Genomic DNA, 57,671 nt, shown 5'->3' with positions numbered 1-57,671 from the left:
TACCTCTAACACACTGCGTTTAAACTCGGGCAGTTCATCCAAAAATAATACGCCATTATGTGCTAACGAAATTTCTCCGGGTTGCGGATTACCACCGCCGCCAACTAAAGCAACATCGCTGATGGTATGGTGCGGCGAACGAAAAGGCCTGATGGTTACCAAAGCATCTGATGCAGAAAGCTTACCCGCTACAGAATGGATTTTGGTTGTTTCCAGCGATTCGTACAATGTTAGTGGCGGCAATATCGATGGGAGCCTTCTGGCCAGCATGGTTTTACCTGCTCCCGGCGGCCCGATCAGTATCACATTATGGCCACCTGCCGCGGCTATTTCTAAAGCGCGTTTAATATTTTCCTGGCCTTTTACTTCACTGAAGTCGCTGTCGTAATTGCTCAGGCTGTTGTAAAACTCTTCGCGGGTGTTTACTACTTCAGGTTCCAGTTTCAGGTCTCCATTAAAGAAATCGGCTACCTGCTTAATATTCTCTACGCCTAAAACTTCAAGATCATTTACAATGGCTGCCTCACGTGCATTTTGCTTAGGCAGAATAAACCCTTTAAAGCCTTCCTTACGGGCCTGTATGGCAATGGGCAAAGCGCCTTTGATAGGCTGCAAGCTTCCATCGAGCGAAAGCTCGCCCATAATGATATACTTCTCTAACCCTTCGGCCTCTGTTTGCCCCGAAGCGGCAAGAATGGCTGTTGCGATGGTAAGATCATAAGCAGAACCTTCCTTACGGATATCGGCAGGAGCCATGTTCACAACCACCTGCTGCCTCGGCATGCGGTAGTTGCAGTTTTTCAAAGCTGATTCAATGCGGTAATAGCTTTCTTTTATGGCATTATCCGGAAGGCCTACAATAAAATATTTGGTACCGGCAGCAATATTTACTTCAACGGTAATGGTTGTAGCCTCTATACCGTAAACTGCGCTGCCAAAGGTTTTTACTAACAATTGCTCAAAGATTTATTCAACCGCTAATATAATTCAGTTAGCGATAATTAGCAGGGCTATGCTAAAATTTTAAGGAAGTTTGTTTACGATTATTTCAGCAACTGGTAGGTAATGAAGCTTACCACGTAAGCCAATACACCCATATACAAGAACTGGGCTACCGGCCAGCGCCAGCTTTTGGTTTCGCGGTAAACAATGGCCATGGTACTGGCGCACTGCATGGCAAAGGCATAAAACATCATAAGCGATGCCGCCACTGCCAGCGTAAATACAGGCTGCCCGGTCTCCTGGTTTTTGGCATTGCCCATTTTAACCTTTACAGATTCTATATTGTCGGCATCTCCGCTTACACTGTAAATGGTTGCCATGGTGCCAACAAATACTTCACGTGCAGCGAATGAGGTGATCAGCGCAATGCCTATTTTCCAATCAAAACCCAGTGGACGAATGGCTGGCTCAATTACATGTCCTAATATACCCGCGTAAGAGTTTTCCAGTTTCTCGGTGGCTATTACACGGTTCAGGCTGTCAGGCTTCATGGTTTTCACATACTGCGGCTGGCTGTATTTTTGGTCGATACGTTCAAACCGTTTCCCAGGTCCGTATGATGCCAGCACCCATAGTATTACTGACACGGCAATGATCACTTTACCGGCTTCCAGAACAAATGTTTTTGCGCGGGTATACATATCCATAAATACGTTGTTCCAACGTGGCATACGGTAAACAGGCAGCTCCATTATAAAGTAGCCTTTTTCACGCCCCTTGATAATCAGCTTCATCACAAAAGCAACTACAATTGCCGACACCAGGCTAAGCAGATACATGCCCGTAAGCGCCAAGCCCTGCAGGTTAAATATCCACCAAATATTGCGATTAGGAACCACCAATGCGATAAGCAAGGTGTAGATAGGTAAACGTGCAGAACACGTTACCAAAGGGGTAACCATTATGGTAATGATCCTGTCTTTCCAGCTTTCAATGGTACGGGTACTCATGATAGATGGTACCGCACAGGCAAAACCGCCGATCAATGGCACTACGGATTTTCCGCTTAACCCTACCTTGCGCATCAGCTTGTCCATCATAAAGGTAACGCGTGCCATGTAGCCGGTATCTTCAAGGATGGAGATAAATGCAAAAAGAATAGCAATTTGCGGAATAAACACTAATACACCACTTAGCCCAGCAACTACGCCATCTGCCAGTAGATTGGTAAGCGGGCCCGCAGGCAATATTTTATGTAAGGTTTCCTGCAGCCATACAAAGCCGGTTGATATCAGGTCCATCGGGTAGGCCGACCATGCAAATATCGATTGGAACATGAACAGCAGGATGCCAAAGAAGATCACAAAACCAAAAACCCGGTGGGTTAGTACCTTATCGATCCGGTTGCTCCAGGTCTCTTCCTGTGCTGTTTCCTTTTTCTGAACAGTATCGTATAGTAAGTCGTTGATGAAATTATAGCGCGCAATGGTCTCTGTTGCCTGTGCCTTTTGCGAATGGAAACCATGCACCTGCTCCAGTTCCTCGATACGGTTACTTTCGCCAGGCGACAAGAAGGTAAGATGCTCATGCTGATGCGCCAGCTGCAAAGCATAATATGGATTTTCTACCGCCATTTCTTCGCCAATCTGTGCAATCAGTTGCGGGGCAATGGCATGTACATCTATGGTATCTTCCTGCAAAGCAAGCTTATTGGCGTAAGATATGGCGGCTTTAAGCTTATCAATGCCCTCGAGCTTGCGGGCAGAGATAGGCACCACATGCACACCCAACTTTTTAGCAAACGCATCTATATCAATGGTGATACCGTTACGGGTAGCTAAGTCCATCATGTTGAGTGCAACAATAATGGGTATTTTTAAATCGGCAACCTGTGTATATAAAAGCAGGTTACGTTTTAAGTTTGAGGCATCAAGGATAACCACTACCAGATCGGGCTGCTGATCGATCTGCTGATCGGCTAATACAGAAAATACAATGGATTCGTCTTTGCTTTTAGGATATAAGCTGTAAGTACCCGGAAGGTCAACAATTTCGGCGCGGCGGCCATCGGGCAGGTCGCAATAACCGGTTTTTTTATCAACCGTTACGCCCGGAAAATTACCAATTTTTTGATTTAAACCGGTTAGCGCATTAAACAGGGTTGATTTACCGGTATTAGGATTTCCAACAAGTGCAACTCTTATATCAGCTTTCAACTTCTAAACCTACAGTAGTATAATGGTCGAAGCTTCGCGTTTGCGTAAACTTAGCTGGTAGCCGGCTACATTTATAGCAATAGGATCGCCAAGGGGTGCTATCCTTTCTACTCTTACTTCTTCACCGGGCAGGCAGCCCATTTCCATCAACTTAACAGACATTTCAAGGTCTGTAAATTCTTTTACAATTCCTTTGTTACCTACTTTAAGTTGCGAAAGCTTCATCTCTTTATCTTATATGATTGAACAAATGTATATCTTATTTAAATTAAATCCAAATAAGAGAGCAGCATTTTATTGTCGGTCTAATCTCACATTTATATCAAAGCGATATATTCTTAAGCGATACGTGATGCTGATAAAGAAGCAGGGGCTATTAATTTACCGAAATGAGGGCAGTTGCAGCTTTTATGAAACAAGCCACATGATGATAAGCCTGTGCTGAACAGCACAAATAAAACTAAAAGGTAATTACGCTTTTTCATACTTAATTGCCGAATTGATCACCAAGATACAAAAAGTAGCCATTCCAACACCTACAGTATCAGCGAAAAGGTCGTTCCAGTCGCCAGAGCGCCAAGGGAAAAGATAAGTTTGCATTACCTCAATTAAGCCACCGAACATTATGGCTATAAACATAATGGCAAGGGTGTTTGTAAAGGTTACCTTACCGCTTTGGCGGGTATAGCCATTTGATGCCAGTACGGTGAATACGAAGAAGAACCCGCAATGCACCATTTTATCAAACCCCTGAAAAAACAAAGGCGACTCACCAACCTTGCCCATTTTTATACTGCACATTACCAGTATAAATAGAGACCACAGAATAGTGAGCCGCTGATATTTTAAAAAACGCAGCATTAAGCGCCTACCAGTGACTGGTAATCACCTGCTGATAATAATGAGTTTACTTCATCGGCAGTTTGCAGGCTGATCTTAACCATCCAGCCTTCGCCGTAAGGATCTGTGTTTACAAGTTCTGGCTGGGTATCTAATGCAGGGTTTACCTCAAGCACAGTGCCGCTAACAGGCATAAACAGGTCAGATACGGTTTTCACCGCTTCTACTGTACCAAACACATCTTCTTTCGCAATTTCATCACCAACGGTGGTTATGTCAATGTAAACAATATCGCCTAATTCGCGCTGTGCGAAATCGGTGATGCCAATATAGGCTTCGTTACCTTCTACACGTACCCACTCATGGTCTTTGGTGTATTTCAGTTCAGCTGGAAATTCCATATCAAGTTTTTTAGTGTGCCCAAAAATAACAACTTTTATGAGCAAGACAAAGGGGTTTTAAATATGCATTTAAACAAAAAAGCCCGCCTAAACGGGCTGATCTTATTGATTTTTTCACCGTCACCCGGCAAGAGCCGAGCGACTGAGTAGGGTATTTTCGCCTCCCGGTTTACAGCCGAGTGGCCAAAAGTTAATTTCCTAAATAGAATTTTTCCCAAAAATCTACAGACTTGCTCATTTCGCTATGATCGGCGCCGCTACCCTGGCCTCCTCCCATGCCGCCACGCATCCCCCCGCGACCGCCACCCATGCCGCCACCACCGCGCATTCCGCCGCCGCCCATACCTCCGCGGCCACCTCTGCCCATTCCACCGCCGCCCAGGCCTTCAGCATGGTCACCGCCGTTACCTCCGTTATTTGCAGGGCGGGTGATTCCATTGATCTTAAAATCAAATGCCCATTCTTTTTTGCCGTTTGCATCGGCATGTAAAAGCTTTAAGGGCACAGCCGCCTCGTAAACCAGGTAACCGTTTTCATCATAATCAATGGCAGTATGTATACCATAAGTATTTGAGGTAGTGATCATGTCACCCTCAATATCAGAAAACCCTTCTACCTTAATATTGCGCAGCTTGGTTAAACGGGCACGCATCAGTTCGTCGCGGTCGGCCTGTGTAATGCTATCGGCACCCATGACATGCCTGCCAAACATAGGTGTACTGCCCTGATCGCCAACAGGGAAGGTGATACTATATTCATCCTTCTTTTTACCTTTTGGGCTAATACCTAAAGTTAAGCCGGCAGCCAGCACACGCATTTGTTCGCTATGGTCGCTTATGCGTATGGCCATGTAAATATTTTCTTTATCGTTAGCCAATGAGTAGTCGAGTTTCTTATCCTCGTTGTGGTAACGCAGGCTATCGCCCCAATCTTTCAGGTTGCCGTCAATCTTGATATCAGCAGGTGGCTGCTTCAATATATTGTCTGCTTTTTGTGCAAAACAGGGTGACACAAACGCGCCGAAAGCCAGCGCTGCAAGTAAGGTTAGTTGTGTTTTCATTTAACAGGGGTTTTTCTTTACGTGCTTAAAACATAAAAGTGCTCCGTTTATTATGCTTTTTAAGTAATTTTGTAATTACAATTCAGATATGCCAACCGAAGTACAGGAAGAAACGCTTACGCTCGAAGAGGTGCTGGCCGGATTAAAGGAAATGCACCGCCTTATATTGTGGAATGATGACGTGAACACATTTGAGCATGTGATCTATTGTATGATGAAGTATCTTGATTATACAGAACCGCAGGCCGAAAAAATTGCCTGGAAGGTACATAATGAAGGCAAGTGCGCTATTTTGGAAGGATCATTTACCGAGATGGAAGTTTACCGCAAAATATTGCAGCAGGAAGGCCTTACCGTTACGGTTGAGTAAATCCACACAACATCTCTTTCTTAAAACATAAATTAAATCATGGGAAAATTAGTAGATGATTTCAATGCCTATCGTACTAAAATGAACGACAGGATAATGGAATCTGCCAATACAAATATTAAACGTTTTTTTGCTTTAGATACCACCAGCTATGCCGATGGTGCGCTTGATGTTAAAACCAAGGAGATGCTTGGCCTTGTAGCATCAATGGTATTACGCTGCGACGATTGTATTAAATACCATCTTGGCAAATGCCATGATGCTGGTGTAAACAGCGAAGAAATGAACGAGATATTTATGATTGCTAACCTGGTTGGCGGCTCCATCGTAATTCCGCATTACCGACGCGCGGTTGAGTATTGGGACGAACTAAACGAAGTTCAGAAATAATAAAAAGAGAGACCATATCAGTCTCTCTTTTTTGTTTCATTAATCTTCACCCAGATATTTAGTATCTAATTGCTTGTTGGCTTTTGCGCCAAGCTTTTTGATTTTTTCGGCCGTAATGGTCAAATTACCGCGACCGTCTACCAGTTTATTGAAAGCTTTATCATAAGCATCCTGGCTGCTTTTCAGGCTTTTGCCTACGCCTTCAAGGTCGGCCACGAAGTTGGTAAACTTATCATACATCTCGCCGCTTAAACGGGCAATCTCCATTACGTTACGGTTCTGATTTTCCTGCTTCCACATGCTGGCAATGGTGCGTAAGGTAGCCAGCAGGGTTGAAGGGCTTACAATAACCACGCGCCTGTCCCAGGCATCGCTGAACAGATCATGATCTATCTGTACCGCAAAACTGAATGACGATTCGATAGGCACAAACAACATCACAAAGTCGGGCGAGTTAAGTTTATTCAGGTCGTGATAGTTTTTTGCTGACAGCCCCATCACATGGCTGCGTAATGATTCTACGTGTGCACGGGCATATACCTTACGTTCTTCTTCTGTGTCGCAGTTAACCAGCTTTTCGTAAGCAACCAATGACACTTTCGCATCAATGATCAGATGCTTATCATCCGGCAGATCTATTACGGCATCGGGCTGGTAGCGGGTGCCGTCGGTAGTTTGGTAACTGGCTTGCAAACGGTATTCACGGTCTTTAACCAAACCTGAACGTTCCAAAACCTTTTCAAGAATAAACTCGCCCCAGTTACCTTGCTTTTTAGTATCGCCTTTAAGTGCTTTGGTTAGATTCTGCGCTTCGCTGCTGATCTGGCGGTTAAGCTCCATCAATTGCGTAATTACACCTTTTAAAGTGTTACGTTCGGCAGCTTCCATGTGGTAAACCTTATCCACTTTGCTTTCAAAAGCTTTAAGGTTTTCCTTTAGCGGGTTAAGGATATTATCCAGATGGAATTTATTGACATCTGTAAACTCTTTTGATTTTTCTTTGAGCATTTTCTCAGCGATGTTCTCAAACTCGCGCTGAAAATGCAGCCGCGTCCGTTCAATTTCCAGTTTTTGATCCTGTAATTTTTCCTGCTGCGATTGCTGATAGGCTTCGGCACGTTCAATGGCTTGTAATGCCTGGGCTAATTTGCTACGCTCTATGCCAAGCTCGTGGTTTAAGCGCTGCTGTTCTTCCTTAAATAATGTAGTAATGTTCTCCTTTTCAGATGTTATCCACAGGTTTTTTTCTTCAGCCCGGGCAAGCTGTAACCTTAAAGACTCGCTTTCTTTTTTTAACAGGTCGGCTTCCGCATTATTAAGGCTGCTTACTTTAGTGCTTGACCTGATGAAAATATAAACTGCAATTAATAATATAACTGCTGCTGTAATTAAAACTGCCGCATTCATTTGATAAAAATTTTAGCAAAACGAATGTAGCTAAAAATTTTAGTTAATCAATCAGCGGCCTTGTTCTTATCCCTTGTTTATTAAAACTATGGCTTTTTGTTTGCCGTGCTGTCTACAGTAGGAGCGGTAGCGCCTTTGCCAAGTGTACTGGTATCGGTTCCGCCATTGGTTACAGGTGTGCCTGTACCAGCCCCTGTCGAAACATTGGTATCAGCAGCTCCAGAACTACCCGCAGAACCAGAATCGGCAGCGGCATTCCCCGTACGGCTTGGACCTTTACAGGCAGACATTAATATAATGGATGCAACAGCGGCGGTGTAGATCAGCTTTTTCATGGCGTTAGTTTATTATTTAACGCCGGTAATGGAAAAGGGTTCTAATTAAATTGTCTGAATCAGAATTATAGAATGATGGTAATTGAAATAGAAATTTTTAAATCTGATATTTACTGCGCTTTCTCCACGCGTAAACCAACATCGCTTACCTCACGTAAAGGGTTATCGCGCATGTTCTGCTCAATTTCAAACTGGTAAGTTCCTTTTTCAGGAAACTTGTAGCCTGTTTTAAATGGCAGCTGATAGCTGTACAAATTGCCTGTGCCTTTGCCCAGCCACTCGCCATCTGGATTCGCCAATTTAAATTCATAACGGGTAACCCAGGGCTTACCGCCACGTGTATTACTTTGTTTGATAAGCACAAACAGGTTTGAATATTTATAATCGGCAGTTACACGCAGGTTAACGAATAAGTTATAAGCAATGGACGGATCGTCGATTTTTACATCGTACTTCATGCGGTTTACATAAGCCCAGTTGCGGTTAGGGATCTCGGTGTTTTGATCTAACACGCCGCGTGGGTCTGTACAGCTGCAAACTGCAAGCATTAAACCGATAATTATAAAACTAAACCTGTTTATAGCGGCTCTCATTGCTGGGTACCCTGCTGATTGTTGTTATTGTTTTGCTTATTGCGGTTAGGCCTGCGACGATTATTACGTCGGTTATTACCGCCCTCGCGTGGCGCACCCTCTGGCTGTCCTGCCACGTTCTGTGGTTTAGGTTCATCAGCGTTTGGTTGCTGAGGCCTGGCTTGCTGTGGTTTTTGCTGTTGCGGCTTTGGCTGCTGAACGCGTTGCTGATCGTTACGGGGTTGATCATTTCGCTGCGGTTGAGCCGCCTGTTGTGCACCACCTTCACCTTGCGGTTTTTTCTTTTTATTTCGATTACGCTTGTTGCGGTTGCGCTCGTCAAGGCGGGTAAGGCTGTCCTGCCCAACAACGTTTTCGTAATCAAGTACCTTAACCGGAGCCGATTCAATTTCAACTATTTCGCCTAAATCTTCAGGCTTAATGCCTTCTTTATTCAGCGCCTGTATTTCTTTTACACGGTTCACATGCAGTGGTATCCAGCTTTCTTCACCCGGATAGCTAAACCACATGGTTTTCTTAAAAATATCTGTTTTTTGCAGGCGGGCATCTCCTTTTTCGGTTCTAAGCAGGTTTACATTATCCGGGATGTATTTTAGCGCATCCATATAAGTATCCAGCTCGTAGTTAAGGCAGCATTTAAGTTTACCGCATTGACCGGCCAGCTTTAAGGTATTTAAAGAAAGGTTTTGATAACGCGCTGCCGAGGTTGATACCGTTTTAAAATCGGTTAACCAGGTTGAGCAGCAAAGCTCGCGGCCGCAGGAACCGATACCACCCAGGCGGCTTGCTTCCTGGCGCATACCAATCTGACGCATCTCGATACGGATACGGAAAGCTTCGGCCATACGTTTGATCAGCTCCCGGAAATCTACGCGGCCTTCGGCAGTATAATAAAAGGTAGCTTTGGTTTTATCGCCCTGGTAGTCAACGTCACTGATCTTCATTTGCAGGCCCAGGTCAAGCGCCAGTTTGCGTGCCTTATGCATGGTTTCCCATTCGAGGTCTTTAGATGCCTTCCATTTATCTACATCGGCAGGGGTAGCTTTGCGCAAAATCTTTTTGGTAACATCGCCTTCTTTTACATGGCGTTTAACCATCTGCATGCGCACCAGCTCGCCGGTTACAGAAACGTGACCCACATCAAAGCCACCCGTTGGCGTTTCAACTACTACAAGTTCGCCGTTTTCAAGGTATATATCTTCCGGGTTCAGGTAAAAATCCTTACGCGAACCTTTAAATTTAATCTCCACAATGGGGAAAACGCGGTAACTGTTTGGCATATCCATATGTGCCAACCAGTCGTACACATCCAGCTTGCTGCAACCGTTAGTAAGGCATGAGCCATTACTTTTGCAGCCCGCCGGCGCGCATCCGCCTGTTGAGCAACTTCCACATCCCATATTTTTAGGTTATATATTGAGTCCCTTTCGGGAGCGTTTTAAAAACTAAAATCTTAATAATCTGCAAAGATACATCTAAAAATAAGATTTTAGGATTAGCATTACGTTCTATATGATAGTGCGCCTTTTCAAGCTCGGCGCTTATTGCTTCGGCCGGTGCAATAGCAATTGCTTTGGCCATTTTTTGTGCCAGTTCCATCTCTGCCTGCGGCAGGTGTACCAGCTGTTCTGCCCCGGCATTAATCAGGCAGCATTCGCGCAAAAAGCTAATGCCGTAGCGTAAAAAGTTTTTCTGGTTCTCGCGGCCCATCTTGGCCAGTTGCTCAACCAGTTTAAACATTTCACCTTCCTTATTATTGGTGATACAGCAGCGCAGCCATTTTACAAACAAGCCATGATAGCTGTCTTCTTCCTGTTGCAGAAACTGTAAGGCCTCGGTAAGGTTGCCGTTGCTTAAGTAAGCTGCCTGTTCGGCCGCTGCTTTTGGCTGACCATGCTCAATCAGATAATCCCTTACGTCGTTATAATTAAGGCATGGTATTTTAACCAGCTGGGTTCGCGACAGTATCGTATTCAGGATCTGGTCCTGATTTTCTGCCACCAATAAGAACAGCGTGTTAGGCTGTGGTTCTTCTATAATCTTTAATAAGGCGTTACCGGTTTTGTCCAGATACTCGGGCAGCCATAAGATCAGGATCTTGTAGATCGATTCGAAAGGCTTTAAGCTAAGCTTTTTGATGATCTGGTGGCACTCGGCAATATTGATATTGGCCTGCTTGTTCTCGGCTTCCAGGTACCCGCGCCAAACATCGAGGCTTATGTACGGATTAGCGCCAAATGCTTCGCGCCACTCTTCAATAAAGCTTAATGCGGTATCGTCTTTATGCTTTGCAAAAAACGGGTAAGAAAAATGCAGATCGGGGTGCATTAGTTTCTGATACTTACGGCATGAAGCACATTCACCGCAAGAGTCTTCAGACTGACGGTTTTCGCACGATACATACTGTGCATAAGCAACAGCCAGCGCCAAACTGCCCGAACCTTCCGGACCTAAAAATAACTGGGCATGACTTACCCGGTTCTCTTTTACCGAGTTAAGTAACCGTTGCTTAACGGCATCCTGTCCAACTATTTGTTTAAACTGCATTGGTGCAAGGTAATAAATTTTCAGTTGCCAGTTAACAGTAATCAGTTATCAGATTAAAACTACCTTTGATTTTACAAAACACAGAAACCGGCAACTAAACACCCGCAACTGAATGAGAGTAATGGCTTTTGATTATGGTACCAAGCGTATCGGTATTGCAGTAACCGACCCGTTGCAAATGATTGCCAACGGATTGGATACCATCCATCCGCTTCAAATTATCGACTATCTGAAAAAATACCTGCAAACCGAACAGGTAGAGCGTTTTGTGGTAGGCGACCCCAAGCAGATGGACGGCACACCTTCGCAATCGGCACAGCATGTCAGGGGTTTTGTTAACCTGTTAGCTAAAAATTTCCCGGAGATACACGTTGAAATGTTAGACGAGCGCTTTACCTCGAAAATGGCTTCGGCCGTGATCCTGCAAAGCGGCATCAATAAAAAAGCGAGACAAAACAAGGCGCTGGTCGATAATATATCGGCGACCATCCTGCTGCAATCATGGCTGGAACGGAAAGCGTTTATGTGATTTCGGATTCAAAATCATAATATATCAAATAGAGACGCAAGATTTTGCGCCTCTCGGTATGATAAACACCCCAATCAACGCAACTGCAAGCCACAATATCTATGCTTTCCCTCTCAAGAGGGGAATTGTAGTACCCTGAACTAGCAAAGACTTTAACAAGGGGTGTGTTATTATTATCAACAAAATGCAAAAGATATTTTGTTTCACTCAATACGACAAGATGAGACATGGAGCCTGTCTTAATTCCTGATTCTCGATTCTTGACTCTCTTCCTTACTTTTGCCTCATGGAAATCCTTGACCCCAAACTGCAGGCCTATCTTGATGCACATTGCGATGCCGAACCAGAGGTGCTTAGCAAAATCAATCGTGAAACGCACGTAAAAGTGTTAAAAGCCAATATGCTATCGGGGCATTACCAGGGCAGGCTATTAAGCATGCTGAGTAAAATGGTGAACCCGACGAACATTTTAGAAATCGGCGCTTTTACTGGTTATTCGGCTATTTGCCTTGCCGAAGGATTGGCTGATGGCGGTAAACTGGAAACCATTGAAGTAAACGCAGAGATGGAAACCATGCTGCGCAAAAACTTTGAAATGGCGGGGGTGGATGATAAAATCAACTTGCACATTGGAGATGCCATGCCGATACTTTTGGATTTTCCAGATAATTATTTTAATATTGTATTTATTGATGCTGACAAAAAGAACAATTTAAACTATTTTGAAAGCTCAATACAAAAAGTAAAACCGGGAGGTTTAATTATAATTGATAACGTTTTGTGGAAAGGGAAGGTGTATGGCATAGAAAAAGATGCCGACACAGAAAGTTTCCGCAAACTAAATGATCAGGTAACCGTTGATAACCGGGTGGAAAAATTAATTCTTCCCATTCGCGATGGTATCCTCATCATCAGAAAAAAGTAAATTATGAAGAAAATCTTACTGATTGCGTCTTTTGTCATTTCCGCTTCTGTTGCCTCTGCGCAAAATGCCTCACAATCTTACATTAGTAAATTCAAAGATAATGCCATTCGCATTATGCATGAAAGCGGCGTACCTGCAAGTATCGTTTTAGCTATTGCCATGCACGAATCTGGCAGCGGAACAAGCAAACTTGCCCGCACACAGAACAATCACTTTGGTGTAAAGGGCAGAAGCCCTGTATCATACACTGGTCGCAAGGCTACACACTCGGCCTATAAACAGTACGACTCGGCATTTGATTCTTTCCAGGATTTTGCCCGTATTATGACTGAGCGCAAGCAGTTTAGCCACCTTACCGAAAAATTCACCCATTATGATTACCTGGGTTGGGTAAAAGGTATTCAGCATAGCGGCTACGCCAGCAGTAAAAAGTGGGGTTCGCAGGTGCTTGGGCTTATCCGCAAGTATAACCTTAACGCTTACGACGAGAAGCCTGAAGATCAGCCACAACAGCAGCAACAGCCTGCTAAAAATGTGGAATAATGTTTAAGTTTGGGCCAACACTGAACAAATAAAGCCCTTCTTAATGCGCAAATCATCACTATTTCTTGTTTGTGCCGCGTTGCTGCTCAGCGCATGCTCTGCCCACAAAAGAGTAGCAACCAATATTACTCCGCATCCGGTAACATCTGTTTTATCAGAGCGTGAAGTTGACCGCAATAACAAACGCATTCGCGAAGCGCATAAAGCACCCGACGGTGGCTATGTGACTTATACGGCAGCCAGTTATATAGATCGCTTTAAGGCCATTGCCATACAGGAAATGAACACTTACGGCATCCCGGCAAGTATTACGCTTGCCCAGGGATTGTTTGAATCGGGTAATGGAAACGGAGATCTTGCCCGTTATGCCAATAACCATTTCGGTATTAAATGCACCAGCGACTGGAAAGGCGAGGGCTATTATAAAGATGACGACCAGCACGACGATTGTTTCAGGGTGTATAGCGATCCTGAATCATCTTTCAGGGACCACTCAGCATTTCTAAAGCGTAAACGCTACGCCCATTTATTTGAACTGGACAAGAACGATTACCAAGGCTGGGCACAAGGGCTAAAGGATGCCGGATATGCCACCAACCCCAACTACCCGAAAATGCTGATCAACATCATTCAGAAATATAACCTGGATGCTTATGACAGGCCGGAAGGAGAAGTACAAAAGATCAAGCGCGAAGACCGCGTGCTTACACAGATCAATAATAACATTGGTAACGAGATCAAAGATTCTATTGTAAATACTGCCCCCGTAAATAAACTGTACACCGTTGTTACCGGCGACACACTATATTCTATTTCCCGCCGTTTTGGACTTACTGTTGAAGAAATGCGCACATTAAACAACATGAGCGACAACAACATTCAGATTGGCCAAAAGCTTATTATAGCCAAATAGCCTGTTAATTTTTGTTAAATGGTATGATAAATGCGGCTGTTAGATTTAGTTTTGCCGAAGTGAATATACGTTCGTTATTTTTAGTCTTGATATTATTGGTGTGCGGAAAGCTTTATGCACAAGACCGCAAAGCCGATGGCGTTGTGTTTGATAAAGACAGCAAGGAACGTATTGCTAAGGTGAACATCATTAACACCCGTACAGGCGAATCCATTTACAATAATTTACAGGCCGAGTTTCACATTAACGCACGCAGTGGCGACCATCTCATTTTTAGTAAACCCAATTATTTAAGCGATACCATAACAGTTTCGGGCACTGGTTCCATTGCCGTATACTTAAAGCCTACGGGTGTTATGCTACGCCAAGTAGATATACACGACACAATTAAAACGCCGCAAAAGCAATTAGAAGCTACCAAACGCGAATACAGTAAGGTTTACGGATCGCTGGCCGACCGCGACCTTTTAAGTGTTTCGCCTTATGGCGGGGCAGGTTTAAGTATCGATGGGATCTGGAATTCGTTAAGCCGCAGCGGACGGAATGCAGCACACCTGCGCGAGATCATTCAGCGCGATTACCAGCAAGACATCATCGACTATCGCTTTAATAAAGCATTGGTATCACGTATAACTGGACTTACCGAGCCGCGTTTGACTGATTTTATGCAAAGGTACCGCCCGGGCTATTATATTGTTACCACCACAAACGATTACGAATTTATTCAGATTATCCGCAACAATTATCGCCGGTATATGCGCAACCCTCGCGCATTAGGTTTACAGGCTTTGCCGCATGTAAAGGCTGAGGATGAAAAAGAGTAATTACCCGGTTATTGTAGTGCCATATTTGAAAGTAGACGCGATGGCACTTTTCCCGTTTATACTGATCAGGGGGAAAGAAATGGCAAATGACGAAGTGCTGCTGAGGCATGAGGCCATACACCTGAAGCAGGAAGCAGAACTGCTGATACTGCCGTTTTATGTATTGTATCTGATCAATTACCTGATTAACCGGTTTAAATACAAATCCCACCACGAGGCTTACATGAATATCTGCTTTGAGCGGGAAGCTTATGCTAACGAGCACGATAAAGATTATTTAAATACTCGTAGACTTTGGAAATGGTGTAGGTATGTTTAACTGATAAAGTACTGGATAATAAACTATTTATTCAAACCGCTTTGAGTGTTTCGGATCATTTAACTTAAACTGTTTTTTCTCTAACACTTTAGGATTATCCCATTCAGATAAGGTACTTGTACTTTTCAATTTCACAACATCTATAATATCACCACTGTACTTAACCAGTATATTCTCATCTACTTCATCATAGGTGCCAATAAAAATTCTAAAATTTAGTGAATCTGTTAGGTATATAGAATGAATGTCTGTGGTCTGGTAACCCTTATATATATTGAAAATTTCTTTATATAATCTTGTTTGAGAATATTGGTCAGTACAGGGCACCCTCACAGTAAGTTCGTGATTTGCTTTACTATGCTTATTAATACAGGAACATATAAGACATAATATTAGTAACATGAAGAGGCCATTTTTCATCTAACTGATACTTGCTAATCCCTTTTCAGCCAATCTGTTCAGGTAAATATTTAGCTCCGCATCGCCCATGCCATATATTTTATCATCTGCCCAAAACTGCTGATGAATATCACTTCTGCTGGTCTTGCCTGTGTGGTAAATTTTCAGTAATTTCTGTTCTATATAATTAAGGCCATTCTCATTAGTTTCTAATCTTTTTAAATGCGCCTGCATGGCTGGCTTTAACAACGATAAGCTTCCCCAAAAAGGCACACTTTCAACCCAGCTGGCAATAGCCGCTTTATCGCCAGATACATAAATATTCCAAGCCTCGTCCGCCAGGGTGAAATCATATTCGGTAAGTTGTACACGATCATCAAAAACATCCTCCAGCTGGCTGCCATTCAATTGCCCCATACCTCTGAAATCTTCCATCCCAGGATAGCTCTCCGGGCAAATCAGGAAAACGTTAGGTACAGTCAGATCAGTTTGCTGCTTTAACAGTTGCATTACGCCTAACAGGTTAACCTGGCAATGGAGGTCAAACTCAAACCAGAGATTGATCTCTTCGTAATCATTATTCAGCTTTTCAAGCTCGCCTACTACCCATTGCATGTAATGCTCAGGTGTATCATTAAACGTTTTAGATATCCATGCTGCACGCTGCTCCCAAAAGGCTTTGTCTATTTTTTTAGTAAGCGGCCCTTCAGATAATACTTCGCGCCAAACCAGTGCATCACCATCAAGGCCGGTCTCATTAAAGCTGTTCAGCGTGGCATCGCCGTTTAAGATATGTAGTATAGCTGGCATATAGGTAAATGTAAATAAGGTATTATTAACAAACAAGAAACCCCTCTTTTAAGGGAGGGGCTTGCTTTATTACATTTTGCTGGTGGTGTCTTTAGCCACTTTCTTTTTAACCTTGGTTTTAGTCGCCTTTTTCTTAACTTTTACTTTAGTTGTATCGGTTGCGATTGCCGTTTTTACTGTAGCCGGGTAAGCCATAACGCTTCCGAAGCTGATTGCGCCTAAGGCGATTAAACAAATTGCTTTTTTCATAATAGAATAGGTTATTGTTGTTTTTAAACGAACTCTACAATACTACAAGCAAACATTAACTTTGTTTTAAATCACCGTTCCGTTTGGAATAACCGCACGTTTTTTAATCACTACAATGCCATCCTGGCTGGTGTAATCGCCGTAATCGCCATCAGGCAGTTTCTCGCCACAGTTAATGGACACATCGTTACCGATATAGGTATTCTTATCAATAATAGCATTTTTAATCTTACAACGGTCGCCAATACCCATAATAGGTGTCTCTGTTTCGCGCGACCATTGGATCTGCTCCAGTGTCTGATAATTATCACTACCCATTACATAGCAGTTCTCAATTTCGGTATCAACGCCAATACGGGTACGGATACCAATAATGGAGCGTTTCAAACTGCGTGCATTAATAATGCAACCATCGGCAACAATAGTTTTTTCTAATAATGTGCCCGATATTTTCGACGGCGGCAGCATACGCGCACGTGTGTAGATATGGTTTTCTCCAAACAGATTAAACTGCGGGATATCATCTGTTAAGCCAAGGTTAGCTTCAAAGAATGACGGGATGGTACCGATATCTGTCCAGTAACCTTCATACTGGTAGCTCACTACTTTATGCGTTTGGATAGATTGCGGGATGATCTCTTTACCGAAGTCGGTATTTTCATTACCTTCCAGCAACTCGTATAAAGTATCCTTATTGAAAATATAAATACCCATTGAAGCCAGGTACACACGTCCCTGTGCTGCCATTTCAGGGCTTACCTCAGATGCCCAGCTTTCAAAATCCTTTTTAGGTTTTTCAATAAAAGAGGTGATGTTGCTTTCCTCATCAGTTTTTAAGATACCAAAGCCCGGTACATCATTGGCATGAACCGGAATGGTAGCTATTGAAATATCAGCGCCTTTATCCACGTGCTGGCCGATCATCTCTTCAAAATCGATCTGATATAGCTGATCGCCCGATAAGATCAATACATACTCAAACTCGTGCACAGCAAGGTGGTGCAAGCTTTGGCGTACAGCGTCGGCCGTTCCCTGAAACCATGCCACACTTGATGGTGTTTGCTCAGCTGCAAGTATATCAACAAACGCCTCACTGAAGCTGCTGAAGTGGTAGGTATTTTTAATGTGCTTATTTAACGAAGCCGAATTGAACTGCGTTAACACGAATATCCTGTCTATACCCGAATGCAAGCTATTGGAGATAGGTATATCAACCAAACGGTATTTACCCGCAATTGGTACGGCCGGTTTTGAACGTGTAGCCGTTAACGGTGACAAACGGCTGCCCTGGCCGCCGCCTAATACGATGCATATTACATTGGATATCATAGTTGAGATATTAAACTTTTATATAATTGTATATACTGACCTGCCGATTGGTTCCAAGAGAAATCAAGCGCCATCATACGTTTACGTAACAATTGTAATTGATCTGTGTTCTGGTAAACTGCAAGTGCGCGGCTTATGGAGTAACTAATATCAGCCACGCTTGGCTGATCGAAACGGATACCGTAGCCTCCTTCTTCACCGAAATCAATAACGGTATCTTGCAAGCCGCCCGTACTGCGTACAATAGGCACTGTGCCGTATCGTAATGAGTATAACTGATTTAAGCCGCAAGGTTCTACGCGCGAAGGCATTAATAGAAAGTCCGCACCGGCATAAATCTGGTGCGATAATTCTTCATCGTACCCAATGTAAACCTTACAGTTTTCGGGATATTGTTCGGCTAATATTTTTAACCGTTCCTCAGTGTCTTTGTCGCCAGTACCTAACAGCAGGAAGTTAACCTGCCCTTCCAGCTCGCGGATACTGTGGGCAATAGCATCGGGTAAAAGGTCGGCGCCTTTTTCTATTACTAAGCGGCCAATGAACGATACCAACGGCTTTTCAACATCAAGCCCAAAGCGCTGGCATAAAGCCAGCTTATTTTGCTGCTTACCCGGGTTTATTTTTTTAGCCGAATACCTGGCAGGAATCATCGAATCTTTATCCGGGTTCCAGACTTCGCTGTCTATCCCGTTAACAATGCCTAATGCACGCCAGTTTTCTAAGTAAAATAAATATTCAAGGCCGTTGCTCTGGCGGGTAAGTTCGTTCAGGTAGCTTGGCGAAACAGTCGTATATCTCGAGCTGCACTTAACAGCAGCAGCAAGCGGATTAATACCACCCGCCCAATCTAACAGCCCTGCTGCGGCAGGATCAAATTCGGGTAATAAATTAGCTTTATTCCAGCTGAAGGCGCCATGATACTGGCCGTTGTGTATAGTGAATACAGTAGGCGTATTTTTAAGGCGTTTATAAATTACCGAATGGTAAAGCAAAAACGGAATTAGCCCGGTATGATGATCATGGCAATGGATAATATCCGGGCGCTGCTGCGACCAGTTGATCCAATCTAAAAATGCGATTTGAAATGCAATGAACTGCTCGCGCTCGTCAGGGTAGCTGTAAACTTCTTCGCGGTCAATAAGCCCGGGCACCCTGATCAGGTATAGCTCAAAACCTAATACGTTGGTGCGTTCCTTTAGTATCTCAAAATCAAAACGCTCAGTCCCCATTAAAGACGAGGCCTCAAAAACAATATCGAACTGATGCTCGCGCACAAACTTGCGATTGTAGTAGGGCAGCACTACCGCCGCATTTAGTCCAGCCTGATTTTGATATTTTGGCAAAGCGCCCACAACATCTGCCAACCCGCCAACCTTGGCCACGGGGTAACATTCGGCGCTTAAGTGATAGATTCTCATTATAGGTATTATTGGTTCAAGGTATAAACAATTACCTCAAATCACAACCCATAAATCAACAATCTGTTTGGTGTGTTATACTTAATTTACAACGGGTAAAATACTTTAGACAATCACCACCAGCCGCTTCCCGTCCGGTACTTCCATGTTCCACAGATCAGTAATATTTTCAAGTCTTACTAATTCGGTTTCGACTTTTAGCCTACCCTCGGCGGCTAACCCAAACATTTCAGGTAAAATAGTTTTAAATAGCCCGTTTACCTGTTGTTTGGTCCACGCGCCGAGGCCCGAGCCCGTCAGTTGAAGATCAGCGCTTCTTAAATTTGATGCCGAAAGCTGAATAAATTCGCCAGACATTGCACCAACAGATACATATCTTATCTTATTCGTAAATGAGCCATTGCCTTTCAGTATCGATAATATAACTTCAGCAGTAGAGCCCCATAAATAATCAATAACTACATCTATAGGTGCTTTTTGATGAATACCAGTTAAAGCAGATTCGAATTGATCATTGTCCTCGTTTAATGTTATAATTTCATCGGCACCAAGCAGCAAAAGCTGATTAAGTGATTGCTGATTTCTGCCTGTAGCTATCACTTTGCCCGCACCATAATATTTAGCTATTTGCACAGCTACACGACCGGTAAAGCCTGTTGCCCCGTTAATAAGCACCGTATCCCCGGGCTGAATATCTGCCTTAAATTTTAAGCCCATAGCAGCCCCAATTACTGCATTAGGTAGTGCTGCGGCTGTTGCATCATCCAAACCGTCCGGGATTTTTACGATCCGGTCTTTATAGATCAATGCCTTTTCGGCAAGCATCCCATTTATAGCCATACCATAAACTCTTATCCCATTGGGTAATAAGCAAACGCCATCGCCGCCTGCAATGCGCCCGGTGCCTGGCAACTCATTACTGGAGTAGTGTTTGCCAGATGCTTTACTTTTGTCGAGATGCTTTATAGCCACCGCCTTAACAGTAACTAATAGTGCATCGTTGTTTTTTGGTGCCGGTTCTGAAAAATCTACATATTGCGGCATTTCGCCTTTCTGGTATATTACTGCTGCCTTCATTGCTTTAATTTTTATAAAGCAAATGTAGCCAGGCAAAAAGGCAGCTGGCAATAACATATGTTATCGAATATTAAAAGTGTGGTTTGCTTTTGGCAAGCTTGCTTTTAATGCGGCTGAGGTGCACAGTACTTACACCTAAGTAAGAAGCGATGTAATGTTGCGGTATTCGCTGGATAATATGTGGCCGTTCTGTAAGCAGGTGCAGGTAACGCTGTTCGGGTGTGTCGCGGATAAAAGAAACAAACTCATTGATATAATGCGTTTGCCTGCGCGACGACATATAAAGCATCATCTGAGTAAACGTTTTCTCCGCGCTCAATTCTTCAATTAACTGCATAACATATTGTTTAGGCAGCTCATATATTACCGAAGGTTCAAGTGTTTCTATTGTAAACTGGCTGGGCACATTGTTAATAAAACTATCGAATGACATGAGGCCTTCATTCTCAAAGAAAAATTGAACGGTTTTGCTATCGCCATTGTTATTAAAATAGGTACGTATACAGCCCTTTTCTATAAAGTAATAATGCTGCGATACCTTTCCTTCTTCAAGCAAGATGGTTTTAGCTGCAATATCTAACCGCTTTTGAAATGGAAGATATTTTTCCCAATAGGCGTTTAGCTGCGGAAACTTATCCCTAAAGTGGAAAAACATATCCTTATAATTAATGCGCCTCTAACCAGTTCGTACCGCTACCAATTTCAACTACTATAGGCACATCGGTTTTTATCGCAGTTTTCATGTGGTGCTCAATAATTGGCTTTACTTTTTCCACTTCATGGTGCGGAACATCAAAAACCAACTCATCGTGTACCTGCATGGTCATGCGGGCATCCATTTTCTGTGCTTTAAGTTCCCGGTGAATATTGATCATGGCTATCTTGATCATATCTGCAGCCGAACCCTGGATAGGTGCATTGATCGCATTTCGTTCGGCAAAGCTGCGTACGGTTGCATTAGCCGAATTAATATCGCGCAGGTAACGGCGGCGGCCCATCAGCGTTTGCACATAACCGTTTTCGCGGGCGAAGTTCATGGTGTCGCTCATGTACTGTTTAATACCTGAATATTGGTTAAAATATTGCTCAATGATATCGGCAGCTTCTTTACGCGGGATGCCCAGGCTTTGCGAAAGCCCAAAAGCCGACTGGCCGTAAATGATACCAAAGTTAACGGCCTTTGCGTTTCGGCGCATAGTGCTGTCTACCTGGTCTAAAGGTATGCCATATACATTGGCCGCTGTTGCTGTGTGGATATCGAGGTTCTTGCTGAAGGCATCCATCATGTTCGGGTCGCGGCTGATCTCTGCAATCAAACGAAGTTCAATTTGCGAATAATCCGCCGAAACTAAGGTGTGTCCTTCATCGCGCGGAATAAATGCTTTACGCACCTCACGCCCTTTCTCTGTGCGGATAGGTATATTTTGTAAGTTAGGATTGTTGGAACTCAACCTGCCAGTTGCTGCCACCGCTTGGTTGTATGATGTATGCACCCGGTTGGTTTTAGGGTTAATCATCAGCGGTAGTGCATCAACATAAGTTGATTTCAGTTTTTGCAGCTGACGGAAGTCTAAAATATCGCGTACGATATCGCTTTTGTTAGCTAAGGCCAATAACACATCTTCGCCGGTTTGATATTGCCCGGTTTTGGTTTTTTTAGCTTTGGGGTCAAGCATTAGTTTCTCGAACAATACTTCGCCCAATTGCTTAGGTGATGCTATATTGAAACGCACACCTGCTTTTTCATACACGGTTTTTTCTAACTGCACCAGGTCTGTTTCCAGCTGACGAGAAAAATCGCTTAGTGTATCGCGGTCAATGCGCACACCCTCGTGCTCCATATCAGCCAAAACATAAATAAGCGGGTGCTCTATCTCATGTATTAACTTTTCTGCACCAACTTCTTTAATCTTAGGCTCAAAAACATTTCTAAGTTGCAGGGTAACATCTGCATCCTCAGCGGCGTAATCCTTTATCTTTTCAATTGGCACATCGCGCATGCTTAATTGGTTTTTGCCTTTCGGGCCTATCAGTTCTGTAATAGAAACAGGCGAGTAGCCCAGGTAATTTTCAGAAAGGATATCCATATTGTGGCGGGTATCTGGGTCAAGGATATAATGCGCCATCATGGTATCAAACAGATCGCCTTTTACCTTTATATCATACCATTTCAGCATCAAAATATCATACTTAATATTCTGGCCTATTTTGGCAATGCGCTCATCTTCCAACAATTCTTTAAACTCCTGTGCAATGGCAGTCGCTTCTGTCTGGTCGGCAGGTACAGGCACATACCATGCTTCGCCGGGTTTTACCGCAAATGATAAACCAACCAGTTCGCAATGGTTAGCATCAGTACCGGTAGTTTCAGTATCAAAGCAAATTGTTTTTTGCTGTTTAAGCAATGTGATCAGCTCTGCCCGCTTTTCAGCAGTATCCGCTAAATGATATTCGTGCGGGGTATTGCTAATGTTCTTCCCCGGTTCCGGGATGTCGGCCGTAGCAATATCTGACACATCAACCGTTAAAGTGGTGCGGCCACTGGCAGTAGGATTGCCAAATAAATCGGTTTGTACACCAACTGCTTTGTATTCGGTTACCGTAAAGTCATCACCAAACACACGTCTTCCCAATGTACGGAACTCAAGCTCGGCAAAAAGCGGCTCCAGCAGGTCGCGGCTTGGCTCGCAAATCTTAAGGCCTTCTTCGTCAAGTTCGACAGGGACATCTAACAGGATAGTTGCCAATTTTTTGGACAGCAAACCCTGATCGGCAAAGTTTTCAACGTTTTCACGCATTTTGCCTTTCAGTTCGTGGCTGTTTTTTATGATGTTTTCAACAGAACCGTATTGTTTAATTAAAGCCTTAGCTGTTTTTTCGCCAATGCCCGGTATACCCGGGATGTTATCAACCGCATCGCCCCAAAGGCCAAGGATATCAATTACCTGGCAAACGTCTTCCACTTCCCATTTCTGGCAAACTTCTTTAACGCCCATTATTTCGATATCGCTGCCCATGCGCGATGGCTTGTAGATGAAAATATTATCAGACACCAGCTGTGCAAAATCTTTATCGGGCGTCATGCAGTAAACCTGGTAACCTTGTTTTTCTGCTTTTTTAGCTAAAGTGCCAATGATATCATCTGCCTCGTACCCGTCTGAAGTAATTACCGGTATATTGAAGCCTAATATCAATTTTATCACATAAGGCATAGCTGCCGAAAGGTCTTCGGGCATGGCCTGACGATGTGCCTTATAATCTGTAAAATCGGTATGGCGCTCGGTAGGTGCATCGGTATCAAAAACCACGGCCATGTGTGTAGGCTTTTCTTTTTTGATCACATCCAGCAGGGTATTGGTAAAGCCCATTACCGCCGAGGTATTAAGGCCGTTTGATGTAAACCGAGGATTTTTGCTTAAAGCAAAATGTGCCCGGTACATCAGGGCCATGCCATCCAATAAAAACAGTTTCTTCATTTGATCAGAATTTTCTGAATTAAAGAATTGCCAGAATCAGCAATTATCTAAAGCAACACAAAAATAGGATTAATGCTTGAAAGGTTTAGGTTTTCCAAATGTTATAAAGCAAAATGAATTCTATAATTCAAAAATTCTGTAAATTCAGATTCAGACAAAAACTACCTGAAATCGCAGCTGAGCAGATGGTCATTCACCATACCTGTAGCCTGCATGTGGGCATAGCAAATGGTTGAACCAAAAAATTTGAAGCCGCGTTTTTTCATGTCTTTGCTAATCGCGTCCGACTCGGGGCTGGTGGCATTTATACGCTCGGTAGGTTTATTATCAATTGGCTTACCATCGGGCATAAAGCTGTACAGGTATTTATTGAACGAACCAAACTCCTTTTGTATAGCTAAAAATAGTTGGGCATTAGTTACTGCAGATTGGATTTTTGCACGGTTACGGATAATGCCTTCGTCCTGCATCAGGCGTTCCACATCCTGCTCGGTAAAGGCGGCTACTTTTTTTGCATCAAAACCAGCGAAAGCTTTGCGGTAATTTTCGCGGCGGCGCAATATGGTGATCCAGCTTAAACCAGCCTGCGCACCCTCCAGCAACAAAAACTCGAATAGCTTATCATCATCATGAACAGGCTTTCCCCATTCTTCATCATGATATTTGATGTAAAGCGGGTCGTTGCCAGGCCAGGCGCAGCGGTGTGGTTCTTTAGTTGCTTTTTCCATTGGTTTACGGTTTACGCAACTAATATACTAATATCATTAGCAAAAACAACTGCGTGCAATTATTCACCTAATAGCGCCTTTAATGTCTCGATGCTATCGGCTTCTTCTTTAGGCTTATCATGCCGCCAGCGTAGGATACGCGGGAAACGTAATGCCACACCTGACTTATGCCGGTTTGATTTATTAATGCCCTCGAAACCAATTTCGAAAACCAGCTCGGGTTTTACCGTGCGTACCGGTCCAAATTTTTCGAGCGTGTTACGCTTCACAAAATAATCTACCTTGTTAATCTCGGCATCTGTTAAGCCCGAATACGCTTTGGCGAAAGGCACCAGTTTATCGCCATCCCAAACGGCAAAAGTATAATCGGTATACAGATCAGCACGGCGGCCATGCCCTTTTTGAGCGTACACCATTACCGCATCAATTGATAAAGGATCAATTTTCCACTTCCACCAATCGCCACGGCGGCGGCCTACCTGGTAAGTGGCGCTTTTACGCTTAAGCATAATACCCTCGGCGATCATCTCGCGCGACAGATCACGTTTCTCACTCAATTCCTGCCAGCTGCTGAAATCAATAAGCGATGATATATTAAATATTTCCGGATGAGTTGTCGCAGCATGAAGTTGCTCTAAGATAGCCCTCCGTTCTGACTGGGTTTTATACCTGATATCTTCGCCGTTATATTCCAAGCAATCATAAGCAATCAGTGCAACAGGACTATCTTCCAGTATCTTTTTGCTCAGGTTTTTGCGGCCTATACGAGTTTGCAGAACATTAAAGGTTAACGGTGCGCCATTCCTAAAACTAAGGATCTCGCCATCCAGCACTGTACCATCCGGCAGATCGTACAGAAACGGATGCAGCTCGGGAAATTTATCGGTTGAAAGATCTTCGCCCCGGCTCCAGATAAACAACTGCCCATCGCGCTTTATTAGCTGCGCGCGTATACCATCCCATTTCCATTCGGCCTGCCACTCAGTTGCTTCACCTAAAGAATTTTGCAAATCTTCCGGTGCTTTTTGCTTCTCGGATGTTTCCTGTATGGGATAGGCTAAAAAGAATGGGTATGGCCGCGATATATCTTCCGATTCTTTTCCCGGGGCTATCAGCTCACTGAAAGTGTAATCTTCCGGCTTCCAGTTGCCCATGATGCGGTGCGTAAGCACGGCGGTATCCAGTTCGGCAATATCGGCAATGGCCTTTACAACCAGGTTTTGAGATACGCCTACACGGAAGCTACCTGTGAGTATCTTGTTGAATACAAACCGCTCTTGTGTATCCAGCATCTTCCATGATGTTTGCAGCCATATCCGTTTCTCTTCTTCGGTAAAGTTAGCCAGCGTATTGATATCGGCAATCCATTCGGTAAGCGTTTTACTGTTACCCTCATTCTCATTCTGCGGAAAAAGCAAGGCGATGGTTTCGGCAAGGTCGCCAACTACATGGTAGCTTTCTTCAAACAGCCATGCAGGTAAACTAAGCGCTTCCAATGCCCATAGCCTGAACAAAGTACTATTGATGGGGCGCTTTGGCTTTCTGCCGGTAAACAGCGCCAGCATGTGCATTTTATCAGTATCGGGTACGCAGTTGAGGTAATCTTTTAAAACCTTAACCTTTTCGTTGGTTTTGTTGGTCTCGTCAAGCGATAAAAATAACTGAGCGAAAGCTTTCATTTAATAGAGCCCCCAACCTCACCTAAATCCTCTCCAAAGGAGAGGACTTTACTTTCTTCTTTTACAATATCAGAAGTTATTTCCTGATCTTTATTTTCTGACGAATTTGATGAGGTATCTTCTTCTTCACCGCCGTATAAGGTATGCACTTCGTGAGCATCAAATCCTATCTCATTTAAATAACGCGTAAACGAAGCCGTGTAACCGTGGGTAAGGTATACCTTTTCGCAGCCGGTAGCATCAATGGCGCTTACAAGCCCATTCCAGTCGGCATGGTCCGACAGCACAAAGCCCCGGTCGGCTGCGCGGCGGCGTTTAGCTCCGCGAATGGCCATCCAGCCAGAGCAATACCCAAAGCTGTAAGGCTGAAATTTACGCATCCAAGGTGTGCCTACTGATGATGGAGGGGCGATAACAATCCCTTTCCTAACTTCCTCTTTTGGCGTTGTTGCGGTAATGCGTTCTGTAGGATTTAACTGAATGCCATTTCGGCGCAAAGCCTCATTGGTGTTTTCAATCACACCGTGCGTAAATACTTTACCGTTGAAAAGATCAAGGTTTTGCAGTATACGCTGCGCTTTACCCAGCGAATAACCGACTACCACTGTAGCCAATCCGTTCTCCAGGTTACTGCGCCACCAATTGTTCATATCCTCAAACAACTGTACTTGCGGCTTCCATTGGTAAACCGGCATACCAAATGTACATTCAGAAATAAAATGATGGCAATTTACAGGCTCAAATGGTGTGCAAACGCCGTCATCTTCGGTTTTATAATCCCCGGACACCACCCACACTTCTCCTTTACTGGCTACGCGTACCTGTGCCGACCCAATTACATGCCCGGCGGGGAACAGCGTTATCTCTACACCATTTTTATAAACCGTCTCTCCATATTCAACAGTCTGTAATTGGATTTCTCCCAGGCGATAATACAGCACCTCGCGCGACAAATGATGCGCCAGGTAATGCTTATGCCCCATATAGGCATGGTCTGAGTGGGCATGCGTAATCACTGCATCGTTCACAGGCTTCCAGGGGTCTATATAAAACTTCCCCCTGGCACAGTAAATGCCTTTATCGGTAAATTCGAGCAGTGGACGTTTAGCCATATTACCATAACCGCACAATGGGGGTTTGGTTTGAAAAGCAAAAAGGCCCGCATAGCTTTCGCCTGCGGACCTTTTAAATATTTATTAGAATTACTGTTACGGATTAGCTCGTGTAAGCTTATTACCCAAAGTGATGTAATCTGTAAGTATTTGTCCTGTTTCTATTTTTAAGAAGTCAAGATCTTCATTTTTGGGCGCAGTTTGTCCCTTTTTAAGAGGCTGCAACCCTAAAGCCACGCGGCGTTGATTATTGCGCTCAAAGGCTTTCTGCTCGTCGCTGTCGCGCTGCTGCTTCAGCTGCGTTTCATTTAAGGTGATGCTTTTCTCTGCTTCACGTTTCTTCATTTCAGCAATATCTTCAAGCAGATATTTATAACTGGCGCTGTTAGCCATGCGGTCGTCGTGCATTTTGCGCAATTGCGGCAATACCTGGCTAAAATCACCAACCTTAGTATAGGTGCTTGGCTGGATCATGTCATAAGGCAGGGCAGAAGGCTCAGTATCCTCACCATATTTTTGTAGTGAAATAATAGCAGGATAAGTAATATCTGGTGTTACACCTTTATGCTGGGTAGAACCACCACTAATACGGTAAAACTTAGCCATGGTAAGGTTAAGCTGGCCAAATTTAGAAAGCGCACCCGGAGCCTTGCTGTTATTCTTTTGAGTAAGGTTAGCCAGCATATCTTTGATAGACGGGCTGATCACCTGGTCAAGGTCGATAACGCTTTGCACAGTACCCTTACCATAGGTTTGTGTACCGATGATTAATCCACGGCCATAATCCTGAATAGCGCCGCTAAAAATCTCAGATGCCGAAGCGCTGAAACGGTCAGTTAAAACAGCTAATGGGCCGCTCCATGCAATACCCGGATCTTCATCCTGGTCTACTTCTACTTTATTACGTGTATCGCGTACCTGCACAACAGGTCCGGTTTTGATAAATAAGCCGGTAAGGTCAACCGCTTCTATCAGCGAGCCACCACCATTTTGACGCAGGTCCATCACCACACCTTCAACGCCTTCGCGTTTAAGGGTGTCCAGTATTAACTTAACATCGCGGGTGGTGCTTTTATAGTTAGGGTCGCCTGCTTTGTAAGCAGCAAAATCCAGGTAAAATGCCGGTACAGAAATTACACCGATCTTAACTGTTTTGCCGTTTTCATTATAGGTACGGATTTCTTTCTTAGCCGACTGATCTTTCAGAATAATCTTTTCGCGAACAATGCTTACTATTTTTGGCTCGGCAGCGCTTCTGCCTTTAGGCAATATCTTTAAACGTACTAATGTACCTTTTGCACCGCGGATAAGCGTAATGGCATTATCTACACGCCAGCCCACAATATCCTGAAACTCGCCAGCCTTACCTTGCGCTACACCTACAATACGGTCATCAATATTAATCTGGTGGCTTTTATCAGCAGGGCCACCCGGCACAATTGATTTGATAGTAATGTATTCATTCTCTGAACCTAATGTTGCACCAATACCCTCAAGCGAGCGCGACATATCTATATTAAACTCAGCCGCATTTGCCGGGTTAAAGTAACTGGTGTGCGGATCTATGGCGTTGGTAAGGGCATCCATAAATACCTGCAATACATCCTGGTTTGATAATTTATTCGACTGGCTTAAAAGGTTGTTATATCGTTTTTTTAACGTCTCCTTATTTTTTGCCATGTCGGCACTTGCCAGTTTAAGATTAAGCATGTCATACTTTACACGCTTAGTCCACAAATTATCCATATCAGCCTGGCTGGCTACCCATGGCAGGCTATCACGGTCATACGTGAAAGTTTCGTTCTTATTGAAATCGAAATTATCATTAAGATGGGCTAACGAATAGCTGATGTGCTCGTTATAACGTTTTTTATAAACATTAAAAATGTAGAAGACATCGTTAAGGTTGCCGTCTTTAATATCATCATCCAGTATATTTCTGAACGGCTCGAAGCTTTTGATATCCGAAGCTAAAAAGTAGTTATGGTTCTCATCTAATGATTTGATGTAACGATCAAAAATGATAGATGACAACGAATCATTAAGCGCTACTTTTTTATAATTGTACCGGGTAATTAATTCTGCAACTTCTTTACAAACAACACTTTGTTGCTCGTCGGGATGTAAATCCCCGGGGCCGGCTATCTTAAGAGCAGGCTTATTTGGGGCGGCATTACATGCAAGGGCAGCGCCCAGCACCACTAAAATATATAATTTCTTAAACATGTGTTTAGCTGTTTCTAATTCGCTTATGTTGTAAAACATCAAAATACAGTACTTTATTTTGCTAATGTAAACAAAAAGAGACAGCTACAAAGCTGTCTCGTATCTACTAATAAAATATTACCGAATAATGTTTTAGCCGTAACGATAAGTTTGCAAACAGGTTTACAACTTAGTCAACAACAACTGTATTTGTTTCGCCTACCGGGATGCTGCCCGCATAGCGTAATTCTACTTTTGTGGTTACACGGTGGCTCTGGATATATTTCAGTTTCTGGTCAACCATGGCTATATCTTCATGCCAGCCATGTGAGGAAGCCATCTGGCGTGCCTCGGTCAGGTCTTGTTGTGCCAGTTTAAAATCGCCAATCTCTGATTTTATACCTGCCAGCCATACGAGGTTGGCAATGGTAAGCTTATCATTATTTTGCTGGCGTGAAATATTGTTGCTTTGCAGAAAAAACCATTTTGCTTCAGAGTAGCGGTTTTGTTGCAGATATAGCTGGGCAAGGTTACTAAAGTTATAACTGGCTTCGTCATAAACGCGGAAACGCATGTTATGCTGAGCCGTTTTCATCACATAGTTTTCTTCAAGCTCCAGGCTGTAATCGCTGCGCGAAACCTTTGCCGATGGCAACTTGCTCACTTTATCGATGCTATACCTGGTAAAGCGGGTGAACGAATTGTCGACAACCTGCGGAATTTGCGGGAAACGTTCGTGTTTTTTGAAAATTCGCCATTGAGCTGATGCACCTGTACCTACAGCCATCAGAAAGACAAGTAAGAATATTCTCATTATTTTTGCCCGTGGGTTTAATTCAATTAATTAGCACGCAAATATAAGGGTTACAAAATGACTTTGCTCATCATTACTTTGTAAATATAAGCCAATAATTAATATAAAACAATTGAGAAGCAAGCGTCTAATAATCAGGTATTTTATGACATTTGCTTTTTGCGAATACTTAAATAATAATGCCACAGCATCATGGTAGCCACGGTACGATAAGGCTGCCATTCATTAGCTGCATCAATCAGCACCTCTCTCGGCGTATCTTTTAACAACCCTTTAACTTCTTTAAGGGCGTTAACAGCAGCTAGGTCACCAACCGGGAAGACGTCAGCACGTTGCAATACAAACATCAGGTATACGTCGGCAGTCCAGTTACCTATGCCTTTTAATGCTGTGAGCTTGTTTCTCACCGCATCATCGGTTAGCACTTCCAGTTCCGATAAATTTAACTGCCCGCTTAACAAGGCTTCGGCAAGGTAACGTACATAAGCCGTTTTCTGCCTGCTGAAATAACAGGCTTTTAATTCTTCATCTGTTAAAAGCAGGAACCGGGCAGGTGTAATTTGCTGTATCCGTTCTCTCAATTTATTTAAAGCTGACAATGCCGATGCCAGCGACACCTGCTGTTCCAATATGATATGCACCAACGATTCAAACGTGTTTGGCCTCGACCATAACGGCGGATAGCCAAAGCGATCAAGTATCATCGCCAGATCAGCATCTTTGGCTGCCAGGCTATCGCAGATTTGATGGTAATTAGAATGATCGAAGCGATTGTGCATGATTAAACGTAAACATATCGCTATTTATCAATATGTTTATCATCCCTAATTAAATTACATGAACACTAAATTAATCATGACCGTAAGCGCTATTTTCTTAGCTGCTATCGGTATTACTTTAAGCTTTGCACCCGAAAGCTTTACAAGCTTAATGGGCATTGCCAACTCACCAATTCTTCAAATACTTACACAACTATTAGGTGCTATGTACTGCGGCTTTGCCATACTTAACTGGATGGCCAAAGGCGCAATAATCGGCGGCATTTACAATCGCCCTATTTCAATCGCTAACCTGTTACATTTTTTTGCAGGCGCTGCTGCATTAGTAAAATTTGTGATAAAGAACCATCAGGCACCGTTAGTAATCATGGTTATTACCGGCTGTTATTGCGTATTTGCTGTTATATTCTGGATCATATTTTCGACTCATCCGAGCAGTAAAAACACATCGGCATAGTTATACAGGATTGCTACATTAAAAAAGCCTGTGAGGATTTCCCACAGGCTTCATTATAGCTACATGCGCTTATTTCTTTGTCCAGCCGTCTTTTAGTGTAACGGTACGGTTGAATACCAGTTTATCGGCGGTAGCGTGTTTAGTATCTATAGTAAAGTAGCCTTTACGGATAAATTGATAGCCTTTGCCCGGTTGCGCGTTGGCTAAATCAGGCTCAATGTAAGCATTGATAATACTCAGGCTGTCGGGGTTTAAATATTCTTTAAAGTCGCCCTCTTCATTGGCCGGATCTTCCACACGGAAAAGGCGGTCATATAAGCGTACTTCAGCAGTTTTTGCATGCGGAACACTTACCCAGTGGATGGTACCTTTTACATTGATACCGCTGGTATCCTGTCCGGATTTAGACTCCGGGATATAAGAACAATGGATCTCGGTTACGTTGCCTTCGGCATCTTTAACAAAGTCTTCGCATTTAATAATGTAAGCATGTTTTAAGCGCACCATTAAACCCGGGCCTAAGCGGAAAAACTTTTTAGGCGGAATTTCCATAAAGTCTTCGCGCTCTATCCAAAGTTCGCGGCTGAAAGGAATGTCGCGGCCGCCTTCGCCACCTTCAACTTCGGGGTTGTTTTCACCATGCAGGGTTTCGGTTTGCCCTTCCGGATAGTTAGTGATCACCAGCTTTATAGGATCAAGAACACCCATACGGCGCCATGCGGTTTTATTCAGGTCTTCGCGAATACAAAACTCGAGTAAGCTTACTTCAATAATATTCTCCCGTTTGGCAACACCGATACGCTCACAGAAATCGCGGATAGAAGCAGGGGTATAGCCACGGCGGCGCAAACCGCTGATGGTCGGCATACGCGGATCGTCCCAATCCTCTACGTGGCCTTCGTTAACCAACTGAAGCAGCTTGCGCTTGCTCATTACGGTATAGTTAAGGTTAAGGCGCGCAAATTCATACTGGCGCGATGGGAAGATCTCCAGTTTTTCGATAAACCATTCGTACAACGGGCGGTGGGGGATAAACTCTAACGTACAGATAGAGTGGGTAATCTCCTCAATAGCGTCCGACTGTCCGTGGGCAAAATCGTACATCGGATAGATGCACCATTTATCGCCCGTGCGGTGGTGGCGTGCATGTTTAATGCGGTACATGATCGGGTCGCGCATGTGCATATTAGGCGAAGCAAGGTCAAGCTTTGCACGCAGCACCTTTGCTCCATCAGGATATTTGCCATCCTTCATTTCCTCAAACAGGCGCAGGTTTTCCTCCACGCTGCGGCTGCGATATTGATTTGGCGTACCTGGTTCTGTTGGCGTACCTTTTTGTGCGGCAATTTCTTCGGCTGTACTATCGTCAACATAAGCCAGGCCTTTACGGATCAGGTCAAGCGCGAAAGCATATATTATATCAAAATAGTCAGAAGCATAAAGTTCATTGGCCCAGTTAAAACCTAACCAGCGCACGTCTTCTTTTATGCTTTCAACATACTCGGTATCTTCTGTAACCGGGTTGGTATCGTCAAAACGAAGATTGGTCTGTCCGTTATATTTCTGTGCAAGTCCAAAGTTTAAACAAATAGACTTGGCATGGCCAATATGCAGGTACCCGTTAGGCTCCGGCGGGAAACGTGTTAGTACACGCCCGTTATGTTTGCCCTCTCTCAGGTCCTCTTCAACAATCTCCTCAATAAAATTTAACGATCTTTCCTCGCTCATAAATTCAAAATATCTTGATTACAAATGTAACAAAAAAATAGCCGCTGCTCTATTTTAAGCAATCTGCATGGCTGCTATAAACAACAAAGGCGCACCTTATGGGTGCGCCCTGCTTTTTTAATATCATGTGCGATTACAAATCAACGCTTTCGCCAAGGCCTGGCAATTGTATGTTTATACCTGCCTTAATAAATTTCTCACGCGCTTCTTCTTTATCAATTTTAATTACCGGGAAGGTATCATAATGTACGCCGATTACATTGTTGCAATCAACAAAGCCTGCGGCTTTTATCGCATCATCAACACCCATGGTATAATTGTCGCCTATTGGTAGTATAGCCCAATCGATGTTATCGTCAGCTAATAATTTCATATCATAAGTAAGGGCTGTATCACCGGCAAAGTACACGTTTTTACCCTCGTTGCTATAAATTACAAAACCTGCAGGATTGCCGCCGTTGCTGCCATCAGGCAATGCGCTTGAGTGTATGGCGTTCACCATTTTAACACGGCCAAAATCAAAGTTAAAGCCACCGCCAATATTCATACCATGCGCTTCAATACCTTGTTTACCCAACCAGTCAGAAATTTCTGCAATACAGATCACTTTAGCTCCGCTGTCTTTCTGAATGGCTACTACATCGGCAATATGGTCGCCGTGGCCGTGGCTTATTAAAATATAATCAGGTTTTAAGCTGGTAATATCTATATGGCTTGCCTGTGGGTTTGGTGTAATAAACGGATCGAACAATAATTTTTTGCCGCCCGTTTCAAGCATAATTGTTGCCTGTCCGTAAAATGTTGCTTTCATAAAATGTCAGTAGTTGTTTTTTAGATAATACTCTTATTTGCCAAAAAGGTTGCCTAAGCCTCCTAATCCGCCAAACATATCTTTGGTCATAGCAGCCATTTCTGCCTGGCTTACATTTTCTGCTTGCTCAAAGGCTTTATTTAAGGCTACTACCAAAAGTTCTTCTATCTCTTCACGATCGGCGCCTTTAAAAAACTCTTCATCAATGTTTATTGATTTCACCGCTTTGTTGGCATTTGCCACTACGGTGATCTTACCGCCTTCGGCTGTGCCGGTTACTTCAATATTATCCAGGCGTTGTTTGGCTTCGCCTGCTTTTTGTTGTGCTTCAAATATTTTATCGAACATAGTAATCCAATTAGCTAATTTGATGATTTGGCAATTTTAACCCAATCTTGATTCTTGTCTATTGACTCTCGTTTAAACTATTGATCCTCGGCAGTATCTCCGTTGCCACTATAAGCGCCTTTTCGTACCACGGGCATTCCTGTGGCTTTAAACAGTTCATCAAGATGCAACAAGCTGCCGTTCACTAAGTTCCCTAACAATACAATAGTGATATCGTTTTTAAGATCGCGCAGATAAATGTGCCTGAAACCGTGCCACCATCCTGTATGGTATACCACTTTCTGGCCAGGGCTTTCGAAAATACGCCAGCCGTAGCCATAATTAAAATGCCCGCGTACCATCGGGTTACGCGGCGTATAAGCCGAGTCTTGTGAAGCCGCGCTGATCAATCTGTTCTGGCGCATGGCGCGGTCAAATAAATAAAGGTCGCCAACGGTGCTGTAAATACCTTTATCACCCACCGGGCCATCCAAAAAGTTCTGGGCTACCGAATAGCGCCAGCTGTTACGGTCGTGCCCAACAACATCAACCGGAATTTTCTCATACGTAGCCTTTGAGTAAACATCCGTATGCATCATGCCGGCTGGTTTAAAGATATTCTCTTTCATAAACTGGGCATAAGGCATACCAGTCACTTTTTCAATGATCGACCCCAGAACCATAAAGTTAGAGTTGTTATACAAAAACCTTACGTTAGGTTTGTTAAACGGGTGCGGTTTGTATTGCGCAATAAGCGCCATTTCTTCGGCATTGGTAAGCCCTTTGCGCTGGTTTCGGTGCTCTTTGCGATAGATATCGTCTGTAAAATATACATAGTTCATCATCCCCGAGCGGTGCGTAAGCAGCAGGCGAATGGTTACGCCTTCGTAAGGGAAATCCGGAAAAAAGGCACGCACATCCTGATCAAGTTTCAGCTTTCCACGCTCCATCAACATCATAATAGCGGTTGATGTCATGGTTTTGGAAACAGAAGCCAGTTCAAAACGCGAGTTTATTTTCAGGCTGTCGCGGGTAAGATAGTTAGCCCAGCCAAATGAGTTTTCATACAATATTTTGCCTTTTTTAGCCACCAGCACATTGCCGTTGAAACCACTTTTTTTATGCAGGTTCTGCATAATTTCATTAATCCGGGCATCGGCATGCTTAGGGTCGTATTTCAAAAGCTGAGCAGTATCCACAGGCGGCAGTTTTACCGCATTGGCATTGCCGGTTGAGGATGGCTTTGAAGAACAGGATGCTAAAAGAACAACAGCACAAACAAAAGAAGAAAACTTTAAACTCATTTTACGGGTAAATATCTTACGCTACAATAACGCGAAAGTCAGCATTTATACATGAGTTAAAAAGTAAAGTTTTATTTTTTTTAAATTATGCGTTATCAAGGTATTTACTGTTAATAACAACTTATGAACAGGCAACGCTAAGAGCGACGTATATGTTCTATTCGGCAAGTTGTTTTTTAACAAATCATCCGCGATTTATTAATAAGTTAATATTTTACCAATATTTCAATAACACAGCAACTTACGTGATTGAAATTTAATTTTTACTATTTTAGCGAAACAAATAAAAGCCGTACAGTACTTTGTTTCTCGCCCATCCACCTGCAGCAAAAGCAGATAATAACCGACTGATTTATAATAATTTAAGCCCATACCATCACTTATCACACATTTTTAAATATGTTAAACGCTACAACATTTATCGCAATTGTAAATGAGAAAACTTCAACTAACCTTATTAGTTGTATTGCTGTTTACTGCACTTGCAGCAACCCGGGCAATTGCCCAGCCATTTTGGGAACAAGCTTATAAAGGCGCAACAGGCGTTCAGTTCACAGTAGGTTCGCAAGGCATAGGCGGCGAGTTTAAATACAACTTTGCCGAAAACGCAGCATTGCGTTTTGGAGCCAGCTTTTTGCCGCTTAGTGCAAATAACCTGTTCACATTTTCTGGCCTAAAATCAACCAACAACCTTTCGGCCCGGTTTTCAAACGTGCATTTAATAGCCGACTACACTCCTTTTGACAAAGCGCAATGGTTTAGGCTGGTTGGCGGCTTAGGTTACCTGTACAGCGCTCGTGGCGCTATTAACGTAATACCTTCCGGTGATTACAAGGTGGCTAACTACGTGATCACTGCCGAAGAACTTGGCAGGCTTAACATTGATGTAAGCTGGAAAGGCGTTGCACCCTACGTTGGTGTGGGATTAATCCGCAATTTCTCATTAAACAGTCGCTTTACAGCTAATATGGATCTGGGTACTTATTATTTAGCCAGCCCGCGATCTACCATTGTAGGCACCAACCTGCTGGCCGATAATTATCAGCTGCAAACGCAAATGGACAACAACTTAAAATCATACCGCTGGTTGCCGGTACTGCAACTTAATTTCAGTTACAGGATCACCCAATAATCGTTTATCTATCGAAAATGAAAATTCTACAACGCTTTATATTTGCCATTGGCTTTTGCGCATTGCTATCCCTGGTTATTTATGCCTGCAAAAAACCTACCGATGACCTGAACGTCATCATTAAAACTGATGCCTTATCAAAGTCACCGGCATTAGTGCAGTTTATAAATGCCAATGCCGGCAGCACTACTGCTTTGCCCAATACCATAAAGGTGAGCGTGAGCGGCCCTAACGCTGATGCCGTACAAACCGATGATGGCGGTACAAACTTTACGGCTACAGGCGGCTTTCTGTCTATCAGCTTAAACAGGCACACCAACCCAACACCGGCCAATCCCATCGTTTTTACCCTATCCGCCAGCGTATCGGGCTATGCACCTGTAAGCAAAACAGTAACCGTAACTAATGACAGCACACAATTAAAAATTGTGATGCCTTTAGTTGAATATGCTAAACCTGCCGATGGCACTTCGTCAACGGTCACAAATACCCAACTAAACGCTGGTGTTTCAGCGGCCACTACGATAAGTTTACCGGCAAAAGGCAATACCCCTGAAACTAATACATTATTTATACAGGACGGCACTAAAATGCTTGATGCAACCGGTGCTGTTATTAATACAGGCAATGCCTTATCTTCCAGCATTGTTTATTATGGCACCAGCAATGTAACCGCTTATAACGCATTTCCGGGTGGCTTTAATCCTAAAAGCGTTACAGGCCCCAACAACACAACAATTAATAATGTTACCTTTATAACCGCAGGCTTCTTTTCTATCAATATGATGGCGGGTAACACCGCAATTAAGAGCTTCTCGAAACCGGTACAGGCTGTTATGGAAATTAACCCTGACCTGGTTAATCCCCTAACCGGTAATAAAGTAGCAGTTGGCGATGCCATTCCGTTATGGAGCCTTGATGAAACAACAAATAAATGGAAATACGAAAGCCTGGGCAAAGTTGCTTTAAATGCCGACGGTAAGCTTTCCCTGCCATTTAACATTACCCACCTGAGCGGGTGGGCAGCAAACTGGTACAGTCAGGACTGTGGCTCATCATTAGGCATCAATATACACATGACGGGTGCTACAGGAAAATATGACGGATACCAGGTATTCCTTGCTTCAGCAGACGACCAGTTTGTGGGCGGCTTAACCGCTGATAATTCATGGGGATATACCGTAAGCCTGTTTGATGGCTTTAAAGGCACTTTTAACACACTCCCGGCAAATCTGGGCGATGTTAAAGTGGTTGTTTATGCTAAAGCGGGCGATCCAACATCAAAAGTAGCCGAAAGCGAACTGTTCAGCCCATGCAGTAAAGGTTCAGTAGATTTAAACGTGCCTGTTCCGGCAACTGTTGATTATATCAATGCGGATATTAACGTTACCGGTAAATGTACCAGCAAACAGCTGGTTGCCCGCCCAACTACCTGGATGTATTTGAAAGATGTAACTGCCGGAACAACCACCCCGGTTTATGCAACTAACGGCCACATTGTTACTAAAATGATCAGCGGCCATACTTATAGCATGAGCACATCGTATAATGGTAAAACTTCTGCTTCCGGTGAGTTTAGGGTTGATAAAACAACTAACATCAGCATTGGCGTAACCAACGGATTAAGCGGCACCGCAATTTACGACTCGAAAACAAACACACTGATGATTGATGCTACCTTTACTGTATCAAGTTGCGGATAGTAGTGGTCTATAATATTGAGAGAGCCGGGGCAATTGCCCCGGCTTTGTTGTTTCAGGGCTTTTGTAAAACTCTTATATCGTGGTTCTTGATTATAGCTTCTATTACCTAACTTTGCCCACGCAAAAAACCAAGCGATCATGAGTTTCAGAATAGAACACGATACCATGGGCGAGGTACAGGTACCTGCCGAAAAATATTGGGGCGCACAAACCGAGCGTTCAAGAAACAACTTTAAAATTGGCCCTGCGGCTTCTATGCCAAAGGAAATTATCGAAGCCTTTGCTTATCTAAAAAAAGCAGCGGCTTATACCAATGCAGACCTTGGCGTATTGCCAGCCGAAAAACGCGACTTAATTGCTGCTGTTTGTGATGAAATATTAGCAGGCAAACTCGACAATGAGTTTCCGCTGGTAATCTGGCAAACCGGTTCGGGTACGCAATCAAACATGAACGTGAACGAAGTGGTAGCCAACCGCTCACATGTATTGCAAGGCAACAAACTGGGCGAAGGCAAAACCTTCATTCACCCGAACGATGATGTAAACAAGTCGCAATCATCAAACGATACTTACCCTACAGCGATGCACATTGCTGCATATAAAGCCGTAACTGAAATTACCATTCCGGGTGTTGAGAAACTGCGCGACTCGCTGAAAAGGAAATCAGAAGCCTTTAAAGATGTAGTTAAAATCGGCCGCACCCACTTAATGGATGCTACGCCGCTTACACTTGGCCAGGAATTTTCAGGCTACGTTTCACAGCTTGATCACGGACTTAAAGCTTTAAAAAATACTTTAGCCCACCTTTCAGAACTGGCTTTAGGTGGCACCGCAGTTGGTACCGGTATCAATACGCCTAAAGGTTATGATGTTAAGGTTGCTGAATACATTGCACAGTTTACCGGCCTACCGTTTATCACTGCCGAAAATAAATTTGAGGCATTGGCAGCACATGACGCTATTGTGGAAAGCCACGGTGCTTTAAAGCAAATTGCCGTTTCATTAATGAAAATTGCAAATGATATCCGCATGCTGGCTTCAGGACCGCGTTCTGGTATCGGCGAGATCCATATTCCAGATAATGAGCCTGGATCATCAATTATGCCGGGCAAAGTTAACCCTACACAAAACGAGGCGGTAACTATGGTTGCTGCACAGGTAATGGGCAATGATGTGGCTATATCTATCGGCGGCTCAAACGGCCACTACGAGCTAAACGTATTTAAACCGGTAATGGCGGCTAACTTCCTGCAATCGGCACGTTTAATCGGCGATGCCTGCGTTTCTTTCACAGATCATTGCGCTGAAGGTATCCAACCTAACTACGAAGGCATTAAAAAACACCTTGAAAATTCTTTAATGCTGGTAACCGCGCTTAACCCGCACATCGGTTACGAGAATGCAGCTAAGATTGCAAAAACCGCATTGAAAGAAGGCACATCATTGCGTGAGGCTGCTATTGGCTTAGGCTTGCTGACTAACGAGCAGTTTGACCAATGGGTACGCCCAGAAGATATGATCGGAAGTTTAAAATAACTATCTCAATATCCCTCTCCCAAAAAAGGAGAGGGAATTTTTTTATGCATATAAGGAAACTTACCTTTCGCCCTTTCCAACAAATACTTACTTTAAGCATAGCATTGCTGTTAGCTTCATGCTCCATGAACCCGGCTTACCAGGGCAGGGGCGAAGCCGGCATACAAGGCGAGTGGCAACAGGACACCACCAGCGCCCAGAAAAAACTGGTTAGTTATGCTTTATATCATTTCAGGTTCGACTGCGATTCGTTTTATGTGCAAATGCACACTTTTAGTAAAGTAAACTACGGCGCTGATACCTGTATGCGCAATGGCCACTGGACAGAATATGCCAAAGGCCGTTACGAGGTACAAAGCGACACCCTGCACCTTAAAGGCTTTTTCACCTTAAAAAGCGGCAAGCTTAAAGACGAGGGCGGCTGTTTCCGTTCCGGCGTTTATGAAGAACGTTTTAAGTTCAGCAAAAAAACAGATTCGCTTTACCAGTTTACCAATACTACCAGCGTTACGCCGTTTACTATTCATCTTACCAAAAGAATTACTTGTAACCCCAAACCCCTTTAAAATGAAATTAAACTTTTTTAAAAAACTGATATTGGGTGCTGCTATTGTTTACCTGCCGGCACAAAGCATGGCATGGGGAACACAAGGCCACCGTATTTGCGGCCAGATTGCCGACAGCTACCTTTCGCCTAAAGCACGTAAGGCTGTGCAAGCTATTTTAGGCAACGAATCTGTTGCTATGGCCAGCAACTGGGCCGATTTTATAAAATCAGACCCGCAATATAATTATCTATATACCTGGCACTTTCTCGACTTTGATAAGCCAATGAATTACCCGGAACTGCAGCAGTTTTTAAAAGAAGATACCGGTGTAGATGCCTATACCAAGCTGCAATATCTGATCGCTGATATTAAAAAGCCAGGCATCAGCAAAGAGAACAAATTGCTTGACCTGCGTATGATCATTCACATTGTTGAAGACATTCACCAGCCAATGCATACCGCACATACATCAGACAAAGGCGGAAACGACCTTAAAGTGAACTGGTTCAGTGAGCCAAGCAACCTACACTCGGTATGGGACAGTAAACTAATCGACTTTCAGCAGTTAAGCTACACAGAATACACCAACTGGATTAATCATACCACGGCAGCTGAACGTGCCGAATGGCAGAAAGAGCCAATCAGCAAATGGCTGTATGATTCGCATGTACTGGCTGAAAAAATCTATGCAGATGTACATCCGGGTGATACACTTAATTACAAATACAACTTTAAGTACATCGATATCCTGAACAAGCAGATGCTTAAAGCAGGCGTACACCTTGCAGGCTTGTTGAATCAGATATTTGCTTAAATAAAACCCCTCCCAACCCTCCCCGGTTGGGAGGGCTATCATAAATCATCTCAATTAATATCATAATATTTTAAAGTCCTCCCTGCAGGGGAGGATTTAGGAGGGGTATATGAAAATTCTAATGGTTTGCCTCGGCAACATCTGCCGTTCGCCGCTTGCCGAAGGCATTATGCAGCACCTGGCCGATGAGCAGGGCTTAAACTGGGAAGTGGATTCGTCAGGTACGGGCGACTGGCATGTGGGCGAATGCCCCGACAGGCGTTCGATCAGTGTCGCCAGGCAGCATGGCGTTGATATCAGTAAACAGGTTTGCCGCCTGTTTCATATCAATGACTTTGAGGATTTTGATCAAATTTATGTGATGGATAAATCAAACCTGCGCAATGTATTGGCCTTAGCGCCTAATGCCGAAGCCGCTAAAAAGGTTGAGCTGCTGTTAGGTCATAAGGAAGTGCCAGACCCATATCACGACAACAATCAATTTCTGCCTGTATTTAAAATGATTGAGGCACGCTGCAAGCAAATCATAAAAGAACTTACTAACAAAGGCGATTAATTAATCGCCTTTGTGCTTTACATACTGGTACAGCTCTGTATCTTTTATTTTAGCATTCTCTACCTGCTGAAACCCGTTATTCAGCAGCACTTTTTGCGATGCCACATTTTCCATAATGGTTATTGCACAAATACGATTCAGCTGCAGGTCTTCAAAACCATGCCTTACCAGTTCCGCCACCAACTCCGTTGCCAAACCCTTTCCCCAGTGTTTTTTATGAAAAGCGTAGCCCAGTTCAACACCTGTTAAACCTTCGCGGGCGGTAAGCAGCATGCAGTCGCCCATATATTCTTTGGTTTCCGCATCTATGATAGCCCAGCGGCCCAAGCCCTCGCCGTTTTTATATAATTGCAGATTATCCCTGAATAAAGCGTCAATTTCTTGTGGTGTTCGTTTGGGTGTAAAACGGGTAACATCTTCATCGGCGCCGAACAACTGGCGCAGTTGCAGATCATCTTCCAGGTATTCGCGTACGATAAGGCGCGGGGTAGTAATAACAACCTTCATAATATTAGCAGTAAACAAAAGGTTAATATATCATTTTTTTACCTTTGCGGCATGGCTAACATTAAACCATCTGTACCTAAAGGAACCCGCGACTTCTCGCCTGCCGAAATGGTGAAGCGTAATTACATTTTCGACACCATTAAAAGCGTATTCCGCAAGTATGGCTACCAGCAAATAGAAACGCCAACGATGGAAAACCTGAGTACGTTGACAGGCAAGTATGGCGACGAAGGCGATAAGCTGATTTTTAAGGTTTTGAACAGTGGTGAAATTATAAGTGATGACATTTTAAAAAGCTTAGATGACGAAAGTGCGTTTATAGAACAACTCACTGTTGACGTTCTTAAAAAGTTCAATGGAACAATAAATAAAGATGGTAACTATTCTTTTGAAGGTGATTTTGAAAATTATTCAGATTTTGCAAATCAGATCAAAAAATATGCTACACAAAAATTTAAAAAATTTATAAAAGAAGAGTCTTCGGAGAAAGCATTACGCTATGATTTGACCGTTCCCTTTGCTAGATATGTTGTGCAACATCGAAATGACATCACCTTTCCTTTTAAGCGTTTCCAGGTGCAGCCAGTATGGCGTGCCGACCGTCCGCAGAAAGGCCGTTACCGTGAGTTTTACCAGTGCGATGCCGACGTTGTGGGCTCTGATTCGTTATTAAACGAAGCCGAATTTATATTAATCTATGACGAAGCCTTATCAAACCTGGGTTTGAAAGATTTTACCATTAAGATCAACAACCGCAAGATACTTTCGGGCATTGCAGAAATCATTGGTAAACCCGAGTTAATTGTAGATATGACCGTTGCCATTGACAAGCTGGACAAGATCGGCCTGGATGGCGTGGTGAATGAATTACTTACCAAAGGCTTTACACAGGAAGATATCAACAAACTGGAGCCTATCATTTTATTAGAAGGCTCCAATTACGAAAAGTTGAATAAGCTTCGCCATATCCTTGCAGAATCAGCAACCGGCTTAAAAGGCTGCGAAGAACTGGAAACGATTTTTGAATATATCAATAACTGCAAGCTGCAACGCGCCAAGCTGGAGCTGGATATTACCCTTGCCCGTGGCTTAAATTATTATACCGGGGCAATCTTCGAAGTAAAAACAAACGAAGCATTTATGGGCAGCATTGGCGGAGGTGGCCGTTATGACGACCTTACCGGCATGTTTGGTTTAAAGGGCTTAACAGGTGCAGGTATCTCTTTCGGTGCCGACCGTATTTATGACGTTTTAGAAGAGCTGAACTTATTCCCAGAAGGCAGCAACCAAACTACACGTGTTTTGATCTGCTGCTTTGACAAAGCAGGCGAGGTATACGCTTTACCGCTATTACAACAATTGCGTAGCGAAGGTGTTAATGCCGAGCTTTACCCATCGGGCACCAAGATCAAAAAGCAATTTGATTACGCCAACAATAAAAATATTCCTTATGTAGTGGTTATTGGCAGCGACGAGATCGAAACCGGCGAGCTTACCTTTAAGCATATGGAAAGCGGTGTGCAAGAGAAGTTAACTGCGAATCAGATATTAGCGAAAGTGAAATAAGCTAATCATTCGATTCTATACTTTCTTTTTCGCCGTGAAAAAGAAAGTATCAAAGAAAAACTCGTCGCTGGCACCGCAGGCTTTGGTAAACTTCTGCTTTAGCACTACATGTAATTACCGCCTGCGATGAGGCGACATCAAGACGCTTATGTTAAGGTAGTGGTAAATACCCCTAATTGTCATTGCGATCCCGTCGGCTGACGGAGAAGCAATCACCGGGTTAATTAACGCCTCACCCCAAACCCCTCTCCGGAAGAGAGGGGCTTACACAAATACAAAAGGCTACGCAAAACGTAGCCTTTCTCTTTACTTTAATCTTTGTTCTTACATCTAAATCTCCATCTTAACCAGCTTTTCGCCGTTTAAGACAGGTATAGCGGTGGTAATATCCACATTAAGGCAGAATTCAATATCCTTTTCAATACCTAACTTTTTCAGGCGTTCGCCGTGTGAGGTTTTGCTCAGGTAAGCTGAAATATCATTTTTACCCAGGTCATAAATATCATTAGCTGCAATTGCAGGGTCGTCCAGCACATAGCTTGCGTTTTGCTTTAACTGGTCTACAACTGCCCCTGCAAACATGGTATCTTCCAGGTTAAAGTTATTCTTCCAACCGGCACACACCAGCAGGATGTGTTCATTCTGTGTTTTCAACCAGTTGCAAAGGGCGGTCAGGTTTAAAAACGAGCCTATAATGATTTTCTTTGCAGCGCGTGATAAATGCAGGGCATGTGTGCCATTAGTTGTAGTAAGCACAACTGTTTTACCGGCAACTTTTTCTTTGGTATAAGAAAAAGGCGAATTACCAAAGTCGAACCCCTCTACAACGCTGCCATTACGCTCGGCCGCCAACATATATTCTGTTCCTTTTTCGCGGTAGGCGGCACATTCTTCTACCTGAGAAACAGGAATAATAGCTTCAGCACCATTCTCTATCCCATAACAGATGGATGATGTTGCACGAAAAATGTCAATAATAACGACAATATATTCCTCAACCTTATATAATGGAAGCAAAGCCGGAGAAAGGCATACTTCAAGCTTCATTGAATTTGATGTACTGAGTTCCAATTTCAGTTTTTCGCTTTATGTGATGTCATTGCGAGGAGTTACGACGAAGCAATCTCAACTCCTGAATTATAAAAGCGATTGCTTCTCCGTCAGCCGACGGATCGCAATGACAAATACTATTTATAAATTAAGCTTTGTAAAAAGGCAGTTTAACTACCTCAGCCTTTACTTTATTATCGCGGATCTTGATGTAAATCTCCGAACCTTCTTTGCTGTATTGGTTTTGCACATAGCCCATACCAATGGCAGTTTGTAATGATGGCGATTGGGTACCAGAGGTTACTTTACCGATGTTGTTACCCTCTGCATCAACAATCTCATAATCGTGACGCGGAATACCACGCTCAACCATTTTAAAGCCGATCAGTTTGCGTTTAACACCTTCTTGTTTTTGTTGTTGCAGGGCAGCCGAATTGGTAAACTCTTTGCTGAACTTAGTGATCCAGCCCAGGCCTGCTTCTAAAGGCGAGGTAGTATCATCAATATCATTACCATACAAGCAGAAACCCATTTCTAAACGCAGGGTATCACGAGCGCCTAAACCAATAGGTTTAATGCCAAATTCTTCGCCTGCTTTGAAAACCTCATTCCAAACGTGTTCGGCATTGGTGTTCTCTACATAAATCTCAAAACCACCCGCACCGGTATAACCTGTAGCTGATATTACCACATTATCCACTCCCGCAAACTTTCCTTTTTTGAAAGAATAATACTCCATTGATGCCAGGTCAACATCAGTAAGTTTTTGCAGCGCATCAGCCGCTTTAGGGCCTTGTACAGCCAGCAATGAGGTGCGGTCCGAAATATCTTTCATGTCCACACCAAAGGTGTTGTACTTAGAAATCCAGTTCCAGTCTTTCTCAATGTTTGATGCATTAACTACCAGCATATAGGTTTTCTCGTCAATACGGTAAACCAGCAGGTCATCAACAATACCGCCATCTTCGTTAGGCAGGCAAGAGTACTGCACTTTACCATCATATAGTTTAGAAGCATCGTTGCTGGTCACCCTTTGGATCAGGTCAAGTGCGTGGTCGCCCTTTAAAATAAATTCGCCCATGTGGCTTACGTCAAACACACCTACGCTTTTGCGAACAGTGTCATGTTCGGCGTTGATACCAGTATACTGAACAGGCATATTATAACCTGCAAACGGAACCATTTTAGCTCCTAAAGCTTCATGAATATGAGTTAATGCTGTATTCTTCATCTTTAATTTTGATGCTGCAAAGGTACAATTTATTATTACACGCCCGCCCCTGCAACCTGCTGATAAAAAGCGACCATTTTGCTTGCTACTACGCTGATATCATAGGTTTGTTCAACCAGCTTTCGGGCATTGGCACCAATACGCTTGGTATAGGCTTCGTCGGTAATGCAACGCTTGATACAGCGTAGAAATTCTTCGCGGTTATTGGCAATAAGTATATTAACGCCATGCTGATAATCGATGCCCTCGGCTCCCAGCGATGTGGAAATGATACATTTTTCCATCGCCATGCCTTCTACAATTTTTACACGCATACCACCGCCCGATAGCAGGGGAACGATCATGACCGATTTACTGTTTACAAACTCCAGCGCGTCATCCACTTCTCCCTGGATGTAAATTTTGCCCATTACCTCATAATCGTCAAACTGCTCGGGGATGTCGTTTCCGGCTACATAAAACCGCACACGCAGTTCGTCGCCGGTAAGGTCCTGGTAAAAAGTATTTAAAAACCACTGGATTCCTTCGCGGTTGGGCAGCCAGTCAAGCGAACCTAAAAAGAACAGGCTTGGAAATTCTGTTTTTGACGGATCAGGCTTATATCGTGCAATATCAAGGCAAACGGGTAATATTTCAACAGGCGGTTTCACGCTATAGTTAAGCATGGTGTGCTGGTCCTGTTCTGTGAAAACTGCTATCGCATCAACCCGGTTAATCTGCTGCATTTCATAGTTCTTAATGCGCGATGCCATTAGTTTAAGATACCATTTCTTAATCGGATCCCCTTTTTGCGCGGCCAGCCTTTGCCATACAATATGCTCAATATTATGTGAGCGGTATACAATACGTGCCTTACTGAACCGCCGAATAACCGACAAGTAAGGCATTACATACAACCCCTCCAACTGTATGATATCATAGGTTGTAGTTTTAAGTTCCTCTATCAGCATGCGCTCAAAGCCTTGATGGTAAAAACGCTCTATCTGCCTGAAACGGTTATTAAAAACCCCGATAATACCTTCAAAGAAATTAAGGTTGATACTTAGCCTGAATGTTTTGTAATTGATGCGGGCGATCAGCTCATCTGGTTCTCTATCATCATGAATATGTTTTTTATGCGCATCTAAAGCAAACAAGGAAACAGTATGGCCTGCATCCAGCAAACCCTTCATGGTATTACACACAACAATGGGGTATCCGCCATTTTGCGGAAATGGAACGCGGTGCGTAATAATAAGTACCTTCACAAGGGTTGTTAATTGGTGATACTACAAAAATATCAACCCTGCGTACCTTATCAAACTTTCTTTAAAAAATACTTAACTGCGGCTGTGTAACCTGAAATGTACGGCGATGGTAAGGTGTAAAGCCTAATTCTATCACAGCATTGCGGTGTTTAATAGTAGGGTAGCCTTTATTGCTGTGCCAGTCATACTCCGGGTGCTCGGCTGCGATCTGCTTCATGTAGTCGTCTCGGTAGGTTTTGGCCAATATCGATGCAGCGGCAATACTGAAATACAAGCTATCCCCTTTAATGATACAGGCATGGGGCACACTTTTATATTTATTAAAGCGATTGCCATCGATAATTAAAAATTCGGGCGGGATATGCAGCTTTTCTATAGCCCTGTGCATTGCCAGGAACGATGCATTCAGGATATTGATCTGATCTATCTCCACGTTATCAACCACACCTACCGCATGCGCAATGGCACATGCCTCAATTTCAGTACGTAAGGCGTAGCGGGTTTGCTCATCAAGCATTTTTGAATCAGTAAGCAGTGCATGTTCAAAATCATCAGGCAATATAACTGCAGCTGCAAACACAGGGCCTGCAAGGCATCCTCGGCCAGCTTCGTCGCAGCCAGCTTCGATATGGGTATGCTGATACTTTACCTGTAGCATCGGGTTTAATTCTAAGGCAAATATCCGGGTTTGTTCTGAAACTTTTTAAAAAAATCGTAAGGTCAGCAAGGTAATATCGTCAATTGGTTTTCCTTTTATGACCAGGTTAAGGTGATCCATTATCGACTGGTTGAACCTGTCCGGGCTGATATGCCCGTTATTGATCACAAATTCTATCAGCTGCTCATCTTTCCAATGCTCGTCATTACGCAGTTCGTAATCCATTAAGCCGTCGGTATAATTAAATATTAATGAATTGGGTTCTATATCTATCTCGCCCTGATTTATAAATGGCAACTCTTCAAATACGCCGAGCATTGTAGTACCTAATTTTAAAGGCACAGCATTGCCGTTAGCATATAATATGGAGGGATTATGCCCGGCGTTAATATAAGTTAACCTTCGGGTTTGCTGGTTGTACTTGGCAACAAACATGGTAATAAAACGCTCGCCTTTGGTGTTTTTGATCACAATCTGATTCAATCGCTCAATCACCGTGCTCAGGTCATTTTCAACCGTGGCCCAGGCACGCAGGCTGGCCTGAAAGTTTGCCATTAACAGCGCGGCTGATATCCCCTTGCCAGATACATCTGCAATGCACCATAGTATCTCATTATCATTTAACCGGATAAAGTCGAAGTAATCGCCGCCTATATCCTGATGCGGGAGGTATTTTGCACCAATTTCAACGGCGGCATCTTTGTGTAAACGTACAGGGATCAGCATATTCTGCACCTCGGCGGCAAGCTCCATCTCGCGCTGAAAGCGTTCTGTTTGCAGGCGCTGCCGAAACAGCTTTTTATTTTCAAGAGCAACAACAATTACATTGATCAGTGTCTGGATAAAGTTAAGGTCGTTACTCAGCATTTCGCCCGAGGTGTTGAAATCCCCTATGAGCGCATAAGCCAGGGCTTTGCTTTTGTGGTAAAACGGAATAAAGTAATGGTAGGTTTTCAACACCGGATCGGCATGTGCAGATATTTCTGTTGGCGACCTGAATTTACTGAGCTTGGCGCAGGATTTGTGCAGCACAACGTTGCCTTCAAATTCGCCACCATATTTGGAGATACAAACATATGAACCGCCCTTTTCAATCAAAAAGCGCATTTTACCTACCTGCAAATAGTTTTGAAGGATCACCTCGAGCATTTGAAGCAATACCGGGGTGGCTGTGTTCTTATTTATCGCACGTGTAACTTCGAGCAGGGAGTTTAACTCAGATTGCCTTTTCAGCAGCAATCTGATCAGTTCGCCCTCACTTGAACTTTCGTCGATATTATTCATTTAGGTTGCGGTGGTATACAGCCTAAATTATAAATTTCCTGACTAAAAAGCATGGAATTTTAATAAATCAACGATTATCTAACCGTTCTTCCCTTCCAAACATACTTACGGGCATTTCCCATCAGGCCCACATAAACCATGTAAAGTATGTGCATTGGTTCCAACAACAACAACAGCGGCAGCAGTTTAAGCCTTTTTAAGAACGCCATTACAGGTGCCAGAAATGCCAGTTCAAATAAAAATTTTAATAGAATTTGCAAAGCAAATAATAGCAGCACCCGGCTGTTAAAAAAGCCCCATCCCAAACTTATTAACATAGACAGGTTGAAAAACCAGATACATACGGCCAGCGCAACCACTTTTTTGTCTTTATACTTTGTTGACTTTGAAGCCCAGCGCCGGCGTTGCTGTAAAAATGATTGCAGATCCGGCTTGGCATATGTATACACTACCGCATCAAGACTTTTTAGAAATCCGATTTTGCCTGGATAAACCATCGCGATTTTTTGCAATAGCAGCTCATCATCTCCTGATGCCAGGTCATCAATGCCTTTAAAACCGCCTACTTCGTGAAAAACATCTTTACGGTAAGCCAGGTTAGCGCCATTGCAAGTAGAAGCCCGCCCATTGCCAATAAAGGATGCCCCCAAACCAATAAGGTAGGAGAACTCCAGTGTTTGTAAACGCTCGAACAAGGATATTTCTTTAAAATAGGTTACCGGGGAAGAGATCATTACCGGGTTTTCTGTCTCATAATAACTTACTATTGAAGAAAGCCATTTGCTGCCCATACGGCAGTCCGCATCAGTGGCTACCATCAGTTCCCCGGTTGAAATGGCAATGGCTTCCGTAATTGCCTTCTTTTTGTAAGAGTTAAGGATCTCGTTACGCTCGAGCTGTAAAAGTCCTACACCCTGTGTGGCATAACTTGCTATAATTTCTGCGGTACGGTCTGTTGAGTGATCGTCTACAATGATGATCTCCGTTAGGTCTTTAGGATAGTCCTGCGCAAGCAGGTCGTTGATAGTTTCAGCAATATTTTCTTCCTCATCACGGGCAGCTATCAGCACCGTTACTTTAGTTTTAAACCTGCCGGTAACTGGTCTTTTAGGTGCCTGCAATGCCGACCAGCCCCTGATCAGATAAAGTAGAACAAGTAAATAAATGCCTGTTAAAATGCAGGCCAGGTAAGTATAAGCCGTTATCAAAAAAACTTCATTTTAAACACGAACACGGAACCTAATATGGCCGGAACGATCAGATTAATAAACCATATAGATGATACACCGGCAATTACTGCTATTTGCTGGTTGGTAACATAAGCAAAAAATGTAGTGGCGGTAATACTGCGCACGCCAACGTCAATCAGGTCAAGCGATGGTAGTATGGATTGTATAAAAAACAATATCAGCACCATCATCACTATAAAAAAAGCATTTAACCCGGGGATTAACAGGTGCATCACCAGGTAGTATTGAAAAGTAAAAACTGCGAACCTTGCCATGCAAAACAGCATAATGCGGTTAAGCTCTTTTGAGCGGTATCGCGACATGATACCAAAAAAACGGTGATATTTTTTAAGCGGCTTTATACGATCAAGCAGGTTTACAACAGCGCTGATGTTAAAATAAAAGACCAGCAGTAAAACAACCACAAGCATGCCCAGGCTTATGGCAGCCAGCAACAGCCATAATTGCAAATGCAAAAATGTATACCCAAACCACAATAAAGCGGTGATACCTAATACATTGGTTAATACCATTTGCCCTATTGAGCCCACTGCCATGGCAAACACGCCATGTATGCGCCTGCGAGGGGGTAAAAACATTACCCTGCCGCCATATTCACCTAACCGGTTTGGCGTAAAAACCGCCCATGTTAAGCCGCAAAAGACCGATTCAACAGCCTGGTAAACAGAGATGGTTGTTAAACTGCGTGTAAGAAAGCGCCACTTTAATGCTTCCAATACCCAGTTAACAATCATCAGTAAAAAAACAAAGGAAAGGACTACAGCAACCTGCGTATTATTAATATGCTCTATAAGCGTGCGGAAACGTCGCAGGTTATCGTTACTGGAAACCTTGGTATATATAAAATAAAAAGCCAGCACCAATACCACAGCTTTAACTGCATAAGAGAAAATCTTTTTGGCTGCCTGGGTCAATGGGTTTTATTTAAACGTACAATGTTACAAAAAAGAGCACGCCAAAGGCATGCTCTTTTAAAATCCTGAATTATAATATTATTTAATACGTGCTTTTAAATAAGCAAGCGTACGTGCATTAGCTTGTTTGGTAGCTTCGCTATTGTAAATAGGATTGCTTGGATTAGCAAAACCATGATCTGCATCGTATTCGTAGATCTCACCTTTTTTACCGGCTGCTTTTAAGTTAGCCTCAAACTGTGATACTACTTTAGGGTTAATCCATTGGTCTTTGCTTGCAAAGTTGCCTAATACATCGCTGTGCAATGTTTTTAACTTATTTACGTCCTGCTCTGGCATACCGTAATACATTACGCAGGCAATAGTTTTGCTACCAGCCATTAAAGCGGTTTGCAAACTCCAACCACCGCCGAAGCACCAGCCTAATGTGGCAATTTTTGCTTTAGGGCCAGCATAAGCAATAGCGCCGTTGATGATCGCCTTTGCACGGTCTTCTTTTACAGCCTGCATCAGTTTACCGGCTTCATCGCGGTTATCGGTAGTTTTACCATCATAAAGGTCAAGGTCAATGATGTTAACATCGCCTAACTGGTTATATAAAGTTTCTGATTCCTTTTTTACATAATCGTTCAGCCCCCACCATTCGTGTATCACAAAAAGGTAATTATTGGTTGGCTTTTTAGCTTTGAATACAAAGGCAGTGGCCTCTTTACCATCAGGCGTTTTGTAGGTTACCGTTTTACCAACGGTGCTTTGAAAATGTGTTTTAAGCGGGTTAGCATGCGCCATTCTGAAGTTTTTGTCAGATGCAAGCATGGCAAAACGTTTGGTTGCAGTGGGTTTTGCACAACAAGCCATTTTGCTTTGTGCAAAAGCGCCTAAACTGCCAGAAATAAGCAGGGCAAATAGTAATACTTTTTTCATGATCGGATAAGTGAGACTTGTTTTATACAATTAACGAGCAGCGTTGTTTCCACTGCATGCATAAATATATTAAAGGTTGGTTGATCTATCTTAAAATCTCTTTAATATCATCGGCAGTAAGCGTTTTAATAAAGCTTTCTTCGGTGGTGATCAATGCACGGGCTACGCTTAGTTTGCGCTGCTGCAGGGCAAGTATTTTTTCCTCAACAGTATCTTTAGTGATGAATTTATAGATAAAGATATTTTTAGTTTGCCCGATGCGGTGCGTACGGTCAATGGCCTGCTGTTCAATGGCCGGGTTCCACCATGGGTCGAGGATAAACACATAATCGGCACGGGTAAGATTAAGCCCTACGCCACCTGCTTTGATAGAAATCAGGAACACGCAGGTTTTCTCTTCTTCCTGGAAACGCCTTACCACTTCTCCACGGTTCTGTGTGCCGCCGTCAAGATAAGCATAGCTTATGCCCGCTTTATCCAAATAATCGCGGTATAGCGCCAGTTGCTTTACAAACTGCGAAAACACCAGTACCTTGTGCCCTGCATCCAACACACTCATCAGGGTGTGCGTAACACTCTCGAACTTGCCTGAATCACCTTCGTAGTCTTCATCAATCATAGACGGGTGGTTAGCAATCTGGCGTAGCTTGGTAAGCCCCTGCAATACCTGGATCTGGCTTTGTGCAAAGCTGCCGTCTTCCAGGCTTTGCAATAATTCGTTACGGTATTCTGATTTTACCTTTTCATAAACTTCGGCCTGCTCGTCGCTCATTTGGCAGTAGAACACGTTTTCCGTTTTCGCAGGAAGCTCTGTTGCCACCTGCTCTTTGGTACGGCGCAATACAAAAGGCTTGATCATGGCCTGCAGCTTGCGGGCTTTCTCCTCGTCCTTCTTCTTTTCTATAGGTGTTACAAACTCATTTAAAAAATACTGCTGGCTGCCTAATAAGCCAGGATTAATGAACGACATCTGTGTCCAAAGATCGTTCACAGAGTTTTCAACCGGGGTACCACTTAATATCAGTTTATGTCGTGACTTAAGTTGCTTAACCGCCTGGTACGATTTGGATGACGGATTTTTAATGTTCTGGCTCTCATCCAGTATCACATACTCAAAAAAGAAAGATTTAAGCAAGTCGATATCTATACGGCTAACGCCATAAGTCGTCACCACCACATCGTAATTGCTAAAAACCTCTGGTGTTTTGTAACGCAAAATACCGGTATGCACCATCATGCGCAGCTGTGGCGTAAACTTTTGCGCCTCATTCATCCAGTTGTAAATGAGCGACGTTGGCATAATCAGCAAAGAGGTTGCCGGTGCACCGGCTGTAAGGCTTTCTTCCTTACTTTTTTGCAGCAGGGCAAGCGTTTGTATGGTTTTACCCAAACCCATATCATCAGCAAGGCAGCCGCCAAAGTGATATTTCTTCAGAAAATGAAACCAGTTATAGCCCGCCTTTTGGTAACTGCGCAGATGCCCGTTAAAGTTTTCGGGCATGGAAATATCTTCCAGTTCTTCAAAGTCAGTCAGGCGCTCCAGCTTGCGTGTCATAGTAACGCTGGCCAATTCGCCTTCGGCTAAATCAGTCAGCAAACCAATATGATGTTTTTTAAGTTTCAGGTCGTTGCTGCCATCTGTAAAATGCAGCAGGTTGCCATATTGCGAAAACCACTTTTCAGGTATCACGGCAATCTCGCCCGATGGCAAAACAAACTCTTTCTTTTTATTAAGAATATGGTTACGCAGCTCTATGAAAGGGATCTGGTACGGACCGAAATAAACCACGGCATAAATATCAAACCAGTCGTTCTTCTCGCTTACCTGCAGGTCTATTTTGCTGCTACCAAACAGGTAACGCTTGTTACCCTCGGGCTGCTCAATTTCAAAGTTGTTTTCAATAAGCTGATCATGGTGCTGGTTAAGCCATTCCAAAACCGACAGCGAGCGGTCGCCATCTTCTTCTGTATCTGCAACTTCCAGATTTTGAAAAAGCGATGAAGTAGTTTTTAAACCCAGGTTTTCCAGCACCTGTAGCTTACCTTTTTCCCAGCTTACCGAACGCTTAATACGATGAAACAGGTAATCATCGCCATGATGCTCGATACGTACAGATATCGTACGCCCGTCGCCATAAGGAAACACATAGCCTGCATATTTAAAAAACAATTGCAGCTGCGAGGTTCCCCCGTCAACTATTACAGGTTTCAATACCGGCACCGCATCATACTTTTCGGTGTTAATGATAAAACCCTCAGCATGTACATGATGCTTCTCAATAAGCGGCGCAACAAAACGCTCCATATAAGTATGCTCAGCCGAGCGCGGTATGGCAATGAACCGTTTGTTTAAAAAGGGTACCAGCTTTTTGCCTTCAATATCTTTATCAAAGTAGTACAGCGTTTCATCCAGCAACATCCAGGCCGGGTGGTTGCAGATGATCTCCGCATTTTTAAACATAAACTCGATCTTCATCCCCTGGTATTTAATGGTAGGGTAGTACCTGATCTCGGTTTCGTTACGTTTAAAATGAAAAAGTATGGTGGCTGGCTCTTCGGCAATGTGCAACCGCCGTTCGGCCGGATAACCCTCTTTACTCATCAGGTAGATCTGCTTGTCGCGAAGGCTATTAAAGGCCTCGGCCATTTTCTTTTCAATCTTAGGCCTGATTACTTCGTAAAGCTGCTCGTTGAATATCTTGCTAAAAAACTCGTAAGGGCGTATCGGTTTTTTGTAGTATTTTTTGATGATGTTGCCTTGCTCAATATCCTCCAGCAGCTTTATCAGCTTTAAATCGCTTTCATGTAAGCAATTAATAAACTCTGTCGCCGTATTAGAGAAAAGGCGCTGGTAAGTAAGTGAAAACTCGCCGTTGGGGTTAAGCTGAACAATATGCGGCTCTATGACGTACCCCAGATATTCGTGCCGTGCAATGGCATAAATCAACTGGCATGGTTTGGTACTGTCAACTCGCAACATAAATTTGGTCAAAAATTTATCGAAGCTACAACAGGAAAAAATCCAAACGTAAACAGAATTTAGATTAAGTAAAAGAGTTAAGTGTTAATTTTTTTTAACAGTGCACAAAAAGATAGATTTTAAACAACAGGCTGTCTGTTGAGCAGGCCATAAGCTTGTTTACTACTATTTTTTATCCTAACCACACTTAGCAGTCAATCAGAATCAGCATCAATAGCTTACTTAAAAAAAACGCAAATTTCACAGGCTAAATTTATTTGCATTGTAAAGTATTTTAACCCTACATTTACTGCTAACCAATTATAATCAATTACCCATCATGAGGAATATTTACTTATTACTTCTCGTGCTGCTTGTGTTTGGCGGAACGGGATGTAAGAAAAAATCAATTTCTGACGATCTTTCCGGGAACGTTCCCGGAACAGACGTGCCTGCAAGCGCTGTCGACGGTACTACCTTTATCAACAGCGGCAAGTCGGTGATATTTAATCTTTATGCCCCTGAAAAAACATCGGTATCCGTTATAGGTGACTTTAACAACTGGCAGCCAACCGCCATGAACAAATCAACCGATGGCAAACGCTGGTGGGTACAGGTAGACAATATTGACCCTAACAAAGAATACGCTTATCAGTATCTGGTAGACAACGCCCTTAAAGTGGCCGACCCTTACTGTCAAAAGGTATTAGACCCGGATAACGATAAATATATCACTTCAGATGTTTACCCTAACCTGATGGCCTACCCAACAGGGAAAACAACCGGCATTGTAAGTGTAATGCAGGGCAACCAGCCAGCCTATAGCTGGAAAAACACCACGTTTAACAAGCCTGATAAAAATAAGCTGGTAATCTATGAACTGCATGTAAGGGATTTTATAGCCGCGCATAATTACCAAACGCTGAAAGACACGCTGAGCTACCTTAAAAATCTCGGCGTTAATGCCATCGAATTAATGCCGATCAACGAGTTTGAGGGCAACCTGTCATGGGGGTATAACCCTAACTTTTACTTTGCACCTGATAAATACTATGGTACAAAGAATGCCTTGAAAGCATTTATTGACGAGTGCCATACTAACGGCATTGCCGTAATACAGGACATGGTATTAAACCACTCCTTCGGCTCATCGCCAATGGTACAGCTTTATTGGAACGCCGCAGCACAAAAACCTGCCGCTAACAGCCCGTGGTTTAATGTCAACCCAACGCATCCTTATAACGTGGGTTATGATTTTAACCATGAAAGTGATGCCACCAAATACTTTGTTAAAAATGTGTTGAAGTTCTGGATGCAGGAATACAAAATTGACGGTTTCCGCTTTGACCTCTCTAAAGGCTTTACGCAAAAGGTTTCTACAGACGATGCCTCTTTTTCTGCTTATGATGCCAGCCGCATAGCCATCTGGAAAGACTATAACAATTTCATCAAAGGAATTGATCCTAATTTTTATGTGATCCTGGAGCATTTTGCCGTTGATCAGGAAGAGCAGGAACTTGCTGCACAGGGCATGATGCTATGGAACAATATGAACTACAACGCCAACGAAGCAACTATGGGTTGGATAGGCACTTCAAACTTTTCGCGACTGCTGTTTAACCAGCATGGTTTTAGTACACCGTCAAGCTCAGTAAGTTATTTTGAAAGCCATGATGAAGAACGATTACAGTTCAAAAACGAAAACTATGGCAATGCCGCAGGCAGCTACAGCGTTAAAGACCTGGCAACCGGATTAAAACGAAATGAAATGGCAGCAGCCTTTATGCTTGCTGCACCCGGCCCTAAAATGATATGGCAATTTGGCGAGGTGGGATATGATGTTAGTATTAATGTACCCGGCCGCACCGACCCTAAGCCTATCCACTGGGAATATATGAATGATGCAAACCGCCATCATTTATATGCAACTTAT

The 57,671-nt window shown here is 43.4% G+C and carries 55 protein-coding genes (2 of these 55 cut by a window edge); 17 read left to right on the top strand and 38 right to left on the bottom strand.

Annotated features, from left to right (window positions below):
* From PQ461_RS00530 to PQ461_RS00505, 6 genes are all read right to left on the bottom strand, one after another.
* On the bottom strand, positions 1-954 hold the 5' portion of the coding sequence (locus tag PQ461_RS00530) for a YifB family Mg chelatase-like AAA ATPase (protein WP_274207663.1). 585 nt of this gene lie to the left of the window's left edge; only the first 954 of its 1,539 coding nucleotides appear in the window; its start codon is at positions 952-954; its stop codon lies off the left edge, out of view.
* A gap of 89 nt (positions 955-1,043) precedes the next feature.
* Positions 1,044-3,158 (bottom strand): ferrous iron transport protein B, encoded by a 2,115-nt coding sequence (gene feoB / locus PQ461_RS00525; RefSeq protein ID WP_274207662.1) that lies wholly within the window; start codon positions 3,156-3,158, stop codon positions 1,044-1,046.
* A 9-nt stretch (positions 3,159-3,167) separates the two neighbouring features.
* Positions 3,168-3,383, bottom strand: a complete 216-nt coding sequence (locus tag PQ461_RS00520; RefSeq protein ID WP_274207661.1) for a FeoA family protein — start codon at positions 3,381-3,383, stop codon at positions 3,168-3,170.
* 246 nt (positions 3,384-3,629) lie between these two features.
* On the bottom strand, positions 3,630-3,959 hold the full coding sequence (locus tag PQ461_RS00515) for a VanZ family protein (protein WP_274207660.1): 330 nt from the start codon (positions 3,957-3,959) through the stop codon (positions 3,630-3,632).
* A gap of 59 nt (positions 3,960-4,018) precedes the next feature.
* Positions 4,019-4,399: a glycine cleavage system protein GcvH gene (gcvH, locus tag PQ461_RS00510; protein ID WP_274207659.1), complete on the bottom strand. Its 381-nt coding sequence runs from the start codon at positions 4,397-4,399 to the stop codon at positions 4,019-4,021.
* A 190-nt stretch (positions 4,400-4,589) separates the two neighbouring features.
* Positions 4,590-5,459 carry a hypothetical protein gene (locus PQ461_RS00505; protein WP_274207658.1) on the bottom strand — a complete coding sequence of 290 codons (870 nt, stop codon included), beginning with the start codon at positions 5,457-5,459 and terminating at the stop codon, positions 4,590-4,592.
* Positions 5,460-5,547: 88 nt separating this feature from the next.
* On the opposite strand from PQ461_RS00505, the gene PQ461_RS00500 reads away from it, so the two are divergent.
* Both PQ461_RS00500 and PQ461_RS00495 read left to right on the top strand, forming a co-directional pair.
* The gene (locus tag PQ461_RS00500; RefSeq protein WP_274207657.1) at positions 5,548-5,829 is read left to right on the top strand and encodes an ATP-dependent Clp protease adaptor ClpS; all 282 of its coding nucleotides are present in this window, start codon (positions 5,548-5,550) and stop codon (positions 5,827-5,829) included.
* A gap of 39 nt (positions 5,830-5,868) precedes the next feature.
* On the top strand, positions 5,869-6,219 hold the full coding sequence (locus tag PQ461_RS00495) for a carboxymuconolactone decarboxylase family protein (protein ID WP_274207656.1): 351 nt from the start codon (positions 5,869-5,871) through the stop codon (positions 6,217-6,219).
* Positions 6,220-6,258: 39 nt separating this feature from the next.
* On the opposite strand, the gene PQ461_RS00490 is transcribed toward PQ461_RS00495, so the two are convergent.
* From PQ461_RS00490 to PQ461_RS00470, 5 genes are all read right to left on the bottom strand, one after another.
* Positions 6,259-7,626 (bottom strand): DNA recombination protein RmuC, encoded by a 1,368-nt coding sequence (locus PQ461_RS00490; RefSeq protein ID WP_274207655.1) that lies wholly within the window; start codon positions 7,624-7,626, stop codon positions 6,259-6,261.
* An 86-nt stretch (positions 7,627-7,712) separates the two neighbouring features.
* Positions 7,713-7,961 (bottom strand): hypothetical protein, encoded by a 249-nt coding sequence (locus tag PQ461_RS00485; protein WP_274207654.1) that lies wholly within the window; start codon positions 7,959-7,961, stop codon positions 7,713-7,715.
* 110 nt (positions 7,962-8,071) lie between these two features.
* A complete protein-coding gene (locus tag PQ461_RS00480) occupies positions 8,072-8,554 on the bottom strand; it encodes a gliding motility lipoprotein GldH (RefSeq protein ID WP_274207653.1) in 483 nt (160 codons plus the stop codon).
* Complete coding sequence (locus PQ461_RS00475) at positions 8,551-9,954, bottom strand: PSP1 domain-containing protein (protein ID WP_274207652.1); 1,404 nt, start codon at positions 9,952-9,954, stop codon at positions 8,551-8,553. The genes PQ461_RS00480 and PQ461_RS00475 overlap by 4 nt, the downstream gene beginning before the upstream one ends.
* 4 nt (positions 9,955-9,958) lie before the next feature.
* On the bottom strand, positions 9,959-11,101 hold the full coding sequence (locus PQ461_RS00470; protein WP_274207651.1) for a DNA polymerase III subunit: 1,143 nt from the start codon (positions 11,099-11,101) through the stop codon (positions 9,959-9,961).
* Between the two features lie 112 nt (positions 11,102-11,213).
* On the opposite strand from PQ461_RS00470, the gene ruvX reads away from it, so the two are divergent.
* The 6 genes from ruvX (at position 11,214) to PQ461_RS00440 (ending at position 15,154) form a co-directional block, all read left to right on the top strand.
* Positions 11,214-11,630, top strand: a complete 417-nt coding sequence (gene ruvX, locus PQ461_RS00465; protein WP_274207650.1) for a Holliday junction resolvase RuvX — start codon at positions 11,214-11,216, stop codon at positions 11,628-11,630.
* 286 nt (positions 11,631-11,916) lie between these two features.
* Positions 11,917-12,555: an O-methyltransferase gene (locus tag PQ461_RS00460; protein ID WP_274207649.1), complete on the top strand. Its 639-nt coding sequence runs from the start codon at positions 11,917-11,919 to the stop codon at positions 12,553-12,555.
* 3 nt (positions 12,556-12,558) lie between these two features.
* On the top strand, positions 12,559-13,098 hold the full coding sequence (locus PQ461_RS00455; protein ID WP_274207648.1) for a glucosaminidase domain-containing protein: 540 nt from the start codon (positions 12,559-12,561) through the stop codon (positions 13,096-13,098).
* A 43-nt stretch (positions 13,099-13,141) separates the two neighbouring features.
* Positions 13,142-14,011: a glucosaminidase domain-containing protein gene (locus PQ461_RS00450; RefSeq protein ID WP_274207647.1), complete on the top strand. Its 870-nt coding sequence runs from the start codon at positions 13,142-13,144 to the stop codon at positions 14,009-14,011.
* Positions 14,012-14,034: 23 nt separating this feature from the next.
* Positions 14,035-14,835, top strand: coding sequence for a peptidase associated/transthyretin-like domain-containing protein (locus tag PQ461_RS00445; protein ID WP_274207646.1), 801 nt, complete (start codon positions 14,035-14,037; stop codon positions 14,833-14,835).
* On the top strand, positions 14,822-15,154 hold the full coding sequence (locus PQ461_RS00440) for a hypothetical protein (protein WP_274207645.1): 333 nt from the start codon (positions 14,822-14,824) through the stop codon (positions 15,152-15,154). Before PQ461_RS00445 ends, PQ461_RS00440 begins: the two co-directional genes overlap by 14 nt.
* Before the next feature lie 420 nt (positions 15,155-15,574).
* Here the strand turns inward: PQ461_RS00440 and PQ461_RS00435 are convergent, their stop codons facing one another.
* From PQ461_RS00435 to PQ461_RS00375, 13 genes are all read right to left on the bottom strand, one after another.
* Positions 15,575-16,363: a DUF1835 domain-containing protein gene (locus PQ461_RS00435; RefSeq protein WP_274207644.1), complete on the bottom strand. Its 789-nt coding sequence runs from the start codon at positions 16,361-16,363 to the stop codon at positions 15,575-15,577.
* Between the two features lie 69 nt (positions 16,364-16,432).
* On the bottom strand, positions 16,433-16,612 hold the full coding sequence (locus PQ461_RS00430; RefSeq protein WP_274207643.1) for a hypothetical protein: 180 nt from the start codon (positions 16,610-16,612) through the stop codon (positions 16,433-16,435).
* 66 nt (positions 16,613-16,678) lie between these two features.
* Positions 16,679-17,941 (bottom strand): glucose-1-phosphate adenylyltransferase, encoded by a 1,263-nt coding sequence (locus tag PQ461_RS00425; RefSeq protein WP_274207642.1) that lies wholly within the window; start codon positions 17,939-17,941, stop codon positions 16,679-16,681.
* Entirely contained in the window at positions 17,938-19,362 is a 1,425-nt protein-coding gene (locus PQ461_RS00420; RefSeq protein ID WP_274207641.1) for a glycogen synthase, read from the bottom strand. Before PQ461_RS00420 ends, PQ461_RS00425 begins: the two co-directional genes overlap by 4 nt.
* A gap of 105 nt (positions 19,363-19,467) precedes the next feature.
* Complete coding sequence (locus PQ461_RS00415; RefSeq protein WP_274207639.1) at positions 19,468-20,439, bottom strand: quinone oxidoreductase family protein; 972 nt, start codon at positions 20,437-20,439, stop codon at positions 19,468-19,470.
* Positions 20,440-20,509: 70 nt separating this feature from the next.
* Positions 20,510-21,094, bottom strand: coding sequence for a Crp/Fnr family transcriptional regulator (locus PQ461_RS00410; protein ID WP_274207638.1), 585 nt, complete (start codon positions 21,092-21,094; stop codon positions 20,510-20,512).
* Positions 21,095-21,104: 10 nt separating this feature from the next.
* The gene (gene polA, locus PQ461_RS00405; protein ID WP_274207636.1) at positions 21,105-23,915 is read right to left on the bottom strand and encodes a DNA polymerase I; all 2,811 of its coding nucleotides are present in this window, start codon (positions 23,913-23,915) and stop codon (positions 21,105-21,107) included.
* A gap of 161 nt (positions 23,916-24,076) precedes the next feature.
* A complete protein-coding gene (locus tag PQ461_RS00400) occupies positions 24,077-24,643 on the bottom strand; it encodes a DNA-3-methyladenine glycosylase I (RefSeq protein WP_274207635.1) in 567 nt (188 codons plus the stop codon).
* Between the two features lie 59 nt (positions 24,644-24,702).
* On the bottom strand, positions 24,703-26,322 hold the full coding sequence (locus PQ461_RS00395) for an ATP-dependent DNA ligase (RefSeq protein WP_274207634.1): 1,620 nt from the start codon (positions 26,320-26,322) through the stop codon (positions 24,703-24,705).
* Positions 26,319-27,434 (bottom strand): ligase-associated DNA damage response exonuclease, encoded by a 1,116-nt coding sequence (locus PQ461_RS00390; RefSeq protein WP_274207633.1) that lies wholly within the window; start codon positions 27,432-27,434, stop codon positions 26,319-26,321. Before PQ461_RS00390 ends, PQ461_RS00395 begins: the two co-directional genes overlap by 4 nt.
* 96 nt (positions 27,435-27,530) lie before the next feature.
* Positions 27,531-29,660 (bottom strand): carboxy terminal-processing peptidase, encoded by a 2,130-nt coding sequence (locus PQ461_RS00385; RefSeq protein ID WP_274207632.1) that lies wholly within the window; start codon positions 29,658-29,660, stop codon positions 27,531-27,533.
* A gap of 169 nt (positions 29,661-29,829) precedes the next feature.
* Positions 29,830-30,453: a hypothetical protein gene (locus tag PQ461_RS00380; RefSeq protein ID WP_274207631.1), complete on the bottom strand. Its 624-nt coding sequence runs from the start codon at positions 30,451-30,453 to the stop codon at positions 29,830-29,832.
* Positions 30,454-30,596: 143 nt separating this feature from the next.
* Positions 30,597-31,232 carry a DNA-3-methyladenine glycosylase family protein gene (locus PQ461_RS00375; RefSeq protein WP_274207630.1) on the bottom strand — a complete coding sequence of 212 codons (636 nt, stop codon included), beginning with the start codon at positions 31,230-31,232 and terminating at the stop codon, positions 30,597-30,599.
* A gap of 58 nt (positions 31,233-31,290) precedes the next feature.
* On the opposite strand from PQ461_RS00375, the gene PQ461_RS00370 reads away from it, so the two are divergent.
* Positions 31,291-31,689: a hypothetical protein gene (locus PQ461_RS00370; protein ID WP_274207629.1), complete on the top strand. Its 399-nt coding sequence runs from the start codon at positions 31,291-31,293 to the stop codon at positions 31,687-31,689.
* Between the two features lie 69 nt (positions 31,690-31,758).
* Here the strand turns inward: PQ461_RS00370 and PQ461_RS00365 are convergent, their stop codons facing one another.
* The 4 genes from PQ461_RS00365 to PQ461_RS00350 form a co-directional block, all read right to left on the bottom strand.
* Positions 31,759-33,417, bottom strand: a complete 1,659-nt coding sequence (locus PQ461_RS00365; protein ID WP_274207628.1) for a glutamine--tRNA ligase/YqeY domain fusion protein — start codon at positions 33,415-33,417, stop codon at positions 31,759-31,761.
* 133 nt (positions 33,418-33,550) lie between these two features.
* Positions 33,551-34,228, bottom strand: coding sequence for a metal-dependent hydrolase (locus PQ461_RS00360; RefSeq protein WP_274207627.1), 678 nt, complete (start codon positions 34,226-34,228; stop codon positions 33,551-33,553).
* A gap of 33 nt (positions 34,229-34,261) precedes the next feature.
* Entirely contained in the window at positions 34,262-34,576 is a 315-nt protein-coding gene (locus PQ461_RS00355; RefSeq protein ID WP_274207626.1) for a YbaB/EbfC family nucleoid-associated protein, read from the bottom strand.
* A 77-nt stretch (positions 34,577-34,653) separates the two neighbouring features.
* The gene (locus PQ461_RS00350) at positions 34,654-35,859 is read right to left on the bottom strand and encodes a serine hydrolase domain-containing protein (RefSeq protein ID WP_274207625.1); all 1,206 of its coding nucleotides are present in this window, start codon (positions 35,857-35,859) and stop codon (positions 34,654-34,656) included.
* Positions 35,860-36,292: 433 nt separating this feature from the next.
* Here PQ461_RS00350 and PQ461_RS00345 point away from each other — a divergent pair, with 433 nt between their 5' ends.
* From PQ461_RS00345 to PQ461_RS00320, 6 genes are all read left to right on the top strand, one after another.
* Complete coding sequence (locus PQ461_RS00345; protein WP_274207624.1) at positions 36,293-36,991, top strand: hypothetical protein; 699 nt, start codon at positions 36,293-36,295, stop codon at positions 36,989-36,991.
* A gap of 17 nt (positions 36,992-37,008) precedes the next feature.
* A complete protein-coding gene (locus tag PQ461_RS00340; RefSeq protein WP_274207623.1) occupies positions 37,009-38,694 on the top strand; it encodes a hypothetical protein in 1,686 nt (561 codons plus the stop codon).
* Between the two features lie 138 nt (positions 38,695-38,832).
* Positions 38,833-40,230: a class II fumarate hydratase gene (gene fumC, locus PQ461_RS00335; RefSeq protein WP_274207622.1), complete on the top strand. Its 1,398-nt coding sequence runs from the start codon at positions 38,833-38,835 to the stop codon at positions 40,228-40,230.
* Between the two features lie 44 nt (positions 40,231-40,274).
* Positions 40,275-40,796 carry a fumarate hydratase gene (locus PQ461_RS00330; RefSeq protein ID WP_274207621.1) on the top strand — a complete coding sequence of 174 codons (522 nt, stop codon included), beginning with the start codon at positions 40,275-40,277 and terminating at the stop codon, positions 40,794-40,796.
* 1 nt (position 40,797) lies between these two features.
* Complete coding sequence (locus PQ461_RS00325; RefSeq protein ID WP_274207620.1) at positions 40,798-41,592, top strand: S1/P1 nuclease; 795 nt, start codon at positions 40,798-40,800, stop codon at positions 41,590-41,592.
* Between the two features lie 109 nt (positions 41,593-41,701).
* Positions 41,702-42,148, top strand: a complete 447-nt coding sequence (locus PQ461_RS00320; protein WP_274207619.1) for a low molecular weight protein-tyrosine-phosphatase — start codon at positions 41,702-41,704, stop codon at positions 42,146-42,148.
* Here the strand turns inward: PQ461_RS00320 and PQ461_RS00315 are convergent, their stop codons facing one another.
* The gene (locus PQ461_RS00315; RefSeq protein ID WP_274207618.1) at positions 42,149-42,655 is read right to left on the bottom strand and encodes a GNAT family N-acetyltransferase; all 507 of its coding nucleotides are present in this window, start codon (positions 42,653-42,655) and stop codon (positions 42,149-42,151) included.
* Positions 42,656-42,706: 51 nt separating this feature from the next.
* Here PQ461_RS00315 and hisS point away from each other — a divergent pair, with 51 nt between their 5' ends.
* Positions 42,707-44,221, top strand: a complete 1,515-nt coding sequence (gene hisS / locus PQ461_RS00310; protein WP_274207617.1) for a histidine--tRNA ligase — start codon at positions 42,707-42,709, stop codon at positions 44,219-44,221.
* 330 nt (positions 44,222-44,551) lie between these two features.
* Here the strand turns inward: hisS and PQ461_RS00305 are convergent, their stop codons facing one another.
* The 9 genes from PQ461_RS00305 to PQ461_RS00265 all read right to left on the bottom strand — a co-directional run bounded on the left by PQ461_RS00305 (position 44,552) and on the right by PQ461_RS00265 (position 55,759).
* Positions 44,552-45,268 (bottom strand): 2-phosphosulfolactate phosphatase, encoded by a 717-nt coding sequence (locus PQ461_RS00305; protein WP_274207616.1) that lies wholly within the window; start codon positions 45,266-45,268, stop codon positions 44,552-44,554.
* A gap of 151 nt (positions 45,269-45,419) precedes the next feature.
* Positions 45,420-46,502 carry a glycine cleavage system aminomethyltransferase GcvT gene (gene gcvT, locus PQ461_RS00300; RefSeq protein WP_274207615.1) on the bottom strand — a complete coding sequence of 361 codons (1,083 nt, stop codon included), beginning with the start codon at positions 46,500-46,502 and terminating at the stop codon, positions 45,420-45,422.
* Positions 46,503-46,537: 35 nt separating this feature from the next.
* Positions 46,538-47,749, bottom strand: coding sequence for a glycosyltransferase family 4 protein (locus tag PQ461_RS00295; RefSeq protein ID WP_274207614.1), 1,212 nt, complete (start codon positions 47,747-47,749; stop codon positions 46,538-46,540).
* A 61-nt stretch (positions 47,750-47,810) separates the two neighbouring features.
* Positions 47,811-48,407 carry a ribonuclease HII gene (gene rnhB, locus PQ461_RS00290; RefSeq protein WP_274207613.1) on the bottom strand — a complete coding sequence of 199 codons (597 nt, stop codon included), beginning with the start codon at positions 48,405-48,407 and terminating at the stop codon, positions 47,811-47,813.
* 45 nt (positions 48,408-48,452) lie between these two features.
* A complete protein-coding gene (locus PQ461_RS00285) occupies positions 48,453-49,691 on the bottom strand; it encodes a PP2C family protein-serine/threonine phosphatase (protein ID WP_274207612.1) in 1,239 nt (412 codons plus the stop codon).
* 74 nt (positions 49,692-49,765) lie between these two features.
* On the bottom strand, positions 49,766-50,899 hold the full coding sequence (locus PQ461_RS00280; protein ID WP_274207611.1) for a glycosyltransferase family 2 protein: 1,134 nt from the start codon (positions 50,897-50,899) through the stop codon (positions 49,766-49,768).
* A complete protein-coding gene (locus PQ461_RS00275) occupies positions 50,896-51,855 on the bottom strand; it encodes a hypothetical protein (protein ID WP_274207610.1) in 960 nt (319 codons plus the stop codon). The genes PQ461_RS00280 and PQ461_RS00275 overlap by 4 nt, the downstream gene beginning before the upstream one ends.
* Before the next feature lie 78 nt (positions 51,856-51,933).
* Entirely contained in the window at positions 51,934-52,779 is an 846-nt protein-coding gene (locus PQ461_RS00270) for a dienelactone hydrolase family protein (protein ID WP_274207609.1), read from the bottom strand.
* An 85-nt stretch (positions 52,780-52,864) separates the two neighbouring features.
* Entirely contained in the window at positions 52,865-55,759 is a 2,895-nt protein-coding gene (locus tag PQ461_RS00265) for a DEAD/DEAH box helicase (protein WP_274207608.1), read from the bottom strand.
* A 319-nt stretch (positions 55,760-56,078) separates the two neighbouring features.
* On the opposite strand from PQ461_RS00265, the gene PQ461_RS00260 reads away from it, so the two are divergent.
* A protein-coding gene (locus PQ461_RS00260; protein WP_274207607.1) for an alpha-amylase family glycosyl hydrolase crosses the window boundary here: on the top strand, positions 56,079-57,671 show its 5' portion. It continues 288 nt past the right edge of the window; the window shows 1,593 of its 1,881 coding nt (coding positions 1-1,593); its start codon is at positions 56,079-56,081; its stop codon lies beyond the right edge, outside the window.

The sequence above is a fragment of the Mucilaginibacter sp. KACC 22063 genome, assembly GCF_028736115.1.
GTDB lineage: Bacteria > Bacteroidota > Bacteroidia > Sphingobacteriales > Sphingobacteriaceae > Mucilaginibacter.
This window is presented reverse-complemented; position numbering and strand designations above follow the sequence as displayed.

What these genes read in the sequence shown, in the direction of transcription:
- PQ461_RS00520 (WP_274207661.1), bottom strand. Translation starts at nt 3,383, where the DNA reads ATGAAGCTTTCGCAACTTAAAGTAGGTAACAAAGGAATTGTAAAAGAA.
- PQ461_RS00515 (WP_274207660.1), bottom strand. Translation starts at nt 3,959, where the DNA reads ATGTGCAGTATAAAAATGGGCAAGGTTGGTGAGTCGCCTTTGTTTTTT.
- gcvH (WP_274207659.1), bottom strand. Translation starts at nt 4,399, where the DNA reads ATGGAATTTCCAGCTGAACTGAAATACACCAAAGACCATGAGTGGGTA.
- PQ461_RS00505 (WP_274207658.1), bottom strand. Translation starts at nt 5,459, where the DNA reads ATGAAAACACAACTAACCTTACTTGCAGCGCTGGCTTTCGGCGCGTTT.
- PQ461_RS00500 (WP_274207657.1), top strand. Translation starts at nt 5,548, where the DNA reads ATGCCAACCGAAGTACAGGAAGAAACGCTTACGCTCGAAGAGGTGCTG.
- PQ461_RS00495 (WP_274207656.1), top strand. Translation starts at nt 5,869, where the DNA reads ATGGGAAAATTAGTAGATGATTTCAATGCCTATCGTACTAAAATGAAC.
- PQ461_RS00490 (WP_274207655.1), bottom strand. Translation starts at nt 7,626, where the DNA reads ATGAATGCGGCAGTTTTAATTACAGCAGCAGTTATATTATTAATTGCA.
- PQ461_RS00485 (WP_274207654.1), bottom strand. Translation starts at nt 7,961, where the DNA reads ATGAAAAAGCTGATCTACACCGCCGCTGTTGCATCCATTATATTAATG.
- PQ461_RS00480 (WP_274207653.1), bottom strand. Translation starts at nt 8,554, where the DNA reads ATGAGAGCCGCTATAAACAGGTTTAGTTTTATAATTATCGGTTTAATG.
- PQ461_RS00475 (WP_274207652.1), bottom strand. Translation starts at nt 9,954, where the DNA reads ATGGGATGTGGAAGTTGCTCAACAGGCGGATGCGCGCCGGCGGGCTGC.
- PQ461_RS00470 (WP_274207651.1), bottom strand. Translation starts at nt 11,101, where the DNA reads ATGCAGTTTAAACAAATAGTTGGACAGGATGCCGTTAAGCAACGGTTA.
- ruvX (WP_274207650.1), top strand. Translation starts at nt 11,214, where the DNA reads ATGAGAGTAATGGCTTTTGATTATGGTACCAAGCGTATCGGTATTGCA.
- PQ461_RS00460 (WP_274207649.1), top strand. Translation starts at nt 11,917, where the DNA reads ATGGAAATCCTTGACCCCAAACTGCAGGCCTATCTTGATGCACATTGC.
- PQ461_RS00455 (WP_274207648.1), top strand. Translation starts at nt 12,559, where the DNA reads ATGAAGAAAATCTTACTGATTGCGTCTTTTGTCATTTCCGCTTCTGTT.
- PQ461_RS00450 (WP_274207647.1), top strand. Translation starts at nt 13,142, where the DNA reads ATGCGCAAATCATCACTATTTCTTGTTTGTGCCGCGTTGCTGCTCAGC.
- PQ461_RS00445 (WP_274207646.1), top strand. Translation starts at nt 14,035, where the DNA reads ATGATAAATGCGGCTGTTAGATTTAGTTTTGCCGAAGTGAATATACGT.
- PQ461_RS00440 (WP_274207645.1), top strand. Translation starts at nt 14,822, where the DNA reads ATGAAAAAGAGTAATTACCCGGTTATTGTAGTGCCATATTTGAAAGTA.
- PQ461_RS00435 (WP_274207644.1), bottom strand. Translation starts at nt 16,363, where the DNA reads ATGCCAGCTATACTACATATCTTAAACGGCGATGCCACGCTGAACAGC.
- PQ461_RS00430 (WP_274207643.1), bottom strand. Translation starts at nt 16,612, where the DNA reads ATGAAAAAAGCAATTTGTTTAATCGCCTTAGGCGCAATCAGCTTCGGA.
- PQ461_RS00425 (WP_274207642.1), bottom strand. Translation starts at nt 17,941, where the DNA reads ATGATATCCAATGTAATATGCATCGTATTAGGCGGCGGCCAGGGCAGC.
- PQ461_RS00420 (WP_274207641.1), bottom strand. Translation starts at nt 19,362, where the DNA reads ATGAGAATCTATCACTTAAGCGCCGAATGTTACCCCGTGGCCAAGGTT.
- PQ461_RS00415 (WP_274207639.1), bottom strand. Translation starts at nt 20,439, where the DNA reads ATGAAGGCAGCAGTAATATACCAGAAAGGCGAAATGCCGCAATATGTA.
- PQ461_RS00410 (WP_274207638.1), bottom strand. Translation starts at nt 21,094, where the DNA reads ATGTTTTTCCACTTTAGGGATAAGTTTCCGCAGCTAAACGCCTATTGG.
- polA (WP_274207636.1), bottom strand. Translation starts at nt 23,915, where the DNA reads ATGAAGAAACTGTTTTTATTGGATGGCATGGCCCTGATGTACCGGGCA.
- PQ461_RS00400 (WP_274207635.1), bottom strand. Translation starts at nt 24,643, where the DNA reads ATGGAAAAAGCAACTAAAGAACCACACCGCTGCGCCTGGCCTGGCAAC.
- PQ461_RS00395 (WP_274207634.1), bottom strand. Translation starts at nt 26,322, where the DNA reads ATGAAAGCTTTCGCTCAGTTATTTTTATCGCTTGACGAGACCAACAAA.
- PQ461_RS00390 (WP_274207633.1), bottom strand. Translation starts at nt 27,434, where the DNA reads ATGGCTAAACGTCCACTGCTCGAATTTACCGATAAAGGCATTTACTGT.
- PQ461_RS00385 (WP_274207632.1), bottom strand. Translation starts at nt 29,660, where the DNA reads ATGTTTAAGAAATTATATATTTTAGTGGTGCTGGGCGCTGCCCTTGCA.
- PQ461_RS00380 (WP_274207631.1), bottom strand. Translation starts at nt 30,453, where the DNA reads ATGAGAATATTCTTACTTGTCTTTCTGATGGCTGTAGGTACAGGTGCA.
- PQ461_RS00375 (WP_274207630.1), bottom strand. Translation starts at nt 31,232, where the DNA reads ATGCACAATCGCTTCGATCATTCTAATTACCATCAAATCTGCGATAGC.
- PQ461_RS00370 (WP_274207629.1), top strand. Translation starts at nt 31,291, where the DNA reads ATGAACACTAAATTAATCATGACCGTAAGCGCTATTTTCTTAGCTGCT.
- PQ461_RS00365 (WP_274207628.1), bottom strand. Translation starts at nt 33,417, where the DNA reads ATGAGCGAGGAAAGATCGTTAAATTTTATTGAGGAGATTGTTGAAGAG.
- PQ461_RS00360 (WP_274207627.1), bottom strand. Translation starts at nt 34,228, where the DNA reads ATGAAAGCAACATTTTACGGACAGGCAACAATTATGCTTGAAACGGGC.
- PQ461_RS00355 (WP_274207626.1), bottom strand. Translation starts at nt 34,576, where the DNA reads ATGTTCGATAAAATATTTGAAGCACAACAAAAAGCAGGCGAAGCCAAA.
- PQ461_RS00350 (WP_274207625.1), bottom strand. Translation starts at nt 35,859, where the DNA reads ATGAGTTTAAAGTTTTCTTCTTTTGTTTGTGCTGTTGTTCTTTTAGCA.
- PQ461_RS00345 (WP_274207624.1), top strand. Translation starts at nt 36,293, where the DNA reads ATGAGAAAACTTCAACTAACCTTATTAGTTGTATTGCTGTTTACTGCA.
- PQ461_RS00340 (WP_274207623.1), top strand. Translation starts at nt 37,009, where the DNA reads ATGAAAATTCTACAACGCTTTATATTTGCCATTGGCTTTTGCGCATTG.
- fumC (WP_274207622.1), top strand. Translation starts at nt 38,833, where the DNA reads ATGAGTTTCAGAATAGAACACGATACCATGGGCGAGGTACAGGTACCT.
- PQ461_RS00330 (WP_274207621.1), top strand. Translation starts at nt 40,275, where the DNA reads ATGCATATAAGGAAACTTACCTTTCGCCCTTTCCAACAAATACTTACT.
- PQ461_RS00325 (WP_274207620.1), top strand. Translation starts at nt 40,798, where the DNA reads ATGAAATTAAACTTTTTTAAAAAACTGATATTGGGTGCTGCTATTGTT.
- PQ461_RS00320 (WP_274207619.1), top strand. Translation starts at nt 41,702, where the DNA reads ATGAAAATTCTAATGGTTTGCCTCGGCAACATCTGCCGTTCGCCGCTT.
- PQ461_RS00315 (WP_274207618.1), bottom strand. Translation starts at nt 42,655, where the DNA reads ATGAAGGTTGTTATTACTACCCCGCGCCTTATCGTACGCGAATACCTG.
- hisS (WP_274207617.1), top strand. Translation starts at nt 42,707, where the DNA reads ATGGCTAACATTAAACCATCTGTACCTAAAGGAACCCGCGACTTCTCG.
- PQ461_RS00305 (WP_274207616.1), bottom strand. Translation starts at nt 45,268, where the DNA reads ATGAAGCTTGAAGTATGCCTTTCTCCGGCTTTGCTTCCATTATATAAG.
- gcvT (WP_274207615.1), bottom strand. Translation starts at nt 46,502, where the DNA reads ATGAAGAATACAGCATTAACTCATATTCATGAAGCTTTAGGAGCTAAA.
- rnhB (WP_274207613.1), bottom strand. Translation starts at nt 48,407, where the DNA reads ATGCTACAGGTAAAGTATCAGCATACCCATATCGAAGCTGGCTGCGAC.
- PQ461_RS00285 (WP_274207612.1), bottom strand. Translation starts at nt 49,691, where the DNA reads ATGAATAATATCGACGAAAGTTCAAGTGAGGGCGAACTGATCAGATTG.
- PQ461_RS00270 (WP_274207609.1), bottom strand. Translation starts at nt 52,779, where the DNA reads ATGAAAAAAGTATTACTATTTGCCCTGCTTATTTCTGGCAGTTTAGGC.
- PQ461_RS00265 (WP_274207608.1), bottom strand. Translation starts at nt 55,759, where the DNA reads ATGTTGCGAGTTGACAGTACCAAACCATGCCAGTTGATTTATGCCATT.